This is a genomic window from Niallia endozanthoxylica (assembly GCF_008710145.1).
In the GTDB taxonomy this organism is placed as follows: Bacteria; Bacillota; Bacilli; order Bacillales; family Cytobacillaceae; genus Bacillus_BD; species Bacillus_BD endozanthoxylica.
In genome coordinates this window covers 1-57,671 of the sequence record NZ_VYKL01000039.1, presented here as the reverse complement: position 1 = coordinate 57,671, position 57,671 = coordinate 1, and the positions used below count along the sequence as shown (strand labels likewise).

51 protein-coding genes, 1 rRNA gene and 2 riboswitches (1 of these 54 running past the window's edge) are annotated in these 57,671 nt (G+C 38.0%); of the genes, 48 read left to right on the top strand and 4 right to left on the bottom strand.

Going from position 1 to position 57,671, the window contains the following annotated elements; genetic code table 11:
- A protein-coding gene (locus tag F4V44_RS22295; RefSeq protein ID WP_150442217.1) for an endo-1,4-beta-xylanase crosses the window boundary here: on the top strand, positions 1–614 show its 3' portion. It extends 541 nt beyond the left edge of the window; 614 of the gene's 1,155 nt are visible here — the last part of the coding sequence; its start codon lies off the left edge, out of view; the stop codon is at positions 612–614.
- A gap of 360 nt (positions 615–974) precedes the next feature.
- On the opposite strand, the gene F4V44_RS22290 is transcribed toward F4V44_RS22295, so the two are convergent.
- Both F4V44_RS22290 and F4V44_RS22285 read right to left on the bottom strand, forming a co-directional pair.
- Positions 975–2,078 carry an ABC transporter ATP-binding protein gene (locus tag F4V44_RS22290; protein ID WP_150442216.1) on the bottom strand — a complete coding sequence of 368 codons (1,104 nt, stop codon included), beginning with the start codon at positions 2,076–2,078 and terminating at the stop codon, positions 975–977.
- Positions 2,079–2,190: 112 nt separating this feature from the next.
- Complete coding sequence (locus tag F4V44_RS22285; RefSeq protein WP_150442215.1) at positions 2,191–3,096, bottom strand: PucR family transcriptional regulator; 906 nt, start codon at positions 3,094–3,096, stop codon at positions 2,191–2,193.
- 491 nt (positions 3,097–3,587) lie between these two features.
- Here F4V44_RS22285 and F4V44_RS22280 point away from each other — a divergent pair, with 491 nt between their 5' ends.
- From F4V44_RS22280 to F4V44_RS22130, 33 genes are all read left to right on the top strand, one after another.
- Positions 3,588–4,841, top strand: coding sequence for a DUF5068 domain-containing protein (locus F4V44_RS22280; protein ID WP_150442214.1), 1,254 nt, complete (start codon positions 3,588–3,590; stop codon positions 4,839–4,841).
- 959 nt (positions 4,842–5,800) lie between these two features.
- Positions 5,801–6,550 carry an SAF domain-containing protein gene (locus F4V44_RS22275; RefSeq protein ID WP_150442213.1) on the top strand — a complete coding sequence of 250 codons (750 nt, stop codon included), beginning with the start codon at positions 5,801–5,803 and terminating at the stop codon, positions 6,548–6,550.
- 85 nt (positions 6,551–6,635) lie between these two features.
- Positions 6,636–7,787, top strand: coding sequence for an AAA family ATPase (locus F4V44_RS22270; protein ID WP_150442212.1), 1,152 nt, complete (start codon positions 6,636–6,638; stop codon positions 7,785–7,787).
- Positions 7,788–7,799: 12 nt separating this feature from the next.
- Complete coding sequence (locus F4V44_RS22265) at positions 7,800–9,149, top strand: CpaF family protein (RefSeq protein ID WP_150442211.1); 1,350 nt, start codon at positions 7,800–7,802, stop codon at positions 9,147–9,149.
- Positions 9,146–10,072 (top strand): type II secretion system F family protein, encoded by a 927-nt coding sequence (locus tag F4V44_RS22260; RefSeq protein WP_150442210.1) that lies wholly within the window; start codon positions 9,146–9,148, stop codon positions 10,070–10,072. Before F4V44_RS22265 ends, F4V44_RS22260 begins: the two co-directional genes overlap by 4 nt.
- Before the next feature lie 4 nt (positions 10,073–10,076).
- Positions 10,077–11,009: a type II secretion system F family protein gene (locus F4V44_RS22255; protein ID WP_150442209.1), complete on the top strand. Its 933-nt coding sequence runs from the start codon at positions 10,077–10,079 to the stop codon at positions 11,007–11,009.
- A 22-nt stretch (positions 11,010–11,031) separates the two neighbouring features.
- On the top strand, positions 11,032–11,238 hold the full coding sequence (locus F4V44_RS22250; protein ID WP_150442208.1) for a hypothetical protein: 207 nt from the start codon (positions 11,032–11,034) through the stop codon (positions 11,236–11,238).
- Positions 11,239–11,285: 47 nt separating this feature from the next.
- Positions 11,286–12,668: a vWA domain-containing protein gene (locus F4V44_RS22245; RefSeq protein ID WP_150442207.1), complete on the top strand. Its 1,383-nt coding sequence runs from the start codon at positions 11,286–11,288 to the stop codon at positions 12,666–12,668.
- A gap of 18 nt (positions 12,669–12,686) precedes the next feature.
- Positions 12,687–14,240 carry an ICP22 family protein gene (locus F4V44_RS22240; protein WP_150442206.1) on the top strand — a complete coding sequence of 518 codons (1,554 nt, stop codon included), beginning with the start codon at positions 12,687–12,689 and terminating at the stop codon, positions 14,238–14,240.
- Entirely contained in the window at positions 14,230–14,817 is a 588-nt protein-coding gene (locus F4V44_RS22235; RefSeq protein WP_150442205.1) for a hypothetical protein, read from the top strand. The genes F4V44_RS22240 and F4V44_RS22235 overlap by 11 nt, the downstream gene beginning before the upstream one ends.
- 235 nt (positions 14,818–15,052) lie before the next feature.
- Positions 15,053–15,430: a hypothetical protein gene (locus F4V44_RS22230; RefSeq protein ID WP_150442204.1), complete on the top strand. Its 378-nt coding sequence runs from the start codon at positions 15,053–15,055 to the stop codon at positions 15,428–15,430.
- Positions 15,423–16,082 carry a hypothetical protein gene (locus F4V44_RS22225; protein WP_150442203.1) on the top strand — a complete coding sequence of 220 codons (660 nt, stop codon included), beginning with the start codon at positions 15,423–15,425 and terminating at the stop codon, positions 16,080–16,082. The genes F4V44_RS22230 and F4V44_RS22225 overlap by 8 nt, the downstream gene beginning before the upstream one ends.
- Positions 16,072–16,536, top strand: a complete 465-nt coding sequence (locus tag F4V44_RS22220) for a DUF4234 domain-containing protein (RefSeq protein ID WP_150442202.1) — start codon at positions 16,072–16,074, stop codon at positions 16,534–16,536. The genes F4V44_RS22225 and F4V44_RS22220 overlap by 11 nt, the downstream gene beginning before the upstream one ends.
- Entirely contained in the window at positions 16,502–16,906 is a 405-nt protein-coding gene (locus F4V44_RS22215; RefSeq protein WP_223882004.1) for a pilus assembly protein, read from the top strand. The genes F4V44_RS22220 and F4V44_RS22215 overlap by 35 nt, the downstream gene beginning before the upstream one ends.
- Positions 16,903–17,574 carry a pilus assembly protein TadG-related protein gene (locus F4V44_RS22210; RefSeq protein ID WP_150442201.1) on the top strand — a complete coding sequence of 224 codons (672 nt, stop codon included), beginning with the start codon at positions 16,903–16,905 and terminating at the stop codon, positions 17,572–17,574. The genes F4V44_RS22215 and F4V44_RS22210 overlap by 4 nt, the downstream gene beginning before the upstream one ends.
- Before the next feature lie 150 nt (positions 17,575–17,724).
- Complete coding sequence (locus tag F4V44_RS22205; protein ID WP_150442200.1) at positions 17,725–18,900, top strand: 3D domain-containing protein; 1,176 nt, start codon at positions 17,725–17,727, stop codon at positions 18,898–18,900.
- A gap of 553 nt (positions 18,901–19,453) precedes the next feature.
- On the top strand, positions 19,454–20,254 hold the full coding sequence (locus tag F4V44_RS22200; RefSeq protein WP_150442199.1) for an alpha/beta fold hydrolase: 801 nt from the start codon (positions 19,454–19,456) through the stop codon (positions 20,252–20,254).
- 23 nt (positions 20,255–20,277) lie between these two features.
- Positions 20,278–21,066, top strand: a complete 789-nt coding sequence (locus tag F4V44_RS22195) for an IclR family transcriptional regulator (RefSeq protein ID WP_150442198.1) — start codon at positions 20,278–20,280, stop codon at positions 21,064–21,066.
- A 361-nt stretch (positions 21,067–21,427) separates the two neighbouring features.
- Positions 21,428–22,705, top strand: coding sequence for an MFS transporter (locus tag F4V44_RS22190; protein ID WP_150442197.1), 1,278 nt, complete (start codon positions 21,428–21,430; stop codon positions 22,703–22,705).
- 249 nt (positions 22,706–22,954) lie between these two features.
- Positions 22,955–23,491, top strand: coding sequence for a cupin domain-containing protein (locus tag F4V44_RS22185; RefSeq protein WP_150442196.1), 537 nt, complete (start codon positions 22,955–22,957; stop codon positions 23,489–23,491).
- Positions 23,492–23,555: 64 nt separating this feature from the next.
- Positions 23,556–24,479, top strand: a complete 924-nt coding sequence (locus F4V44_RS22180; RefSeq protein WP_150442195.1) for a VOC family protein — start codon at positions 23,556–23,558, stop codon at positions 24,477–24,479.
- Between the two features lie 37 nt (positions 24,480–24,516).
- The gene (locus F4V44_RS22175) at positions 24,517–25,308 is read left to right on the top strand and encodes an SDR family oxidoreductase (protein ID WP_150442194.1); all 792 of its coding nucleotides are present in this window, start codon (positions 24,517–24,519) and stop codon (positions 25,306–25,308) included.
- Positions 25,309–25,432: 124 nt separating this feature from the next.
- Positions 25,433–27,121: a thiamine pyrophosphate-binding protein gene (locus F4V44_RS22170; protein WP_150442193.1), complete on the top strand. Its 1,689-nt coding sequence runs from the start codon at positions 25,433–25,435 to the stop codon at positions 27,119–27,121.
- A gap of 62 nt (positions 27,122–27,183) precedes the next feature.
- Positions 27,184–28,629: an aldehyde dehydrogenase family protein gene (locus F4V44_RS22165; RefSeq protein WP_150442192.1), complete on the top strand. Its 1,446-nt coding sequence runs from the start codon at positions 27,184–27,186 to the stop codon at positions 28,627–28,629.
- 16 nt (positions 28,630–28,645) lie between these two features.
- Complete coding sequence (nadX, locus tag F4V44_RS22160) at positions 28,646–29,428, top strand: aspartate dehydrogenase (RefSeq protein ID WP_150442191.1); 783 nt, start codon at positions 28,646–28,648, stop codon at positions 29,426–29,428.
- Positions 29,429–29,532: 104 nt separating this feature from the next.
- Positions 29,533–30,837 (top strand): aromatic ring-hydroxylating dioxygenase subunit alpha, encoded by a 1,305-nt coding sequence (locus tag F4V44_RS22155; RefSeq protein ID WP_150442190.1) that lies wholly within the window; start codon positions 29,533–29,535, stop codon positions 30,835–30,837.
- Positions 30,838–30,928: 91 nt separating this feature from the next.
- Positions 30,929–31,438 (top strand): aromatic-ring-hydroxylating dioxygenase subunit beta, encoded by a 510-nt coding sequence (locus F4V44_RS22150; protein WP_150442189.1) that lies wholly within the window; start codon positions 30,929–30,931, stop codon positions 31,436–31,438.
- 116 nt (positions 31,439–31,554) lie between these two features.
- Positions 31,555–32,994 carry an aspartate ammonia-lyase gene (aspA, locus tag F4V44_RS22145; RefSeq protein ID WP_150442188.1) on the top strand — a complete coding sequence of 480 codons (1,440 nt, stop codon included), beginning with the start codon at positions 31,555–31,557 and terminating at the stop codon, positions 32,992–32,994.
- Positions 32,981–33,115: a hypothetical protein gene (locus tag F4V44_RS28200; protein WP_263406675.1), complete on the top strand. Its 135-nt coding sequence runs from the start codon at positions 32,981–32,983 to the stop codon at positions 33,113–33,115. Before aspA (F4V44_RS22145) ends, F4V44_RS28200 begins: the two co-directional genes overlap by 14 nt.
- Before the next feature lie 60 nt (positions 33,116–33,175).
- Positions 33,176–33,961: an SDR family NAD(P)-dependent oxidoreductase gene (locus tag F4V44_RS22140; protein ID WP_150442187.1), complete on the top strand. Its 786-nt coding sequence runs from the start codon at positions 33,176–33,178 to the stop codon at positions 33,959–33,961.
- Between the two features lie 42 nt (positions 33,962–34,003).
- Positions 34,004–34,954: a VOC family protein gene (locus tag F4V44_RS22135; protein ID WP_150442186.1), complete on the top strand. Its 951-nt coding sequence runs from the start codon at positions 34,004–34,006 to the stop codon at positions 34,952–34,954.
- 215 nt (positions 34,955–35,169) lie between these two features.
- On the top strand, positions 35,170–35,322 hold the full coding sequence (locus F4V44_RS27590; protein WP_191090809.1) for a hypothetical protein: 153 nt from the start codon (positions 35,170–35,172) through the stop codon (positions 35,320–35,322).
- A gap of 710 nt (positions 35,323–36,032) precedes the next feature.
- A complete protein-coding gene (locus tag F4V44_RS22130) occupies positions 36,033–36,236 on the top strand; it encodes an aspartyl-phosphate phosphatase Spo0E family protein (RefSeq protein ID WP_150442185.1) in 204 nt (67 codons plus the stop codon).
- A 42-nt stretch (positions 36,237–36,278) separates the two neighbouring features.
- On the opposite strand, the gene F4V44_RS22125 is transcribed toward F4V44_RS22130, so the two are convergent.
- A complete protein-coding gene (locus F4V44_RS22125; RefSeq protein ID WP_150442184.1) occupies positions 36,279–36,545 on the bottom strand; it encodes a hypothetical protein in 267 nt (88 codons plus the stop codon).
- 591 nt (positions 36,546–37,136) lie between these two features.
- On the opposite strand from F4V44_RS22125, the gene F4V44_RS22120 reads away from it, so the two are divergent.
- Entirely contained in the window at positions 37,137–37,481 is a 345-nt protein-coding gene (locus F4V44_RS22120) for a hypothetical protein (protein WP_150442183.1), read from the top strand.
- Between the two features lie 162 nt (positions 37,482–37,643).
- Here the strand turns inward: F4V44_RS22120 and F4V44_RS22115 are convergent, their stop codons facing one another.
- A complete protein-coding gene (locus F4V44_RS22115) occupies positions 37,644–38,012 on the bottom strand; it encodes a helix-turn-helix domain-containing protein (protein ID WP_150442182.1) in 369 nt (122 codons plus the stop codon).
- Positions 38,013–38,359: 347 nt separating this feature from the next.
- Between F4V44_RS22115 and F4V44_RS22110 the strand changes: the two genes are divergently transcribed.
- From F4V44_RS22110 to F4V44_RS22050, 13 genes are all read left to right on the top strand, one after another.
- A complete protein-coding gene (locus tag F4V44_RS22110) occupies positions 38,360–39,355 on the top strand; it encodes an asparaginase (protein WP_150442181.1) in 996 nt (331 codons plus the stop codon).
- Between the two features lie 266 nt (positions 39,356–39,621).
- The gene (locus tag F4V44_RS22105; protein ID WP_150442180.1) at positions 39,622–40,638 is read left to right on the top strand and encodes an asparaginase; all 1,017 of its coding nucleotides are present in this window, start codon (positions 39,622–39,624) and stop codon (positions 40,636–40,638) included.
- Between the two features lie 156 nt (positions 40,639–40,794).
- On the top strand, positions 40,795–42,225 hold the full coding sequence (gene aspA, locus F4V44_RS22100) for an aspartate ammonia-lyase (protein ID WP_150442275.1): 1,431 nt from the start codon (positions 40,795–40,797) through the stop codon (positions 42,223–42,225).
- Positions 42,226–42,368: 143 nt separating this feature from the next.
- Positions 42,369–43,802 (top strand): Na+/H+ antiporter NhaC, encoded by a 1,434-nt coding sequence (nhaC, locus tag F4V44_RS22095; protein ID WP_150442179.1) that lies wholly within the window; start codon positions 42,369–42,371, stop codon positions 43,800–43,802.
- Positions 43,792–45,117: an NAD-dependent malic enzyme gene (locus tag F4V44_RS22090; RefSeq protein ID WP_150442178.1), complete on the top strand. Its 1,326-nt coding sequence runs from the start codon at positions 43,792–43,794 to the stop codon at positions 45,115–45,117. The genes nhaC and F4V44_RS22090 overlap by 11 nt, the downstream gene beginning before the upstream one ends.
- Before the next feature lie 587 nt (positions 45,118–45,704).
- A complete protein-coding gene (locus F4V44_RS22085) occupies positions 45,705–46,658 on the top strand; it encodes an AAA family ATPase (protein ID WP_150442177.1) in 954 nt (317 codons plus the stop codon).
- A 1-nt stretch (position 46,659) separates the two neighbouring features.
- Positions 46,660–47,874: a DUF58 domain-containing protein gene (locus tag F4V44_RS22080; RefSeq protein ID WP_150442176.1), complete on the top strand. Its 1,215-nt coding sequence runs from the start codon at positions 46,660–46,662 to the stop codon at positions 47,872–47,874.
- On the top strand, positions 47,871–50,051 hold the full coding sequence (locus F4V44_RS22075) for a DUF4129 domain-containing transglutaminase family protein (protein WP_150442175.1): 2,181 nt from the start codon (positions 47,871–47,873) through the stop codon (positions 50,049–50,051). The genes F4V44_RS22080 and F4V44_RS22075 overlap by 4 nt, the downstream gene beginning before the upstream one ends.
- 32 nt (positions 50,052–50,083) lie before the next feature.
- Positions 50,084–50,185, top strand: a riboswitch (purine riboswitch).
- Between the two features lie 158 nt (positions 50,186–50,343).
- Positions 50,344–51,897: a glutamine-hydrolyzing GMP synthase gene (guaA, locus tag F4V44_RS22070; RefSeq protein ID WP_150442274.1), complete on the top strand. Its 1,554-nt coding sequence runs from the start codon at positions 50,344–50,346 to the stop codon at positions 51,895–51,897.
- Positions 51,898–52,087: 190 nt separating this feature from the next.
- Positions 52,088–52,189, top strand: a riboswitch (purine riboswitch).
- Between the two features lie 180 nt (positions 52,190–52,369).
- Positions 52,370–53,695: an NCS2 family permease gene (locus F4V44_RS22065; RefSeq protein WP_150442174.1), complete on the top strand. Its 1,326-nt coding sequence runs from the start codon at positions 52,370–52,372 to the stop codon at positions 53,693–53,695.
- Positions 53,696–53,999: 304 nt separating this feature from the next.
- A complete protein-coding gene (gene glcT, locus F4V44_RS22060; RefSeq protein WP_150442173.1) occupies positions 54,000–54,842 on the top strand; it encodes a glucose PTS transporter transcription antiterminator GlcT in 843 nt (280 codons plus the stop codon).
- Positions 54,843–55,047: 205 nt separating this feature from the next.
- Positions 55,048–57,105: a glucose-specific PTS transporter subunit IIBC gene (gene ptsG / locus F4V44_RS22055; protein WP_150442172.1), complete on the top strand. Its 2,058-nt coding sequence runs from the start codon at positions 55,048–55,050 to the stop codon at positions 57,103–57,105.
- Between the two features lie 495 nt (positions 57,106–57,600).
- Positions 57,601–57,671, top strand: a 16S ribosomal RNA gene (locus F4V44_RS22050); the annotation flags it as partial.

Genomic DNA, 57,671 nt, shown 5'->3' with positions numbered 1-57,671 from the left:
AGGTAGTAGATGATAATGGGGAATTACGTAATTCACCTTGGTATCAAATCACAGGTACTGATTATATCAAGGTCGCTTTTGAAACAGCAGACCGTTATGCAGGAAAAGACGCAAAGCTTTATATTAATGACTACAACACGGAAATAGATCCAAAAAGAGAAACCTTATATAAGCTGGTCAAAGAATTAGTAGAAGAGGGAGTTCCTATTGATGGAGTGGGACATCAATCTCACATCCAAATCGGCTGGCCTTCTATAGATGAAATTGAGAAAACGATTAACATGTTTGCAGACCTTGGCTTAGACAACCAAATTACCGAGCTGGATGTTAGTCTTTACGGCTGGCCGCCAAAACCTGCGTATCCAACTTATGGTAATATTCCAGCAAGTGAATTTGAACGTCAGGCCGATCGTTATGATCAATTATTTAAGTTATATGAGAAATTAGGAGATAAAATCAGCAGTGTAACATTTTGGGGTGTCGCCGATAACCATACATGGCTAAATGACCGTGCTGAACAATACAATGATGGTATAGGCGTAGACGCACCATTTGTCTTCGATAACGACTACAACGTTAAACCATCTTATTGGGCAATTATTGATGAAGAATAAGATAAAGTGATTTATGAAGAAACCAGGTCTATTCGACTTGGTTTCTTTTTATGGACCTTTGTTGTTTTTTTAACTTCATTCAGCAGAAGTCCTCCACTTCTACAAGTGGGGGATGAATGCAAGTTGCTCTTCGATTCAGTGGGGGTCAAACCCCAGCTGAATAAAGTTAAGCCTCCGGCGGATGTCACGGATTTTTTAAAGGTAATTTATCGAGCGAGCTCGATAAAAATCCGGACGCAAATTCGACGGGGCGAATTTGATTAGACAAAAAGGACTGTCCCATAAAGTGCCTAGCACATTTACTTGGAACAGTCCTTTTTCAACATTTATATCCATCAGACAAAAAGTCTACTGTTTGTTTTACTCTGTGCGAATTCTTTTTTCTGTTTCTTTGTCAAAGAAATGTAGTTTGTTCATGTCAAGGGCTAGTTCAATTTTGCTTCCTGCTGGGATATGTCCGCGCGAATCAATACGGGCAACAAGAGGTTGGCCTTCTAGTGAAGAGTAAATCATTGTTTCTGCCCCTGTTAACTCTGATACTTCTACATTAATCGTAATCTTAGAATCTTTGTACGTGTCAATAAAGATCTGTTCATCATGGAAATCTTCTGGGCGGATGCCTAGAACGACTTCTTTTCCAACATAACCTTCCTCACGAAGTACCTTCATTTTTCCTTCAGGAATTGCAATAGATATATGTCCAATCACAAATTTTCCATTTTCAACTTTTCCATTAAAGAAGTTCATGGCAGGAGAACCAATAAAGCCGCCGACAAAAATGTTTTCTGGTTTTTCATAAACTTCCTTCGGTGAGCCCACTTGCTGGATTACACCATCCTTCATAACGACAAGGCGAGTTGCCATCGTCATTGCCTCTGTTTGGTCATGCGTTACATAAATCGTTGTTGTATTCAAACGGCGGTGAAGTTTGATAATTTCTGTACGCATTTGCACACGAAGCTTGGCATCAAGGTTTGATAAAGGCTCGTCCATCAAGAAAACTTTAGCATCACGTACAATTGCACGGCCTAACGCTACACGCTGGCGCTGACCTCCAGAAAGTGCTTTTGGCTTACGCTTTAAGTATTGCTCAAGCCCTAATATTTTTGCTGCTTCCGTCACACGGCGGTCAATTTCTTCCTTTGAGAATTTACGAAGCTTTAGTCCAAAGGCCATATTATCATAAACCGTCATGTGCGGATAAAGAGCGTAGTTCTGGAACACCATTGCGATATCGCGATCCTTCGGAGCCAAATCGTTCACGCGTTGATTATCAATGTAGAAATCTCCTTTGGAAATTTCCTCAAGGCCGGCAATCATGCGGAGAGTAGTAGACTTTCCACATCCGGAAGGGCCAACAAACACAATGAATTCTTTATCTTGAATATGAAGGTTGAAGTCGTTTACTGCTGTTACTTTATCATCGTAAATTTTATATATATGATTTAATTTTAATTCTGCCATTTTGCATCCTCCTAAATGTAAGGGTTTACAATGATAATTTACCAGCTATCAGTTATTTAGGCATGGGCAAAATGAACAAAATTATTTGTTCGTTTTTTATGCACAGTGAACATTAGCCCTTATTTTTGGCTAGCAGACAGGCAATGTAAACGGTAAGAACACTGTTAATTTCTTTTAAATCGATATTTGTTTTTTCAGAAAAACGATTCAGGCGATACTGCAATGTATTCCGATGGATAAACAGCTTTTTTGCAGCAAGAGAAGTATTTGAGTTATGTTCGAGAAATACTTTCATGGTATCCCTTAATTCAGTGTCTTCTTTTAAAATATGAATGATATCAGTATAAAGCAGCTCACTAGCTGCTTTTGGCAGATTGGCGGCTAATATGGTCGGGAAGATTTTTTCGAACGAAAAGATTCGTTCTGTAGATAGATGTTTTATTGCTTCAAGAAAGAGCTCTCTTTCAAGGAAAAAGTCTTCTCTTAGCTTTCTCGTTCCATTGCGAAATTTCCCAATATAAAAGAATGATTTAATATAAAAATCACTTTCAAGAGTAACAGAAATGGATTGAAAATCATCTTCACTATAGGCCATCTCCGTTTTTTCTTCTATAACGATTCCATTAGATTCATCCAACCATATAAAGGCTAAACATTTATGGAAAAACTCCTTGATAGCCATTTCTAAATCTTTAATGTTTTGATCAATGGTATTAATTTGAAACTGAATGAATCGGATATTCGTTTTTAAATTAGTTGGGGGTTTATCTTCATTAAAGAGAAAGGAATGCCATTCCTTTGCTGATCCGATTAAACTTACTGAGTGATCAAGGGAAACGATTTCGTATAGTGTGCTTAATAGTTCTAGTTGACCATCACTTATTTCGGATTTGGGTACCCCAAGCCAAAAGGGTTTGTTTCCATCATCTTTAAACCAATAAAGATCGTTCCTCTCTAAAGAAGGTGACACATCTGTTGCAATGGCAGTTGGAAAGTAGGTCTGGAGTTTTTTTAGCATCTTGTTAATCCCTCATTTAGTTATGTAAAAACTTAATGCATCCACTATAAAATTTTATTCCTTCTAAATGCAAGAGAACGGGCTCGAGTCTCTTTTACCTCATGAATAAAGGCATATTAAATAGTCATTTTCTAAAAATGAATATTTATACCTATAACAGCCTCTTGCTATTAATTAGTCAACGCTTGGTGTAACGAATCGTTAGGGAAATGGTGAGATTTTGGCTCATAGTCCTCTCAAACAAATATTGGTTAGTTAGTGTGCAAATAGGACTATCATCAGGTGAATAAAACAAACGTCTGATTTTGTCGAATGAGGGCCATAATAACTATTTGATGAGTAGAAAATAAGATAGAGCCAATTAGATCAATTGATTTATATGGTGAATTTTGTCATTATGTAGTGAGAGTTTTTAGGGAATGATTCTTATTCCTTACTGGATCTATTAACATCATTAGAGACAAACAATTTCAAGGGGAGGCAGTAGAAATATGTTGAAGAGTAAGAATTTATTTTGGACTATTGTGATTTCCTCATCGCTGCTTTTAGCTGCATGTGGCGGCAATGATGAAAAAGCTTCAACGACAGAGGAAGAACCAGCAAAAACGGAAACAACCGAAAAGGCTGATCAAGAAGAGAAAAAGAATGAATCTGACAAAAAGGAATCTGCAAAGGATAGCGGCGGGGTGTTGAATCCATTTATCGCTGAGGAGTCAGAAGGAACAGTTGAAGTCGTGTACACAAACAAAGAACCAAACTACATACATGATATGAACGGCTTCAAGGTATCTGTCGACGAATACCAGATTGTTAGTTTAAAAGATATCCATAAAGATTACACGTATGTATTTGATGAACAGCAAGAGGGTTACATCATTACGGCAAAGGTTACAATCGATAACACGACAGATAAGCCAATGTATTATACTTCTATCATGAATATTGAAGTAGCAAATGAATTTGGAATCTTCCCATCTCAATCAAGATTATTCGTGAAAGATGAAGAGACGGTTTTTTCTAAAAAGGAAACCGATCCTGGCAAATATGCTGCTGGCGAAAAGGTAACCGGCTTTGTTACTTTTGCTCTTACAAATGAAGAGTATCAGTCATTAGCAACAGTCAATCCAAAGTTTGTCATTGAAGGCGGAGTAGCTGATAATGACTCATTCAAAGGTTCATTTAAAGGCGATGCTGTCTTTGATTTTATTTATAATGATGACCAAAAGGGTAAATTAGCAAGTCAGCCTGACTTTTATCAGGACGAATTATTGCTGCGGGATATGGCCGAGAAAAAGATGATTTTTGAGAGAAAAGATATTGGTCAAACACAAGTGCTTGGTGATGTAAATATTACGCTTGACGGAATCCAATATACAGAGGTTATTCCTACAGAAGCCTATAAAGAAGCTTTCGCTGATTTTGGTGACAGCGGTATTGTGGCGATTACAATGAATTTAATTATTGACAATACATCACAAGAGTCTTTAAGTGCATACTGGACCTCTGGAAAGTTAATTGTTGATGATACAAGAGCGACCTATCTATCAACTGGCCAGTTGGAGCCAGATGGCGTAGATGAAATTAAGCCTGGCGAAAAAGGCGAAAAAATGATTGTCTTTTTACTTCGCAAAGATGAGTTTGGTATCTATAAGAAGTTTGACCTTGAGCTTGGACCGCTTCGCAGCATGGATAACCAAGACCTTGCAAAAGGCTACACTGTTACATTTGAATTACCAAGGGAATAGAATAATAGGTTAATTTTCGCCTTCGATGTGAGGGAAGACATAGTTGATGAGGCTTCTCAAGTGTTCACTGAACAGCTTGAGGGGCCTTTTTATTTAGATTTTTAAAAGGAAAGATTTGATAGTGCCCGCGAGAGGGGAGTTGGAAGAGAATTGGTCACTAAGAGAGGGTGATAGTGCCCGTGAGAAGGGAGTTGGCAGGGCATTGGTCATTAAGAAAGGGTGATAGTGCCCGCGGGAGGGGAGTAGGAAGGGAACTGGTCGCTAAGAGAGGGGGATAGTGCCCGTGAGAAGGGAGTAGGAAGAGAACTGGTCGCTAAGAAAGGGGGATAATGCCCGTAAGAAGGGATTAGGAAGGGAGCTGGTCACTAAGAAAGGGGGATGATGCCCGTGAGAAGGGAGTAGGAAGGGAACTGGTCACTAAGAGAGGGGGATAGTGCCCGTGAGAAGGGAGTAGGAAGAGAACTAGTCATTAAGAGAGGGTGATAATGCCCATGAGAAGGAGGGATGGAAGGTTTTATTTTATTTAATAACCGTTATTTTGGTATAAATTCAAAAATAATCCAAATAAATGTTATTTTATTCCCTTCCATACTGCTCTTTGTATAAAAACAGTGATATTTTACTATAATTTTTAAATATTATAAAAAATCTCACTAGCATACAAAAAATATTTTTTAAATAAAATAGTTTATTCCTATAAAGATACCATTCTTTATGCCTAGATAAATATCTTGATTTAAAGGTTTTGTATGAAAAAAGGATTAGAATGTTTTATGCTGCCTTTTAAGGGAATTTGACTAAGAGCTTAGGCGAGTGTTAGATATAAATAAGTTAGCACTATAAATATAGTGAAAATGTATTTTGCAATAGCGTATTCAATATTAAGGATATTTAAACGCAAATTATATACGAGCAGTACCGTTCAAACTAAATAACTACCTTAGGAGAGAAGATACAGGATGTTAGAGTCAAAAAGAAGAGCGGCCATATTTTTAATTCTTGCCTTTCTTTTAGCAGCAGCGGCAGGGTTTTTAGTATTTCAAAAGGTAAAGGATCTGAATGCTGAATTAGGCGGAATGACGAAAATCTATGTTGCGAAGGGAGAGATTCCTGCAAGAACACTCATTCAGGAGAACCAGATAACGACGATGGAGATTCCCAATAAATTCTTGAATGATGCACATATTACAGAAAAAGAAAAACTTATTAATAACGTTTCAGTTGTACCGTTAGCGGAAGACGAGATTATTACAAAGAATATGCTGAAGCCATTATCAGGCTTACGGAATGAAAATAATCGTTTAGTAGTTATATATCCTTCTGAAAAAGTTGAATTTGATCAAGTAGTTTCTGCCTTAGATCGGGTTGATATTATTGTTTCTACTGAAAATAATGGACAGCCCAAAACGGAAATCTTCATGAGAGATGTACCGGTAGCGTGGGCAAAAGGAAAAAAAGCAGAGGATTTTGCTGGCGCTGGTCTTGAACTAAGTATTGATGATGCAGCCAAGTTAATTCATGTACAAAACTATGCTGATAAGGTACGAATTCTAAAAGCAAATGTAGGAAAAGAAGATGCATTAGAACCTGCAGCGGAACAACAGCCGCCTGCTGTAATCGAACAACCGGCAGCTCCGGCTGAAGCACCTGCTGCACCAGAAAGTCCGGATGAAGCTGCTGTACAGCTTGAAGTAGCGCCTGTTCAATAAGCAAGCAAAACATCCTTGATGGTTTGTTTTCAACTTTTACACAGAAAAGAAAAATTTATCTCACATCATGATAAAGAGGGATACTATGGAGTCAAGTCTTAAAATCTTATTAGTTAGTGACGATGAAGTCATACACAATCAAATTTTAAATAGTATTTCAGGCGGTTATTCCGTGCAACTTGTACAAACAGATGATGTTGTTCGTGAAGTGAATCGGGATATTCAGGATATCGTGATTTTTGTTCAGCCTGAAAAGGACGTAGCAGTAGAAAGTATTCAATATATTAAATCTGTAAGCCCTGCTACCTTAATTATCTATATATCAAAGGGCTCCGATTTTACTCAGCTGAGAAATATCACAAAAGCGGGAGCGACAGAATTTTTTGTCTATCCGGAGGAGCATTCCTTGTTTATCAGCAGGGTTCCTGCTATTTTTCAAAACTATGAAAATAATAAGCTAAAAAAAGATCAATCACCACAATCGTTTACAAAAGGCAGAGGGCAAATCTTTACTCTTTTCAGCGGAAACGGAGGCAGTGGGAAATCTAGCCTTGCTGCAACGCTTGCTCAAACGCTTAAGGTCGAAACAACGGCAGAAGTCATTTTAATTGATTTGAACCTTCAATTTGGCGGCATTGAGACCATTTTATCGATTGAATCCAATCGTTCGATTGCCGATTTAACACCTGTCATTAATGAATTAAATGAGGGCCATATACGAAACGTAGCTCAAAAAATTGATACTTCAAAGCTTGATGTGCTCATAAGTCCCTGCGATGCAGAGGTGGCCGAAAACATCACAGAGGAGTTTATTGCGAAGCTGCTTCGAACATGCAGGAGAAGCTTTGATTTTGTGATTGTTGATTTACCCTCCTATATCAATCACCATGTCGTGACTGCTCTGGAAGAGTCTGACCGTATTTTCTATATCCTAACACCTGATACACCATCACTTAAGGTGTTAAAGCAATTTGAAGAACTTGCAGTCAGACTGGGAATTGAACTTCCTTCGAAAACTTCAATCATTTTAAACAAAATAGGAAAAGAGAATGAAATTCAAGAAAAAGATGTGAAGCATGTCTTGAGATTTCCAATGGCAGCTACTGTCCGTTTGGACCATAAAGGATTACAGCCGTATATCAACAAAGGGGAACCAATACGAAAGATGGCAAAGGAAAGAAGGCTGATTCCATTTGCAAAAGATGTGAAAAAATGGGGCCTTTCTGTACTGAATTAGGGGGATTAGCACATGGCATCCTTATTTGATAAACGAAAAGAAAAAGTCAGCACGCCGAAGCTGCAATCCTATCAATATGAAAACCATTTGGTAGATGATTTGGTAGAGCATTATAAAGCAAGACTTTTGCGGGACACGAATTTAGAGGCTTTAACAAAGCTGTCTCAAGGTGAAATGAGACTGAGTATTGAACAGTATGTCAGCCAATTTATGGCTGAGGAAAAGGTTATTATCTCCCGTCATGATAAAGAAATATTAATTTCTCGTATTCTAGATGAATCGGTCGGCTATGGGCCGCTAGAGCCTTTAATCAATGATCCTTCCATCACAGAGGTGTTGGTGAATGGTTTTAATGAAGTATATGTTGAGCGATTTGGAAAGCTTGAATTAGCAGATATAACCTTTCGGGATGATGAACATGTCAGACATATCGTGGACCGGATTGTGGCACCAATCGGACGTAGAATTGATGAAAGTTCACCAATGGTTGATGCGCGCTTACCAGATGGAAGCCGTGTAAACGCAGTGATACCGCCGATAAGCTTAAATGGTACCCTCCTTTCGATTCGAAAGTTTCGGAAGGATCCTTTTAAAATGGAGGACCTGATCCAGTTTCAGTCGCTTAGCTCTGCAATGGGTGAGTTTCTTGATGGGATTGTAAAAGCGAAAATGAATACGCTCATTTCGGGTGGAACAGGAAGCGGGAAAACAACTATTTTGAATGTATTGGCTGCCTCCATCCCTTACGGGGAGAGGGTCGTCACAATAGAAGATTCAGCAGAGCTGCGACTAAATCGTCCGAATGTTGCCGGACTAGAAGCAAGGCCGGCAAACGTCGAAGGACGAGGGGAAGTTTCCATTAGACAGCTTGTAAAAAATGCTCTTCGTATGAGACCGGATCGAATCATTGTCGGTGAGGTTCGAAGCGGCGAGGCCTTTGATATGCTTCAGGCCATGAATACAGGCCATGAAGGATCGTTAACCACTGTCCATGCCAACTCGCCGGATGATGCGCTGCGCCGTGTTGAAGCAATGGTGGTCATGGCAGGTATGGAGTTGCCAAGTCATATTGTCAGGGAATATATTGTCGGCGCACTTGACATTATTATTCAAGCAACTCGATTAACGGACGGGACTAGAAAGATTGTCTCCGTTTCAGAGGTAGTCAAGAGAGACGACGGCTCACATGATGTGAAGGAAATTTTTTATTTTAAAAGAACGGCTATGAATGCGGACGGAACCATTACCGGGTATTTTACTCCTACAGGGTATATCCCGAAGTGCCTGGAAAAATTAAAGGTTTTTGGGATTTCTATCCCTGAGCATACGTTCACCCCTTTGCATGAGGAGGTGTACCAATGATCCTATTCATCGTTTCTACATTCGCTTTTTTCTCTTTAATTATTTCCCTTTATTATTTATTAGGCTTTCGGAAAGAAAAACGGGAGTGGAGAAAAACCCTTTATGATTTCTATCATGACGGCAAAAAGCGAAAAAGTGTCATTGTTCTATTAGGAGATCGATTTGATCGTACAGAATATGCTGCTCCTATCTATGAAAAATTACGAAGTGCAAACATTCCCTTTACACCCTCTGAGTATATTGGTGCGCTTTTTGTTTCCTATATGGGTATTATCATTTTTTTACAAAACTTCTTTAATATCAAATTTCCAATTAATCTACTAATTGCTGGTTTGGTTTTAGAGGGAGCCAAGCGTATAATCTTCATTCTGCGAAAAAGCTTAGTAAAGCAGCGGATGATTGAACAGCTGCCGGAAATATGCAGACTGCTGGCAAATGCAACTCGCTCGGGAATGACATTGACGCAGGGGATTAATTTAGTCGCTCAGGAAGTAAACGAGCCGGCAAGAGGAGAATTTAAACGACTTGCACAGGAAATTGCTCTAGGGATTGATTTTAATAAAGCCTTAAAGTCAATGGAGAAAAGAATCACGAGCAAGGAGTTTCAACTATTTGTGGCCACCTTAGTGATTCAGAAAAAGGCAGGCGGGAATTTATATTCAGTGCTGGATGAAATGGGGCAGACATTGGAAGAAAGAAAAATATTACAGCAGGAAATTAAAACGATGACCGCGGAACAAAGGTATGTGGCTTATATTGTTCCGGTTATTCCAATCTTTCTCGTCTTAATGATGAATAACGTAATTGATGGCTTTTTAGACCCTTTATTTTCCGGGCTAGGAATTATCCTTCTCATCCTTTTCCTTGCTGGAACAGTGCTGACCTTTATTCTTGTTAGAAAAGTAACAAATATAAGGGTGTGAAAACATGGATGGAATCGTTGTAATTGTTGTTTGTTTATGTCTTTTGTTTCTAGCCCTTTCACTCAGAAGCTATTATAAGTATTTCATTTTAAAGCAGGAATTGAAGGAAGAGATAAAGGAAAAGGCATATGTCTACAATGCTTTTGAAAAAAGAGAAACAAGAAGAGAGAAAATCATCTCAAAAATACTAGAATATGCTGATGATTTTTCCGTTATCGGGCAGCGAATCAACTTTTTTAGTGAAAATCATGAGATAAAGAAAAAGTTAATGCAGGCGGGATTTCCATATAACCTAACGCTGGAAAGGTTTCAAGGTTTAAAAATGTTCCTTCTAATTGTTGGATTTATCCTCGGGGGAATTTCATTGATATTAAGATTTCCATATGCAGAAGTAGCTGTCATTCTATATCCGGTTGCCGGTTATATGGGAGCCATTCTTTGGCTTAATAGAAAGGCAAAACAGCGCCAGGAGGAATTGTCATTCCAGCTTCCTGATTTCCTCGATACGATGAGTGTTACGCTGCAAGCGGGAGTGGGATTAGATCAAGCTTTACGAGATATTGTTCCTTATTTTGAAGGGCCGATTAAAGACGAATTTGGTCGATTTATTCAAGAAACAGATGTTGGTGTACCTAGAGGAAATGCCTATCAGTCACTCCTAGAACGGAATGAAAGCAAGGAATTTCAAATGTTAATCAAATCCCTCATTCAAGGAGAACGCTTGGGAGTTCCAATATCGAGAACCTTTAAGCTTCAGGCCGAAGAGATGAGAAAGATAAAAAAGGAAAAAATTAAAGAGCAGGCAGCAAAAGCCTCTCCAAAGGTAACGTTAATTACCACCTTTATCGTTATGCCATCCGCTCTTCTTCTCATCGGAGGCCTAATGGCTATCAATATGTTTAAAGACAATAGTGGGTTATTTAATTTATTTAAATAAAAAAACAAAGGGAGAGAAAACAATGAAATCTTTATTAATTAAAGCTTGGCTGAAAGTGACAGAACCTGTAAAAAACGAAAAGGGAGCGCAATCATTGGAATGGCTTGGTTTGGCGGCTCTCTTGATCCTAGTGTTGGGAATTATTTCTACGGCCGTAGAAGGACAAAAAGATGGCATTGGGGATGTCATTGAAAAAATCATTACGAAAATAACAGGAATGGTAGGGTAATTAAAAAAGGGGCATTATGCCCTTTTTTCGTAAGAAAGGAGGAACGAATGAAAAGTTTTTCTAAGTTATTGCTGCTTATAAGTATTTTTCTATTCATCTCTGCCTGTAGCAATGATGAGCAGTCTGCTGAGGGAAATGAAAAAGGACAGACAGCAGAACAAACGAATCAAAAGGAAAATGATAAAGAAAAAGAATCAGGGCAGAAGGCTGAGGAAGATACGATTGAAGTTGAACCTCTTCCGACCACATATGAAGAGCTAGCAAAGCTTCCAGTTGGTAAGTTGGTTGATTTTAATCCGGAGATTGCCGAGCCAGAAAAGACACTGGAAGCTTTCAAGGGCCTGCCTGATATTTTAGATAATCCTTCGAAACAAGAATTGGATTATTTTTACCGTGAATTACTAAAGCTTGTTCAGGATGAGTTTAAGGGTCCTGAGAACTTGATGAAGGAAATGCGGTTCCAGGCAATAGGAAGCCCTGATATGGAAGATTCACGTTATCAGTTTAAAGAAAACCTAAACGTTGAGATTATACTAGATGCTTCAGGAAGTATGGCTCAATCGATCGACGGTAAGACAAAAATGGAAATTGCTAAAGAAACAATTACAGACTTTGTCAGCGAGCTGCCTGAGGGTGCGAAGGTAGGGCTTCGTGTTTATGGTCATACAGGAAGTAATGCCGATAGTGATATGAAGCTTTCCTGCAGCAGAAGTGACGTTGTCTATCCTATTTCACCAATGGACGGTGCTCCATTCCAAACTGCACTAGATTCTGTTCAGCCTACTGGTTGGACACCGACTGGACTTGCCCTTCGTGAGGCTAAAAAGGATTTAGAAGCATTTGATGGACAAAACAATACAAATATAGTTTATCTCGTTAGTGATGGAGTATCGACGTGTAACGATGACCCGGTTCAGGCTGCCAAGGAGCTATATAGTTCCAATATTTCACCGATTGTGAATGTGATTGGCTTTGATGTAAATGCAGAAGGACAAAATGAGTTAATTGAAATTGCGGATGCTACAGATGGCATCTATCAAAAGGTAAATGATGAAAGTGAATTAAAAAAAGAGTTTGATAAGATTTCAGATTTAGCCCAAACATGGAAGGACTGGAAGGAAAAGAATACGCAGGCACTTGAACGTAAGAAAGTTCAAAACGAGCTGGATATTTTTGGCTATATAACAGAAGAAGGGGCAAATGCAACGTTCGAAGGCACTGAAATTGGCTTAATCCTATTTATTTTCAAGGAAAATGGAAAGATGGATGTGGAGTCTTATCGTTATTTAGATAAAGTTAATGATGAGTACCATGATTGGATTAATTCAGAAGTTGAAAAGTTCGAGGCAGAGTTAAAGAGCCTTAATAACAGCAGTTATGCTGAGGCAATAAAAGCATTAGAAGAAAAGTACCAGCAAAATACTCAATAAGCGAGGTGAGTAAATCCATTGTGTCAACGTGTATGGAATAAAATAGCAGCATTATCGTTGATTGCTATTTTGCTATTTTGGAATGTGTTCCCTGTTGTTACGTATGCGGCAGGTGAATTTATAAAACCAGGAAAAGCGATTACTCCCGGAAAAAGCTTTGAGCCTGGTCGAGCGATTCAAGGCGGGCAGTTTATAGCCCCAGGGCAGGTGTACGAACCTGGTGAGGCCTATGATCCGGGAAAGGCTGCTGTTTCAGGTCAGCCCATTCTGCCACAGTCGCCTTTAAACAATGGAGTGTTCCTCATTCCAAATGCTACTCCACCGTTGCCAGGTTCATTATTGTGGCAGCTGAATGGTATGGACCAGGGAAATGCTCTGCAGGGGGGAAATCCTGTTAACGGAGGAAATAGCGATTATAACGGCAACGGTCCAGACGGAGGACAAGCTATTGATACCGGAAAAGGTCCGAATGGGGGGCAAGCAGCCGATGCTGGTGAAGGTCTGAATGGGGGAAAAACGGCTGATACTGGTGAAGGTCCGAATGGCGGAAAGGCAGCAGATACCGGTGATGGCCCAGACGGAGGAAAGGCGACAGAGTCCGGTGAAGGACCGGATGGCGGCAAAGCAACAGATGCTGGTGACGCTCCTGACGGAGGAGAAGCGGCAGAGGAAAAAACACCATCTCTTCTAAATACGCTTATCAAAACGACAGACGGTGAACGAGGCTGGTTCAGCCATATGACAGGTGTTTTTGATGACTTTAAAACCTATGGTCTTGGATTTATAAATCGGGATGTTGCTGGTGCGGCACTGTCTATGATGGCAGGCTTTAAAATTGAAAAGATTGCCGGGACGAACGACGGCTATAGGGTAACGGGAAATAAAAACTCGAAATTATTTGATAGTCTTTACCAGCGATATAAGAGCTATGATGTCAATGGCAGTGATCGGTCGCTTGGAAATCATACAAAACGCATTAAAGAGAAAACCTATAATGCCTTTTTACAAAGTAAAGGTCTAAAACCTAAAGATATGAAGTTAACAACCTTTATGGCTAACTCGTTTAAATCAGATGTGTTTGATGGCTGGAGCCCGCTCTCGAAAAAAGCTTTTACATCCCTTAGCAGTTGGAAGGATGGCAGTGCCTTCAACAAAGCGTTTGTTTCCAAGAGCAATATGATAAAAATGAACGGCCCGCTCAATTATGCGATGGCGGCAGCGGGGACGCTTTGGGATTATAGTCCAAAAGGGAAAAATAATAAACAGGGTTATGCTTCATCAGACTTTTTCGCAGATTTATCGACTGAAGTGGCCATTGGTGTAGGTACAACTGCTGCAGGGAGTGTCCTATCAAGTATGACTGCCGGAGCATTGGCAGGTTCAGTTGTTCCTGGATTAGGAACGGTTGCAGGTGCTGCCGTAGGGCTATTTACCGGATTAGGGGCAGCAGTAATCATAAATCGAACAAGTGTAGGAAAAAGTATAAAGAATGGGATTAGGAGTGGATTCAAATTTGTCTACAGCAAAATTGGCAAGGGCTTGGGAAAGGTAGGAGAGCTTTTTGGAGGGTGAACAAAGGTTTAAGTTTTTCGAAGGCAACGGACTTGCTGTATTAATCGGTCCCTTTGTGTTTGGCCTTTTCGGCAGCGCGATTCCTGATTGGTCCTTTCGTATCTTTTTATTAAACATGCTTATTACGATTTTTTCGGTTGGTTTAGCAAGATACTGGTATCAAACGGTGGAAAATACAATCAGATATAACTCCTTAACAAGCTTTATCATGCTGATTACGATGGGATTGTTCCTTACTGAACCCATCCTTCGAATGTCTTTTGGCACGATGGTGTTCTGGCCATTCGTGTTGCTGTATGTATTGATCATTGGCTATTCATTGTATAAAAGAGAAATGATTTTCCAGGCTTTTCATGAGCCTGGAAAATCTAAAATTGCCTTTGGTGCGTATCTTTTTGTCTTCATTCTAATCATCATCAGTGCTTTTTCATTTCGAAATGGCCAGGAATTAATCCTTATGCAGCTGTTAGATGATCATGAAGGGGTATTCTTTTTTACGTTTCTTATGTATCTTGGTGGATTGTTTTTGTCATTTCTTTCGTTTGCTCTTCTAAAAAAGCCAGAAGACATAAAGTGAAACTTCCATCAGTGGGGGTTTTCTTCCTCCCCCACTGATGGTTAGTTGAGGCCCACAGGATGTGGGTCACACAGACGTTGCCACAACTGTGGCGTTCTTAGTCTGTGATTCCGCGAATGGACCTTTACGGGCAGTTAATCCCTCACCTATCTTCTTTTGTATCCTTAGAATCTTGAGGTGGGGGTCTTACTGCCCGTTAAGAGTGGGATAAAATAAAGAGATATCGGGGGAAAACATGTTTCAATTTATGGGGTTATTAAAAACAATGGGGGTAGTGATATTTACTTTTATTGCTACTTCCTTCTTATTGGGATTTTTTAATATAAATAATGTCGCCTTTACGGTAACGGTCTTATATGTCGTCTGTTATATTCTTACGGGAGTTTTGTCACCAATATGGAACCCTGAAACTCCATATATAGCCAGTTATCTTGCCAGCCTGACATTAACGGTATTGAATTTACTCTTTGCCGTAACTGTACTGGATATTATGGTGTTTGCTGACCCGATGGATATTAACAGGGGACTCGCGCGAAATACACTAGTGTCGCTTTTTGTAACGTTCGTATGGGTGAAAATAGTGAAATGGAAACAGGAGAAAGAACATGGTTAGGGATATAAGTGATATTTTTAATAGAAATATAGTTACGATACTATTATTCAATCTTGTATTGGTCATTCCTATTAGCTTTTTTATTTTTACAGCCATTCAATATTTTTATATGGTTGATACAGTAGAAATGGATAATCTAATTGCACTCTTTTTAATCATAATTAATTTTACAGCATTATTTCCGCCCTTTTTCTACCTGGCCTCACAGGATTTGCAGGATCAACCTTGTAAATTTATCGATATGGTAAAAGTGTTCTTTCGGAATTTTGGCTATATGTCCTTCATTACCATCCTCTTTTTTATGACGGGTGCACTTGGTTCCTTCTTTCTTTTTATCCCAACTGTATTATCGATGATTGTCATCTTTCTCATTCCTTTATTTACTGATAAAAATAACATGCGTGATGCCTTTAAAGGAATATGGAATGTCATGAAAAAGGAACACATTTTAATTTTATTAGATATTTTTATTGTACTGTCATTAAATTTGTTAGTCTGGTCTGGCTCACTTTATTTATTAGCAGGCTTTGAAAATAATAGTTTGGTATATATAACCATTCGTGCGTTGTTAAATGCACTATGTTTTCCACTTATTTATTTTTATTTAACGATTAAATATCGAGATGATTTGGGTGAAGTGTATGGAAAGTAAGGTAATGGAACGAAGGTTTAAACATGTACATGTAGCTGTTGTCATTCTCTTAACAATTGTAACGTTAGGGGTTTACCTTGGGTATTGGTTTTTAAAAGAGCGTCATACTTTAAAAGAATGGGAGAAAGGAAGCCTCATTCCGATGAAATTATGGTGGCTATTTACCATCCTGCTTGGGCTTTCTTTTATCTATCATTTTATCGGGTCAATCCTATTTACTCCTTATGGGAATGCTATATTTACTTCGTTTGACGTGATTATGTCATTTTATTTTCTTGGGCTGCTGTATTATTCTGTATTTAGAATGAAGGATATCCTTCAAGAGGTTTACGAAGATGTTACGTTCAGCCCATGGCTTTTGGTTTTATTTCATGTTTGGTACCTTCAATTTAAAATGAATCGATTGGAGGGGAGCGGGAATGACAGGCAGGATGTTAAGAAAGCACTTGCGTAGTGAAAAAGGTGCAATCAGCTTTGAATTTCTTGGTATTTTGCCTTTCTTTTTCATGTTTTTTCTTCTGCTTTGGCAGGTTGTCGGGACAGGGTATGCAATTTTTACGGCCAAAACAGCTGTCAATGATGCTGCCAAAACGTTTGCGGCAACGAATGATTTATATGATTCGATTGAAGCAGCGAAAGAGACATTAGGCAGCAGCTCAGTGATTAAATATAGAAATCTCGTCCCGCAGTATTCTGCAAATGGTGACTTCACATTAGTACTATATACGGATCACTATTTAACCTTTCTTCCGGATAAATGGAAGCAAAAGGCTGCGATAGATATCGAGCAGGAAGCACATGGCAAGGTGCTGCTTTCACCATGAAGTTTGTCAAAAACGAGAACGGGAATGCAGCCATCTTTATGCTGTGGCTGCTGGGAATTGTAGCAATTATTTTTGTGATTATCGTTAATATTATAAAAGTCTACGTTGTCAAAGAGCAGGCTAATCTCGCTGTTGAGCAGGCGGCACTGGCCGGTACGGCTGTTTTATTGGAAAAAACAAAAGAGGCTGTGAATGAATTTGATACACGACCTACTGTAGACCCGCTATATTTAGCGGATAGAGAGGTTCAGAAATTAACCGACTCAGGCAAGAGTGTTGAAATGTTAATCGAAGAAGAGACAGAGAAATATTTAGCTAGAGGGATGGACGAAGGAGATGCCTATATAAAAGCAGCAAACAAAATTCTGCCTTCAAGGGTCAACGGCCATCCCTTTTTAAAAAAAGAATTGAAGAGAAGTCTTGGTTTATCCAGTTCGGATGCGGCTTATCTGTTTTCCTCGGCCGTCCTCAAGACGATTGATGAGAACGAAGCAAAAACGGAAAAGACAGAAATTGAACTTTCGAGAGAAGATTGGCGGGTCGAGGTAAAATCGGTTGTTCAATTTGAAACGATTTCTGATCAAAAATTCATTGCATCCTTTTTAAGCGAAATTCCACAAAAAGGTTATGGCCCAACCCTTGCCTATCTGGAAAATGTTTATGATTAGTTTAAATAACGACATCAATTCAGTGAAAATATTACACTTTGCCGTCAATTTTTCAGCTATCTTAAACAATTGACTCGAGAATGTAATATTCCTGTAATCAAAAGACCCCTTTTCTTATGTTATAAATAATAGTAAGAAAGGGGTTGTCTTATGCGTTTCTTTAAAAAAGTCGTTGCCGCATCATTAACAAGTATTATCTTGCTTTCGACAACGATTATGGCAAATGCAGAAACAAGTCAATTACATAACAGTGAGGCTCAATTACAGGAGAATGCAAAATTAATCGAGCAAAAACAAGCTGAAAAGGAAAGCCTTCTAACAGAGGTTAATAATCTTCAAAGTGAATTACAAACGTTAGAGAATGATATTTCAAATAATAAAAAAGAAATGACTAATATAGAACAAAAAATTTCTGAAATAAAACAAATTATTGAACAGAAAAAAGAAGAAATTGTTGTATTAGAAGATAAAGTGCTGGCACGAAAAGGGGTTATGGAAGAACGCCTTGTTTCATTGCAGCATAATGACAAAGCAAGCCTTGTAATTGAAATACTAGTAAACTCTGAAAATCTTACAGAGCTTGTCCAACGTGCGACAGCAGTAACAACTATTTTAAATGCAGATAAAAGTTTACTTGAGCAGCAGCAAAGTGATTTGAAGAAAATTGAAGAAGAGAAAGCTGCTATCGACCAACAAGAGCAGCTGTTACAAGAGCAATATGCAACACTTGCGTCTAATCACGCTCTTTTAGAAGGAAATATGCAAAAAAGACAGGCGATTTTGACAACGGTACAAGAAAAGTATAATTCAGTTGTCAGTGCCATCAAGCTTGCTGAAGAAGAGAATGCCGCTATACAAGCAAGGATAAATGAAGCGCAGGCAAGGTTAGCAAAGGAACAACAGGAAGCAGCAGCAAGAGCAACGGCTATTACACAGCATGCTGAAGCACAACAACCAGCGCCTAATACAGCTGCAACGAATAATAGTAATGGTACAAAAGCCAATACAAATAGCAATACAAATAGCAATACAAGCAGCGGGAAAGAGCTTTACGTTTCAGCCACTGCCTATAGTCATGAAAGTTCTGCAACAGGGCTTACTGCAACAGGCATTAATGTCAGACAAAATCCTAACATGAAGTTAATAGCTGTTGACCCTTCTGTCATTCCATTAGGATCAAGAGTGTGGGTAGAAGGCTATGGTGAGGCTATTGCAGGTGACACCGGCGGAGCGATTAAAGGACATAAAATTGATGTACTGATGCCATCCACTGCTGCCTGCATCGCATGGGGCCGTAAAACGGTAAAGATAGTCATCTTAGATTAATAAAGACAAGGCTTGAATCACAGTACGAATCGGTATTGTGGTTCAGGTCTTTTTATTTTTTATATGATTACCTGCAATGGATCATTTAAAATAATATAACCGACATTAATTGAGTTACAGGAAATGGATATCGTTTTAAAATAACAGGAGAAGATACTGTTGTGACTTGGGACGTAAACAATAAAGATGATACTTCTGATTATTCTCTTACTCTTTAATACAGCATAAAAAGACTATCGAATTTTGGAATTAAAACTAAATCAGATCCATACTAGAAGAGCAATTGGATTTAACTTTACTAGTACTGGTTTTAGTGCTGGTGAATTTGATGTACGGAATGATTGGATAAAATCTTGCAAGTGTTCAATGAGTTTATGATTACAATGGAAACTAAGGGTTTTTTCTAGGGGAAAATATCTACATTGATTAATACATACATTTTGTTAAAAATTCCAAAAATTTAATTAACTAAATGAACATTTTAACTGGATGTGCTGTTATAATAAATTAAAACTATGTTTTGTATTAAAAACGATTAAGGGGATGTATGAAAATGCCATTTACTCAAGTTGAGGACTTATTGATCCATTATGAAATTGCAGGAAAGGGGGATCCCATTGTATTTTTACATGGATTGTCTAATAATTCACAGTCATGGAGAAAGCAGTTGGATGGATTAAAAGACCATTTTACTGTGATTGCATGGGATGCACCAGGATATGGGCAAAGTTCAAATCCAAAAGAAGAATTTCGTGAATTTTCCCAGTTTGCAGATGTGTTGCATGGGTTTATTAAACAGCTCCAATATGATTCTGTTTACCTAGTAGGACATTCAATGGGTTCTTGTATTGCGGTCGATTTTACCGTTCGATATCCTTCTATGGTGAAATCATTAATTCTGGCAGATGCAACAAGGGGAAGTGCTGCCTTAAGCAAGGAAGAAAATGAAAAAAGACTTCAAAATCGTCTTCAATCCATAGAGAATTTAGATCCAAAGGAAATGGCTGCAAAACGAATTGATGCTCTATTAGGCTATCATCCTCAAGAAGATATAAAGAAAGAAGCGGAGCGTATTATGGGGCAAGTTAGACTTGCAGGATATCGCGCTGTCTCTTATTCACTTTATCATGTTAATCAAATGGAAACAATGACCAAAATAGCTGTACCAACTTTAGTTATTTGTGGAGAAGAAGATCGTGTAACACCTGTAAGTGAATCACAGGTTTTTCATGAAAGAATAGCTAATTCCCAAATGGTTACTATACCTAAAACTGGCCATTTATGTTATCAAGAAGACTCTGTTTCCTTCAATGAATATGTAGCTCAATTTTTTAAACAACCACAACTAAAATAAAAAAGTTATGGAGGATCTATTAAATGGCAACTGGAGAAAAGAATCGCTATAATGCGAACGCATTAGAAAGAGGTTTGGAAATTCTAACGTTATTTAACGAGAAAGAAAAGACATTATCATTAGCTGAGATTGCCAGCAAACTTGGTGTAAGTAGAACCATGCCTTATCGATTATTGTACACGCTTCAATCTTTAGGATACCTTCATCAGAATGAACAAACGAAACGATATGAATTGACACCGAAAGTATTGGAACTAGGATTTTCTTATTTAAGCACAGTAAAACTTCCGGAAATTTCTCAACCATATTTAGACAGTATTCGTGATGAATTAGATGAATTTGGAGTATCATGCCATCTTTCCATTTTAGATGGTCGGGATGTTGTATATATTGCAAGCGCATCGGCAAGAGGAATTGCAGCTATTAATGTTAATATTGGATTAAGGCTGCCCGCTCATGCTACCGCAAATGGGAAACTATTACTTGCCTATCAAAAAAAAGAAAAGTTAAATCAAATTTATTACCAGTCTGAACTGGATCCTCTGACAGAAAGGACCTATACGTCATTGGCAGATTTAGAGCAAGAACTTCAAGTGATCCATCAGAATGGGTATGCCATTTCAAAAGGTGAATTGTATAAGGGAATTCAGTCGATTGCTGCACCAATCTTTGATCGAAGCGGGGAAATTTTCGCTTCAATCAATGTTGTCACTACAAATACGACCTTTAATGATCATGCAATTGAAACAATTGTACTTCCGAAACTACTCGATACTGCTAAAAAGCTGACTAGTTTTATGGGGTATTGTTAGTTTTAGAATTGAAGCAGAAGTTGATGGCCCAAAAGGTTTAAGGCAACTTAATTTTATCTATATCCAGTAATAATTTACTTAAAGTGATACTAGATAGTGTAATGCGTTGCCTTATACATTTACTTTGGGACAGCTCCTTCTGTTATTTTTTTGCTCTCTATTACATGAAAATAAAAATTTTTTAGAATATTTAAATTAAATATATTGACTGGATTTTAAATTGATTTTACAATTTAAATGTATTGAAAACTTTGTTTTGTATATGAAACAAATTAAGTCTAAAAGGGAAGGAGTATACATTAAAAATACTTATCAATACTTATCAATAAGTGAGTCATAAAACGGTAAATCAAAGGAGAGAATGCAATTGAAAAATAATAAAAGATGGTTATATATTGCCGTTCCAATTTTTTTCTTTTGGTTTTTTGGACAAATTGACAAATTGGGGATTTCGGTTATTCAAACTGACCCAGAATTTCTTGCGAATTTAGGTCTAACTGGTGATGATAAAAATGCCAAGATAGGGCTCATTACCTTTATTTTCACTATTTCTTATGCAGTTTCAAATATTTTTTGGGGAGTTATTATTGATAAACTCGGAGCAAGGAAAACAGCGATTATGGGACTTCTTGTATGGACAGCAACCATGATTTTGGGAGCGTTCTCAACCTCATACGGAATGTTTTTAATTAGTCGTATTATTTTGGGGTTAGGCGAAGGAATGATGATGCCTGTATCAAGTAAGTTTATTGCAAATTGGTTCCATAAACGGGAATTAGGCCGTGCGCAGTCTTCTTGGTTAGTTGGAAACTATTTAGGACCAGCTCTAGGTACAATTATCCTTGTGACAGTCCTTGCAACATTCCACTGGCAAGGTGCATTTTATGCTCTAGCAGCATTTAACTTATTTATTAACATTCCATTATTCTTTTTCTTGACGCGTGATAAGCCAGAAGAACATCCTCGTTTAAGTAAAGAAGAATTAGCCTATATCCGAAGTAACGATGGAGAAACAAAACCGGATCAAAAGTTTGCACAAGATTTTCGCTATTGGATTACATGGTTTGGAATGTTAATGTCCGCATTTCTTTTCTTTGGAATTAGTATTTGGCTGCCTACTTATTTAGTAGAGGCTAAGGGATTTGAGAGAGAAGTGATGACTGGAATTACATCCCTATCCTGGTTATTTGCTTTAGGGTTTGTCTTATTTTGCGGGTTTTTCACAGATAAAACAGGACGCCCTGGTTTACTGGCAATGATATTATTTGGATTAACAGCCACATTTCTAACCATCGCGATGATTACACAAAACCCAATAATTGCAGGGGTTAGCATGGGATTAGCTATGGGATGTCAAGGTGGTGTATTCCAGCTTAGCAACATGTTTGTCGTTAAGTTTTCAACTCCTGAAACTGCTGGCCGAGCAGCTGGATTAATGGGTTTTACAAATATAATGGGAGGTTTCTCAAGCTATATTATGGGATTTATGAGGGATCTATCAGGTGGTAGCTTCACATCATCTCTAATTATGCTAATTTCAGCTGCCGTACTAGGCTTTATCGCTTATACGTTCACACTCAAGAAAGAAGCAAGAGAACTAAAGGAAAAAAGCTTAGATACTCAAGAGGTTACGGCATAGTGACCTTTTTGAGTTTTTGCAAATTAAGGTAAATAAAACGCGCTAGTAATTGATTAAATTATCTAAACATTCTGTATTGACAAAACAAATAACCGATACTAAAATGAGGTTATAAATTAAAACATTGTTTTGTATTTAAAACAATTAAAATAAAACAATGTTTTATATATAAAACATGAGGGGTTTAACAATCATCTAGAGACTACCTAAATTTAGATATGTTCACAAATAAAAGGAGGATGTTTTATTATGGCAAAAGAAAAATTTTCGATTGAGGAATTTGAGCAAAAATATGTGGCTAGATTGGAAACGCGAAAGTTAGATTGGAATGTATTAAAATTCCAAGAAGAAATTGATCCTTCATATAAAAGAGCACAAATGAGATATATCGGTCGTGGAGCTACAGCAAATGCGGATAAAAATACAATCCAAGCAGATCATTTTACATTAAGCACGATGGTATTACCGCCAGGATGCGTAGGACCTCTTCATTTACATGATGATGTTGAAGAAGTGTTCTTTATCTTAAGAGGGCAGGTAAAAGCGCTTATCCAGCCGGAAGAGGGCGGAGAGGTTTATGAGATTCCATTAAATGAAAGAGATTGTATCTCAAGCCCTCCTGGAGTATATCGCGGAATTAAAAATGACGGTGATGTTGAAGCATTAATGCTAGTGATGTTAGGAGCACCAAAACCTAACCTGCCAACATATCCAATCGGAAGTGAATTAGAAGAGTTACGTATAGAACGTGCAAAGGAAAGAGAAGCAATTCTTAAAGGTGAATAATTGGCAAGAAATTACGGGGGCTCCATCAATCGGGGCCTTCGGAATCTAAAAAGGAGGTTATCAAATGTTAGGGATTACTCATTTACGACATATCGGATTAATTTGTCCGGATATTGAGGAGCAAGCAAGCTTTTATGAAAATGTCTGGGGATTAGATCGGGTTCCGGAAACAGAAGGTGATACAGTTTATTTTCGTGGAGCAGGATCTGAACATCATATTTTAAGTGTCCATCCAGGAGAAAGGCGCGGGTTGCACCATATTGCTTTTGGAATGGTTGATAAAAATGCAGTAGACCGGGCAGCAGAAATTCTTGTTTCTAAAGGTGTTCGAATCATTCAAGATCCTGATTATCTAGATGAGGCTGGAAAAGGTTATGGTCTTCGATTTTTAGATCCGGAAAACCGCTGTATTGAATTATCAGCGTGGGTTGAAACAAATATCCAGGAATGGAAAAAGAAAAATGTAGATCCAATTAAGTTAAATCACGTGGTAATGAATACAACAGATCTTGATATGATTACGGATTTTTATACAAATGTTGTAGGTTTTAAGGTGACAGATTGGAGCGAACATCAAATGGTTTTCTTGCGCTGCAATAAGAAGCACCATTCACTTGCATTCAATCAAGACATCCATGCTTCTGTAAACCATATTGCATATGAAGTGAATTCCGTTGATGAGCTTATGCGCGGGATTAGTAATGTAAGAAAAGCAGGATACCAAGAAATTTGGGGACCCGGTCGCCATGGTCCAGGAAACAATATCTTCTGCTATTTCCAAGATCCATCCGGATTTGTTATGGAATATACATGCTATCTTGAAACTATTGAAGATGAAGCGGAATGGAAAGCTAGAGTTTGGAAACGTGTACCACATTTAATGGATCAATGGGGAATTGCAGGTCCTCCGAAACCAGAAACTAGAAAGAAAATGCAAGGAGAAGCAGATTCTGGCTGGGCTAGTGAGTTAGTCTCATCTCCAAAGTAAATGCTTGATTACTAGTTTATAAGGAGAGGAACAATCGATGGACTTAGGGTTAAAGGGAAAAGTGGCAGTTATTATGGGAGGAACTTCCGGGGTAGGTTTGAAAACGGCTGAAATGTTTTTGCAAGAAGGAGCAAAAGTGGCAGTCTGCGGCCGAAATGAAGACCGAATGAAAAAAGCATACGAACATCTTTTAGCATTTGGGCCAGAGAATGACATCTTTGCTTCAACTTGTGATGTGATTAATAAACATGATGTTACAGCATTTATAGATGAAACAGCAGAGAAGTTTGGCAGAATTGATATTTTAGTCAATGCTGCAGGTCAAAGTGTGATGGGTTACTTCTTCGATATTACGGATGAACAATGGGAGCAGCAAATCCAATTAAAGTATTTTGCCATTATTTACGCAGTACGCGCTGTTTATCCTTATTTGAAAAAACAGGGTGGCGGAAGAATTATCAATATTAATGCGACTTTGGCAAAAGAGCCAGAACGACATATGGTCGCTACCGCTGCCACAAGGGCTGGGTTAATGAATTTAAGTAAAACGCTTTCACAAGAATTAGCACCAGATAATATATTAGTAAATTCAGTAAGCCTTGGACTAATACGTACAGATCAATGGGAAAGACGTAGGAAACTAAATGCACCAGATATAGACCCTGAAGAATATTATGCAGATCTTGCCCAAAAAAGAAACATCCCGTTAGGAAGAGTCGGGGAACCTGAAGAGGTAGCGGGGGCCATTTTATTCCTTGCTTCCAAGCAGGCAAGCTATGTTTCGGGTACAACAATTGAAACAGCAGGTGCGCTAGGCAAGGCTCTGTAACCCACAAGGATGAATAGTATGAAAGAGGATCCAGTTCACAATTATTCATTCAACTGCGGTCCTCTATATAAATAGGAAACTAGAAATCAGCTAAACAAAAATACATTAAAGGTAGGAACAAAATATGACACAACAAGCGGTTATGGAATATACAACAGCAGATGCAGTTGTACAAGAACTTGTCCGTGCTGGCGTGGAAGTGGCTTTCGGTATTGTCAGTATTCATAATATGCCAATCTATGATGCAATTCTTCGTGAAGGAAGCATCCACCTTGTTTGCTCTCGTGGCGAAAGCGGTGCCGCAAATATGGCAGATGGATATGCACGCGCGACTGGTAAATTAGGTGTAGTGATTACGAGTACAGGAACAGGTGCAGGGAACGCTGCAGGTTCATTAGTAGAAGCATGGGCAGCAGGAGTACCAGTTCTTCATTTAACAGGTGAAGTTGCATCTACACATTTAGGTACAGGAAAAGGATATATTCATGAATGTAAAGATCAGTTATCCATGATGGAAGGGGCAAGCAAAAAGGCGATCCGTTTAAGAAATCCAGACCAGACATCTGCAGTTGTAAGACATGCGATTCAAGAAGCATTGACAGCTCCAGCAGGACCAGTCACATTGGAAATCCCCATCGATTTTCAATCTGCGATTATTTCCGGCAATCCAGTAGAAGAATCAATTATAGTATCTCCTGAAAATAATACTACTCTTAATCTTCCCGAAGAAGTGTTTAAAAAAGTTCAAAATGCCCGCCGGCCGGTCATTTGGGCAGGTGGAGGTGTTATTTCTTCAGGAGCATCGAAAGAAGTTCAGCAATTGGCAGAAATGATTGGTGCAGCCGTTGTAACAAGTCAATCTGGTAAAGGCTCTATTCCTGAAGATCACCCGCAATGCATCGGGCACTTTGCTTCATATGGCTTAACAAAGCAGCTAATAGAATCGTCTGATTTACTGATTTCAATTGGAATTCGCTTCCGTAGTAATGAAACGTCAAACTGGAAAGTACAAGCACCAGTTGAACATATTTCAATTGATACGGATTATCATGCCGTAAATCGTAATTATCCTGCTTCTTTATCATTAGTTGGCGATGCAAAACAAATTTTAAAAGGAATGGTTGATAGCTTATTAAATCATTCTCTCAAACCGGATCCTGCTTATTTAGATGAAGTTGAATCAGTTCGCAATGAATTACGTACAGAACTACGCAAAACACTTGGACCTTACGAACAAATTCTAGATGGAATGAGAAGTGTTTTGCCAAAGGGTACCATATTAGTTCGTGATGTAACCGTACAGGCAAATGTATGGGGCAGCCGGTTATTTGAAATTTATGAACCAAGAACTTCCATACACGCATCTGGCGGCGGAATTGGTCAAGGATTACCTACAGCGATTGGGGCACAAATGGGTAGAAAAGATACACCTGTTGTCTTAATGGCAGGTGATGGTGGATTTATGGTGAATGTTGGAGAAATGTCAACAGCAGCGCAAGAAAATCTTCCTATCATTATTGTATTATTCGATGACGCAGGTTATGGCGTTTTACGAAATATCCAAGATGCAGCATACGGAAGACAGGTTGCGGTCGACCTATTAAGTCCAGATTTTGTTTTACTAGCACAATCAATGGGATTTGAGGCAGCTCGAATTGGATCAGGTGAAGAATTCACGGCTGAATTAGAAAAAGCATTAGACAGTCGTAAACCTTCGATGATTGTCGTTGATATGAAGGCGGTAGGTCCAATGGCTAAACCATTTGGGGGACCACCGGGAGCTGCAGAGGCATTTAAACCAAAAAAATTATAAAGTTGACATCCACTGGTGGGGGAGATATATACCCACCGGATGGTCTAAGGAGTGAAATGTAAGTGATTACAACAGAACCGAATATTTCAGGTAAGTTTTTAATAAAAGGAATTTGGATTGAAGCGCAGCAAACAGCGAACGTCATTAACCCAGCAAATATCAATGAAGTGGTAGGGCGTGTAGCACTCTGTACAGAGCAAGAAGTGAAAGATAGCATTGAATCAGCGGAAAATGCCTATCAAACTTGGAAACTAACATCCCTTGAAGATCGTGCAAACCGAATGATTGCTGCAGCAGAAGAATTGCAAAAAATCGTTGAAGAAAATGTATCCCTATATGTTCGGGAAAATGGAAAACCATTAGTCGAGGCAAAAAAAGATTTATTACGCTGTGTTGATATTATGAAGCAAGGGGCAGAAGAATTATTTATTTGGTCAGCGTCAGAGTCCTTACCAGGTGCACAAAAGGTAATGGTTCGTAAACGGCCAAGAGGAGTAGCAGCAATCATTATGCCCTGGAATTCACCTCTCATCTTGACATTTAAACGTGTCGTTCCAGCCATCCTTACGGGTAACACAGTTGTTGTGAAACCAGCCACTAATTGTCCATTGGCTCTTATGACATTTTTACAAGTTGTTTCTTCTTATTTTCCAGCAGGCGTAATTAATGTGGTTACAGGTTCAGGGGCTTTAATTGGGGATATCCTTTGTACAGACCCGCGTATTCGCACAGTAGCGTTTGTCGGAAGTACGGAAACTGGAAAAGACATCATCAGAAAATCAGCTAGTACAGTGAAAAAAATGTATATGGAACTTGGTGGGAATGATCCAGCCATCATTCTAGAAGATGCCGTAATGGATGAGCAGGCAATCACGAAATTAAGAATGGGGATTTTAAAAGCAGCGGGTCAAGTATGCTCGGCTATTAAAAGAGTGTATGTACATGAATCTCGTTATGATGAAGTTGTAAGCAAGCTAACGAAAGAATTTCAACATATTTATGTAGGGAATGGAATCCAACCTGATGCGATGATGGGGCCATTAAATAATAAGAAACAATTCGAATATGTGTCTGGATTAATCGAAAGAGCAAAAGCTTCTGGTGCACAAGTTAATACGGTTGGGATTAAATTAGATCCCGAAACTTGGGACCAAGGTTATTTCATGCTTCCTTCAATTGTAACAGGTGTGAATCAACAAAGCGAAATTGTACGTGAAGAACAATTTGGACCGGTTATCCCGATTCTTCCGTTTAAAACAGTAGAGGAAGTCATCGAGATGGCAAATGATACAGAGTATGGTCTAAGAGCTTCTGTTTGGACAGAAAACGAAGAACTAGCTGTTTCTCTGGCTGACCGCTTAGAAGCTGGAGCTGTATTCCATAATAACCATACTATTTTCCAAGATCTTCACCTTGATTTCCCAGGGGCAAAAGAAAGTGGATTATCTCGTGAAACAAGGCATTGTGGTATGGAGTATTTTTCCGATTCATATGGTTTTGCCAATTAAGAAGGGAGATTAAACGATGAAAATTGGTTTAATAGGATACGGGAATATTGGAAGATTTCTTCTTCAAAGCATTAATCATAACCATTTGATTAAAGATGGGAAAATTACAGCGATTAGTGGGCGTAATCCGGAACTTGGTCAAAAGATAGCAGATGAGTATGATGCCGAATATATACAGGAAGTTAACCAACTTATCGAATCAGATGTTGACCTTGTGATAGAGGCAGCAACCGTAGAGGTAGTAAAAAAACATGCAGCAGCCATTTTAAAAAGCGGAAAAGACTTCCTAGTTATTTCAGTAGGAGCCCTGGCTGATCAATCGTTTTATGAACAGCTTCATTTGATTTGTGAGAAATTCGGAACAAAGCTTCTTTTACCTTCAGGAGCTATTGGTGGACTTGATATTTTAAAGGCAGCCAAGTCAATTGGACAATTGGAGACTGTATCCATTACGACAAGGAAACCACCAAAAGCACTTCCAGGCGCACCGCTTGATCAAGAAACCGTGTTATTTTCAGGTTGTGCAGAAGATGCCATTCAAAAGTTTCCACAGAATATCAATGTCTCTATTATCCTCTCTCTAGCTGGAATCGGCCCTGCAAAGACAGCCGTCACCATTATTGCCGATCCAAAAGTGGATAAAAACAACCATACTATTGAGGCTTCGGGATCATTTGGAAAGTTATCAGTAAAGGTGGAAAACGATCCAATGCCAGAGAATCCGAAAACAAGCTATTTAGCGGTATTAAGTGTTATCTCTGCATTACAAAGTAAAGATGCGCTTATACAAATGGGGTAAACCCCTTTTAAAACTAATCCCATAAAAGTTTTCGAAATTATTAAAAATCGGAAAGAGTGCTATGGGATATTCTTTTAAAAGATGATGATAAGGGGGAATAAAAAATGATCAAAGAGGAAGTTTCCTTTGAAAATATGACTCAAAGTAGAGTAATAGATTATATAAATGAGACTGTTAAGCCAAGTGAAGGAGCGATTCCAGCATATATTCTAGCTAATCCTTCAGTATATAAATTAGAGCATGAAAAAGTATTCTTGAAGACTTGGTTATTTGTAGGTCATGAATCCGAAATTCCGAATAAGGGAGATTTTATTACTAGAGATGTGGCAGGATATTCGGTGATTATTTCGAGGGATTCAGAAGGAGAAATTCACGGTTTTTATAATATGTGTACACATCGTGGAATGAAATTATGCCGTGCTGATAAAGGGAATAAATCTTCATACGTTTGTCCGTACCATGGATTCAATTTCAAAAATAATGGAGAACTGATCGGTGTCCCATTAAAGCAAGATATCTATGGCGGAAACTTAGATACTTCTAAACTGTCACTGCACCAAGTGAAACTAGAATCCTATAAAGGGTTAATGTTTGCAAGTTGGAATGAAGATGTCGAGCCATTACACGAATTCTTAGGTGAATTTAAATGGTATCTAGATATTTTAGTAGGAAGAGCAGAAATGGAAGTAGTGGGTGTTCCGCAAAGATTCGTTATCCATTCTAACTGGAAAATTGGATCTGATAATTTTGTCGGAGATTCCTATCATACAATGGTAACCCATGGTTCGATTGCTAAATTAGGGATGGTACCAAGTGCCACTTATTCAAAAAAGGGCTATCAAATTCATACCGATCATGGGCACGGATTAAATTTAGGTACCCCAAATCCTGATTTTGCTTTTCCAGAAGAATTGATTCCTGAATTTAAATCAAACCTGACTGATGAACAATTTGATGTGATGGCCAATTTAAAAAATATGATTGGAAATATTTTCCCTAATCTTTCGTTTTTAATTTCGCATACGAAAATTAAAGGAAAGCTAATCTCTAATACATCGATTCGTTTATGGAGACCAATTGGTCCTGATAAAATGGAAGTCATTGCTTGGTTCTTAGTTGAAAAAAATGCTTCAGAGGATTGGAAACAGCGTTCGCGTGAATCCTTTGTCTTAACATTTAGTCCTTCCGGCATTTTTGAACAAGATGATACAGAAGTATTTACAGATATCACAGCCGTTGCAACCGGTGCGATGCCATTACAAAAAAATATTATGTATAACTACACAATGGGAATGCATCGTCAGCCTGTCACGGATTTTGTCGGGCCAGGTACAGTCTACGACGATAAGTTTTCCGAAGCAAATCAAAGGAATTTCTATCAATATTGGTTAGATTTAATCAATAAGTAAGCAATCGTTAAGAGCGGGAAAGTTGAATCTGGTTTTCCATGCTTCCATATGTGATAAAGAAATTCTAATCATTCAGTAAGGGGTGTATAAAGTGAGCTTGGAGAAAATGTTAGCGGCATATACGTTTGAACAATGGCTTTATCGTGAGGCAAAGCTCCTTGATGATATTGATTTTGATGGTTGGTTTAGTCTCATGCATGAAAGTCTTCAATATCAAATGCCGGTTCGAGTTAATAAAGAAGGAATTGAACGTCCTGATTATTCATTAGATATGTTTGCCTTTAATGATGACTATGAATTATTAAAAATTCGTGTAGAACGTCTTAAAACGGATTATGCATGGGCGGAACTTCCACCTTCACGTACCCGCCGTTTGGTCAATAATGTTCTGCTTAAGGAATATGTTCCGAATGAGAGGGCTTTAGTTAATAGTTATTTGATGTTATACCGCAGCCGGAGTACAGATATTCATCACGATTTAATTTCGGGTGAACGCCAAGATGAGTTTATCTATGAAAATGGAGAATGGAAATTAGCCAAACGCTTTTTCATTATTGATCAAACGACCATTAATACTCGGAATCTTGCTATTTTTGTATAAAGAGGAAAAGGCTGATGAAAGTTTTAATCGGCTTTATGCAGGTATAATAGTTCCAGATTGAAAGTAATAGGACGTTTTTCTAACTGAATATATATCTTCAAAAAGGAAGGGCTTATATGTCAATCATCCAAAATATTGAATCCTTAGTAAGAATAGAAAAAGATTTTTTAGGGGAAAAAGAAATTCCTGGACATGCATACTATGGTATTCAAACATTACGTGCTGCTGAAAACTTTCCAATTACTAATTATCCATTAAATGAAGAATTAATTCGTTCTTTAGCAATGGTTAAGAAGGCAGCAGCATTAGCAAATATGAAAACGAAAAGATTATATGAAGGTTTAGGAAATGCCATTGTACAAGCAGCTGACGAAATCATTGAAGGGGAATTTCATGATCAATTTATTGTAGACCCTATACAAGGTGGAGCAGGAACTTCTATAAATATGAATGCAAATGAAGTCATTACCAATCGCGCACTTGAAATTTTAGGGAAAAATAAAGGTGATTATACTGAGTTAAGTCCAAACACACATGTTAATATGTCTCAATCGACCAATGATGCTTTTCCCACAGCTATTCATGTCTCTACATTAAAATTATTAGAGAGCTTACTAGAAACGATGGAGTATATGCATGACGCCTTTCAGGAAAAAGCAAAACAATTTGATTCTGTGATTAAAATGGGGAGAACCCATCTCCAAGATGCAGTTCCGATTCGCCTTGGACAGGAGTTTGAAGCATATCGACGGGTATTGAACAGAGATATTAACAGAATCAAACGGACACGTGAAAATTTATACGAGATTAATATGGGAGCAACCGCTGTTGGAACAGGGCTAAATGCTGATCCGAAGTATATTGACTTTATCGTTCAATATTTAGCAGAGATTTCCCAATTACCACTTAAAAAAGTAGAACATCTTGTGGATGGAACACAGAATACGGATGCTTACACTGAAGTCTCTTCTGCTTTAAAAATATGCATGATTAATATGTCAAAAATCGCTAATGATTTAAGATTAATGGCCTCTGGCCCTCGAGCCGGACTCGGTGAAATTTCTTTAGTACCTAGACAGCCAGGATCTTCGATTATGCCCGGAAAAGTAAACCCTGTTATTCCTGAAATGATTAATCAGGTTGCCTTCCAGGTAATCGGTAATGATCATACCATTAGTCTGGCCTCTGAAGCTGGACAGTTAGAATTAAATGTAATGGAACCTGTACTTGTTTTTAATCTTCATCAATCTATTAGTATTATGAATAATGCATTCCGAACTTTCACAAATCGATGTCTTGTTAGTATTGAAGCGAATGAAGAAAGATTAAAAGAATATGTGGAAAAAAGTGTCGGTCTTATAACAGCTGTCAATCCACATATTGGCTATGAAGTTGCGGCGCGTATTGCACGAGAAGCTATTTTAAATGGAAAATCAGTACGTGATCTCTGCCTGCAATATGATGTATTAACAGAAGAAGAGCTAGATTTAATATTAGATCCTTATGAAATGACACACCCAGGCATTGCAGGAGCGGCTCTTCTTGACAGAGAGTGAGCCAAAGGGATGCGAGCTTGAAGAACTTCTAATCAAGCAAAACTTTATGTTCGTAAATGAAGATGGGCAATGGAAGCTTTTCAATGTATGTTTTCATAATCAATCAAACGATAATCAATAAGAGAAATCCTGCCATTTTTATCATTAAATAGCTATTAATTTAATAAGGAGGTTGTGGACAATGTCAATGGTCTTAAAAGATAAAGTAGTGTTGATTACGGGCGGCGCATCTGGAATAGGAGAAGCGGTCACGCGCCGCTTTATTCAAGAAGGTGCAAAGGTAGGCATTATCGGCCGCTCTAAAGAAAAGTTAGAGAAAATGAAAAAAGAGTTTGGTGAACATATTCTTACATGTCAGGGAGATGTAAGCAAATACGAGGATAATGAACGAGCGGTGCAAGCAACCGTGGAACAATTCGGCAAATTAGATGTTTTCATCGCAAATGCAGGCGTATTCGATGGATTTGCTAAATTTGCCGATGTGACTCCTGAGGCGGTTTCAGAAGCGTATGATTATCTTCTCAATATTAACCTAAAAGGTACATTTTTCGGTGTAAAGGCAGCTCTTGAAGAACTGAAAAAAACAAGTGGCAATATTATTTTTAGTATGTCGGGTGCAAGTTTCTATCCTGATGGCGGCGGAGTTTGGTATACAGCGAGCAAGCATGGTCAACTCGGACTGATGCGCCAGCTTGCTTTCGAGTTGGCACCTCATATTCGAGTAAATGCAGTAGCACCGGGTGGAACGCTGACAGAGCTCTCAGTGATTCCTCCGCTTCATCCATTCGTTAAAATCGTTGATAATGAGACGAAAGCAAAAAGTATTAAAAAACGAAACCCTCTTCAACTCGCACAGATGCCGGAAGATCACGTTGCCGCATATGTATTATTGGCCTCTGACGAAGCGCGGGCCATTACAGGAGAAGTAATCTCAAGTGATGGTGGTTTAGCCGTACGTGGTCTCTAAGAGAGTGGACTAATCTAATTGAAAAAGGGGGGAGGGTATCCCATGATTAAAGCATCACCTATTTTAGGGAATAACGAAATAAACCAAATAGCTTTTGTTGTTCATGATATTGAGAAAGTGTCGGAAGCATTTGCAAAGTTATTGGGGATTAAGAAACCAGATTGGTTTTTAACAGGAACAAGTGACATTTCGAAAGTTGTTTTTCGCAGTGAGCCAACCGAATCTCGTAGCAAATTAGTGTTCATTAATACAGAAGGGGTTCAAATTGAATTAATTGAGCCTGATCACAATCCCGGCACGATGCGTGAATTTTTAGATGAAGTGGGGGAGGGGATTCATCACTTCGCTTTAGATGTAGGGTCCATGAAGGAAGGCGTAAAGAGCCTGACAGAACATCAACTGCATGTTCTGCAAACAGGGGAATTTACAGCAAGTAATGGTCGCTATGCGTATGCTGATTCATTCGATCAATATAAAACACTTTTCGAACTTCTTGAGCGTGATGAACCACAACCGATTATAGATCCTGGGCTAGATGGAGAACTATTATTAGGTACAACTAAAGTGGAACAACTGGCTTTTGTGGTTAAGGATCTCGATAAAGTTGCAGATGCTTATTGTACCCTGCTTGGCGTTGAAAAACCGAATATAATTCAATCTGGACCGAGAGAAATATGCCAAGTGGAATTTGAAGGGGAACCAACAGATGCAGATTCCAGGTATATGTTTATTAAAACACCGTTACTAGAAATTGAATTGATAGAACCGGGCAGTGCCCCGAGTACATGGAAAAAACATTTAAAAGAACACGGAGAAGGAGTCCACCATATTTCTTTTGTCGTGCAAGATATGGACGGAAAAATTGAAAAACTGGAAAAACTAGGTTACCCAGTCATTCAAAGAGGTAACTTCTATAACGGAAAAGGCCGCTATGCCTATATGGATACCGTTTCAGAATATAAGGTGATTATTGAGTTGTTGGAGAAGAACTAATAAACAAATATTAGATAATGTTCTAGTGTTCTCTAGTGTATTGGTATACTGTGATAGCTGCTGTGGCAAATGTTTCTAGCGAAAGATTATTTTAGGGCGCATATATATCACTACTTAGATAAAAAGGGAACATTCCATACAGAATGGTCTAAAATTTCAAAATGCATAAGCCCTTATGGATTTTTGTGTAGAATGAATACGGAGGAACATTATATATGTGGGTAATCACAATCTTTTCAAATTCTGAAACTATTAGTATGCTCGAATTTGAAGAGGAAGAAGAAGCAAGACAGGCTTTCAAGGAAATTGAAGATTATAAGATTTTAACCGAACTGGTTGATTATAATGTGCCTTCTAAAATAAGTTAACATTTTTTTAAATAGGTGTTCCTTATATCCTGTTACAGGAAGATAATGAGGATAACATTTTTTTGAATAAAACTTTAATCTCATGATATGTGAAAAGATCCAAGTGATTAATCGACACTAGGGTCTTGGTATGTGTAGTTAATGATTTTGTTCATTATTATGCCGTTACTATTCAAGATTTTTTGCTTTTTGCTGCAGTTGATCCCATTATTGAAGCCATTTCAAAAGAGAAAGTTGCTCCGTCAGCCCTAACCTATAGATTCAGTGGAAACAAAAGGTTACCTTAATAGAAAACTAAGGTTCTTTTGTTTCTATATTTGTTTTCTATATTTTTTATTTCATTGAGTATCTAAAAATATAAAACCAGTATAGGACACTGTGATGTTCCAAAATTGATGATGTACATAAAAAACAGAAAAACGTGTACATTTTTTATGAAGTGATTGAAAATGATTTCTTTTTAAAAGATTTATTTTTGTCAGGAAGATCACGATAGTACTTGGGGTATTTGTGTATAAAAAGTGAAGAACCTAGAATTGAAAATTAGAAGGAGAATACAACATGGCAAAACGAATTGGTTTTATCAGATCATAAGAATTTTTGTCATGTGTCTTCCAATTTTCTAGAATTTTTTGCATAATATTACTTGTATACTAATTAATTCATGTGATAAACAAATAAAAGCGAATAGGAATCAAGGGAGTAGGAAGATGTGTACAGAGGTTGGTGAATTAGAATACAGGATCAATCAGATGAGGCAGACTTTGATCTTGATTGCAGTAGAAACGGGGTTAAATAGTGATGACACCCTTTGGTACAGTCAGAAGTTAGACGAGCTCATTTCGAGGTATCAAAAACTAAAAATGAATAATATGCAAAAGAAACATGACAAATCCTATATTGTCACATTATGAGTATCGGAACTTTTTTTCATCTTTCTATTGGTGGCTGCATGGTTAAAGTCCACAAACTGTTACCGAAGCAGCCTTTATTTTGTTATATTTATGCGCAAATTGAATAAAATCCTCCAAAGTTTTCTGATCCACCATTTGTTCGAAATCGCCTGATTTCCCTAATGTAAGCCCCCTTTGGCTAGCAACTGAAATAATTACACCCAATTCATAATACATATTTTTCGTTAATAGTCCCTTTTCAAGGTTTTTCATGATTTCGTGATAAAAATCTATTAAAAAATCAGAAGGTAACTTTTCATAAAAACCCACTATTTATTCCTCCCTGTAAAACAATGTAGGAAAACCTTTTCCACAGGATTCATTCTAACCTCATTATAAATTAACGGTTGTAAAATGCTCGTCATTTTTATTGAATTTACAAAACAATAATGAAATTCCGTCTTACTTATTAATAGAACGTTGAATTCCAAGTAAATCCAACCATCCTGAATCATTGATTTTTCGCAGTGATTAACGGATAGGTTACCTATCTCACTACAAAGACATTTTACATTCTTCTCCCGGTATCGGCCCCACCTACGCCAGATACTATGATAGCCACGCATGCCATCCAACCCATTTATTATTATAATAGAAAACGCTTACAATTTCAAAGGCTAATAGAAAACAAGTTTCTAGATAAAATGGCGATCCTAATTAAAATGGTATGCTCCAGAATGTCAGTAAAAGGTGTTGCTATTACATAAATAAGAGTGTGTTTTGAAAAGTTCTAATCAAAATACACTCTTTATATTTGCTCTGATATCAAAGTTTATATCAATCAAATTTACTTACTAGTTTCTTCTATCCTGGAAGCAAAGGAATGGTTTCAGTCCTTGGAATCTGATTGTGTCCGGAAAAATGAATATTATGATTCTGATTATTGATTTTATTTATGAATTGTGGGGGATTGAAAACTTAGGGAGTCGAGAGCATGAGCAGCGTGTATATATTTTGATGAAAGCAGGAGAGAACATAATTCGAAATTCTCTTCCATTTACTTTGGAACAGTTGTTGCCTTTTATTAATGAAGGAACAATTGAGGTTGCTGAAGGGTTATTTATTGTTCGGAGTGCTTATCGCAAAACGAATTTAGAACTGCCGATAAAGAGGTTGAATGAAGTTAAGCTATTAGCAGAACAAGAGAATATTACTATGAGTCAGTGGGTGGAATGTGTGATTAATCAGGTCCTTAAACAATTTTAACTCTTAATCTTAAACAAGCTATCCAATAAAAATCAATAAGAAATTTGCGGAGTGTTTTTTCTGTATGTTTGCTATTCCTTAATTCCAGAATTTATTTTAGGCTGTTTATGTTTTTACATATCTTATGCTTAAAATGAAAGTTTCTTTTATTCTATCTATTATTTAAAGTCCGTTTTCCTCTATTTCCCGTTTTGCCCGTACAAACGCAATAAAATGATTCAATTCTTCAGGAGAGATGATCTTTTCGTCAATGGCCAGTTGAATTTTAGCCCATTGGGTTTTATCTGTTAATTCCACAGGCAAATTTATCTGTACTTGTTCAGGATGGAAGGATGAATCATCTGTTCTTTCTAATAAATAGTCAACGGATGTTTTATATAATTCTGAAATCCTTTTGATCGTATCTAGTGATGGTTCGCGATATCCAGACTCGTATCCTGCATAGGTGCTTTTTGCAATTCCAAGCTGATCAGATATATACTGCATTGTCCACCTTCTACTTTTCCTTAATTCAGCTAATCGTGTTAACATGTTTTGTATCCCCCTAAATTATCATTATCATTATAGCATTGATTATTGATAGATGCAGGCCTGAAAAGGTGAAATATTCGCGTATTGAATAAAAATCTTGCAATTTTACTGATAATTCTATAAAATTAAAACAGAAGTTCTCAAAACGCGTATTTTCGGAGCGGTTGAATGGAGGCGGATTCAAAAAAAGGTAGTAATAGCTTTTAATAGGTTTGAAATGTCTTAGACTTAATACTTATAAAAGTTAACTTCATTAGTATTTTTATGATATCATGCATTGTTACTATTAAAAAACAAAAGATGGCTAAATTTATTATGCCTTAATGATTCAAAAAAGGGGAATTCGTATGAAAAAAATACTTTTGCTAACTACTGGAGGTACTATTGCATCTGTACTAGGGAAAGAAGGGCTATATCCAGAAATCCCCGCCGAGGAAATAGTGAGCTATTTGCCTGAACAATATGATAGATATAAGGTCGAATGTAAAACCTTAATGAATGTAGATAGTACAAATATGCAACCAGAATCTTGGGTTAAAATAGCCGAAGCAGTTAACGAACATTATGATAGGTATGATGGATTTGTTATTACTCATGGAACAGATACAATGGCATATACGTCCGCAGCCCTGTCGTATATGTTACAGAACCTTGCCAAGCCTGTTGTCATAACAGGGTCTCAAATTCCCATTCATTACAAGCGGACTGATGCGAAAACAAATATTAACGATGCCGTTCGATTTGCGTGTGAAGATGTAGGTGGTGTCTTTACTGTTTTTGGTGGATTGGTCATCATCGGTACAAGAGTAGTCAAATTAAGGACGAAAAGCTACGATGCATTTGAAAGCATTAATTTCCCGTATATTGCTCGTGTGAATCAATCAGAGGTTTCCTATCAAAGGAAGATTCCTTTTGTAAAAGATAAGAAAATGAAATTTAATTCTTCTATTTGCCCGGATGTTTTATTATTAAAACTGCATCCAGGAACGAAGCCTGAGCTTTTTGATTACATAAAGAACTTATACAAAGGGATCGTTATTGAAACATTTGGAACGGGTGGAATCCCCTTTCAAGAAAGAAGCTTAGTCCAAAAAATTCATGAACTTATCCATTCAGGTATTACGGTGGTCTTTACAACCCAAGTTCTCGAGGAAGGTGAAGATTTGGGCTTGTACGAGGTAAGCCGGAAAGTGCCGGAGGACATGATCATTCGTACAAGGGATATGAATACAGAAGCGATTATTCCAAAATTAATGTGGGCATTAGGTCAGACAAATGAACCTGAACAGGTAAAAAAAATCATGGCAACACCTATTGCCTATGACATAACCCCCACCAAATAATGTAATAAAAAATTAGAACATAATGTCCTTAATGACAAGATTCTGTTTCCTTGAATTCAAAGTGTTTTTTTAAAAAAGGGTTTAACATATATGCTTTTTAAAAAATACCAAAACATTTGGTATTTTATGCACAGTTGTACGCGTTTTGCGTACTTGTGCATTGGTTTTTGATAAAAAAGTACGCGTAATGTTATAGGAAACTTCTGTTATGCCTTAACTTAGAAGGAAAATAAATTACTTACGTAGGGATTAGAAAGGTGGCCGTTATGAAAAGAATACTTTTACTTGCTACAGGTGGCACGATTGCTTCGGTTCAAGGAAAAGAAGGACTCACACCAGGGATTACAGATAAGGATTTGGTTGGTTATTTACCTGAAAATAACGAAGAGTTATTGCTCCATAGTATGAATTTAATGAATTTAGATAGTACAAATATGCAACCGGAATACTGGCTGGAAATTGCTCGAACCATTTATAGCAAATATGACCAGTATGATGGGTTTGTCATTACCCATGGGACGGATACGTTAGGGTATACTTCAGCGGCACTGTCCTATATACTCCAAAGCTTAGACAAACCGGTAATCATAACGGGATCTATGGTTCCTATTGATTTTGACGGAACGGATGCGAAGAAGAATATGATTGATGCGATTAGGTTCGCTTGTGAGAATGTTTCTGGAGTGTATGTTGTTTTTGATGGAAAGGTGATTAGTGGAACGCGAGCGGTTAAAGTACGATCAAAAAGTGATAATGCCTTTATGAGTATTAATTATCCCTACATCGCTCGTATAGAGGGTTCAGAGGTAGTTTATTTAACCCATATCCCGGTAAGTAAGAGCGGTCCCTTAAAGTTGGATACTTCAATATGCAGCAATGTGTTTGTATTAAAGCTTTTTCCTGGAATAACACCAGAGATTTTTGATTATATCAAACAGTCTTATCGAGGTGTAGTCATAGAGAGTTACGGAAATGGAGGGATTCCATTTGAAAAGAGAAATCTCCTTCCAAAGATAAATGAACTAATAGATGCTGGGGTTGCCGTTGTGATTACAACTCAATGTCTTGAGGAGGGGACTGACTTACAAAGGTATGAAGTTGGAAGAAAGCTATCTAAAAAATTCATTATTTCCTCAAGGGATATGAATACAGAAGCGATTGTCACGAAACTGATGTGGGCCCTTGGGAAGACAAGTAATTTGGACCAAGTAAAACAAATGATGGAAACACCCATAGCCAATGATCTACAACAAATTCAGGAAAACAACTATGTCGTCTTATAAACGGCTGTAACTTGGCCTGATAAAAATGGATGACCGTTTTTTAAACGAATATGTTTTTGGAGAAGTAAAGCTTTTCTTTGTTAAAAGAAGATAGAAATACCAACTATAGATCAAAATAAAAAAGGTAAAGAAGAGTGGGGAAACTTGATGAAAGTTATGGAGAAAAAGGACCAAAAGTATCGAATAGAGCACGATTTCCTTGGTGAAAAGGAAATACCGGAAAATGTTTATTATGGAATTCAAACGCTTCGTGCATCAGAAAACTTTCCAATTACAGGATACCGTATTCATGAAGAAATGATTAAAGCATTAGCCGTTGTGAAAAAATCTGCAGCCCTTGCGAACATGGAGGTGAAACGTCTCTATGAAGGGCTTGGCCATGCGATTGTTCAAGCAGCAGATGAAATTCTAGAAGGCAAGTGGCATGATCAGTTTATTGTTGACCCCATTCAAGGTGGAGCAGGGACATCGATGAATATGAATGCCAATGAAATAATTGCAAATCGAGCACTCGAAATTTTAGGTCACAATAAAGGAGAGTACCATTATTTAAGCCCGAACTCTCATGTGAATATGTCACAGTCAACCAATGATGTTTTTCCAACAGCTATTCATATTTCTACATTAAAAATGCTTGAAAAGCTCCTTGAAACGATGGAGTACATGACAGAGATATTCAAGAAAAAAGCAGTAGAGTTTGATTCTGTGATTAAAATGGGTCGAACACACCTTCAAGATGCGGTGCCCATTCGACTTGGTCAAGAGTTTGAAGCATATAGCCGTGTTCTAGAGCGCGATATAAAGAGAATTAAGCAATCTCGTCAGCATCTTTACGAAGTAAATATGGGAGCAACAGCCGTAGGAACAGGATTGAACGCAGATCCGCAATACATTCAATCTGTTGTGAAACACTTAGCACGGATTAGTGATTTACCTCTTGTGACAGCAAATCATCTTGTGGATGCAACGCAGAATACGGACGCATATACAGAAGTGTCGGCAGCTCTTAAAGTATGTATGATGAACATGTCTAAGATTGCGAATGACCTTCGTCTAATGGCTTCAGGCCCAAGAGCAGGTTTAAATGAGATTAACCTTCCTGCCCGCCAACCTGGTTCATCCATCATGCCAGGTAAAGTAAATCCTGTTATGCCAGAACTGATCAACCAAATTGCATTCCAAGTGATTGGAAACGACAATACCATTTGTTTAGCTTCTGAAGCAGGTCAGTTTGAATTAAATGTGATGGAGCCAGTGCTTGTTTTTAATTTACTTCAATCCATTAGCATTATGAACAATGGATTCCGTTCATTTACAGATTACTGCTTGAAAGGAATCCAAGCAAATGAAGCCCGTATGAAAGAGTATGTGGAAAAAAGCGTTGGGATTATTACGGCAGTGAACCCGCATCTTGGCTATGAACCAGCTGCACGTATTGCGAGAGAAGCCATCTTAACAGGGAAGTCTGTTCGAGAGCTTTGCTTGCAAAATGATGTATTAACAGAAGAAGAGCTCGATGTTATTTTAAATCCTTATGAAATGACGAAACCAGGAATTGCTGGGGAAGAGCTTTTTGATAAAAGATAAAAAGGGAAATTGTAATATTTAGTCTATACAAGGACGTATGGACTAAATGTTGCAAGCTTGGGGATGAGGAAATCTAGTCATATACGTTACAATCGTACTAAATGTAAACGGTTTACCACCATTTTTAACTAGGGGGATTATGCATGAAGGAAGTAAGGTTACCAACCATACCTGAAATTGTCATTATATTAGGAGCATTTCTTGCGCTTGTGTTTTCATTTACGCTGTTTCTTGATTTACCGATTCAATTGGCATTATTCATCTCATGGTTTTTCGTTATTATTCTAGGCGTTCGACTCGGTCATTCGTATCAAGATTTACAAAAATCCATTATGGATGGGATCACAAATGGATTAGAAGCTGTCTTAATTCTTGTATCTGTAGGAGCTTTAATTGGTACATGGATTGCAGGCGGGGTTGTCCCAACTCTTATTTATTACGGATTAGAGTTTATCCACCCAAGTATCTTCTTATTAGCAACCCTAATTATTTGTTCTATTATGTCTATTGCAACAGGGACATCATGGGGAACAGTCGGAACAGCCGGTATCGCAATGATTGCCATTGGAGAAGGCCTAGGGATGCCACTTCCGCTAGTAGCGGGAGCTGTATTGTCTGGTGCGTATTTTGGAGACAAGCTATCACCACTATCTGATAGTACAGTACTTGCCTCATCACTTTCAAAGGTAGATATTTTACGCCATGTGCGAGCCATGATGGTCTTGTCCATTCCCGCATTTGTTATTACAGCTATCTTATTTACCCTTACTGGATTTGTATATGGCGGAAGAAACATTGATACAGAGAAAGTGGAGTTTTTTAAAACTTCATTACAACAATATTTTGATATCGGGATTCTGATGCTGATTCCAGCTGTTATTGTTGTAGTACTTTTAGCGTTAAAAAAACCATCTATGCCTGTTATTGTTATTGGTGCTCTATTAGGAGCGATTTGGGCATCTGTATTTCAAGGGATTGATTTTGCGGATGCAATCAATATCGCTTACAAAGGTTTTGCAATTGATACGGGTGTAGCGTTTATGGATGGTATCCTAAATCGCGGTGGGATTGTCGGTATGCTTGACACACTTGTGGTTATAATATTTGGTCTAGGATTTGGTGGACTTTTAGAAAAGCTAGGCGTATTAAAAGTGATTATAGCCACTTTTGAAAAGAAACTGACATCTGCAGGAAACGTGACATTGTCCACTTTAATTGTAGCATTTCTAGGAAATGTATTAGGTTGTGCGATGTATGTATCGTTAATTTTGACTCCAAAAATTATGGAGGATAGTTACGATAGGCTGAGGCTGGATCGCCGGATTCTATCACGTAACACAGAAGTGGGTGGCACATTAACGTCTGGTATGGTTCCGTGGTCTGATAATGGGATATATATGGCAGGTATCCTTGGAATTTCAACCTTTTCCTACTTACCATTTATGTGGCTTAGTTTTGTAGCATTAGGACTTGCGCTTATATATGGATATACAGGGAAATTTATTTGGTATGTAGATGAAAATTCACCTTCAGATGAGACAGAATATAAAGGAGAGAAAGTAGCAAATGATTACTAAACATATGATTCGTACACTTATGATTGAAACACCTAATGTTCCAGGAAATCTAGGAAAAGTCGCAACAGCTATTGGTCTTGCAGGGGGCGACATCGGTGAAGTGAAAACCGTAAAAGTTGGTCCAACCTATACCATGCGTGATATTACGGTACAAGTAGACACAGAAGAACAGTTAAATGATGTGATTAAAGCTGTTGAAGGGTTAGAAGAGGGCATTAAGCTTCATACGGTTTCAGACGAAGTTCTTTCGGCCCATGAAGGCGGTAAGATTGCTATGAAAAGTAAGATGCCAATCAATTCACTAGCAGAACTGCGACGTGTGTATACACCAGGTGTTGCTGATGTATGTAACCTTATTCAAAGAGAACCAGATAAAGCTGAAATCTATACAACCATTAGTAACACGGTAGCGATTGTAACCGATGGAACAGCCATTCTTGGACTGGGAAATATCGGACCTGTTGCAGGGATGCCTGTTATGGAAGGGAAGGCTGCTCTTTTTGACCAGCTAGCAGGAATTAGCGGGGTGCCCATTTTACTTGATACAACAGATCCCGAAGAAATTATTCGTACAGTGAAAAATATCGCACCTGGCTTTGGGGGAATTCTTCTTGAAGATATTGGTTCACCACATTGCTTTGAAGTGGAAGACCGTTTAAAAGAAGAATTAAACATCCCTATTATGCATGATGATCAACATGGTACAGCAGTTGTTACACTTGCAGCAGTTATATCCGCTTGCAAGAGCGCAGGAATTAGCTTAAAAGAAGCCAAAATAGGACAAATCGGCCTTGGCGCTGCAGGCATTGCGATTTGTCGTATGTTTATGGCCTATGGTGTACAAGCTGTTTATGGAACGGACAAATCAGAAGCGGCAATGAATCGTTTAAAACAATATGGTGGACAAACTACATTAAACATTCAAGAGCTAATGGAAACATGTGATATTGTTATTGCCACAACAGGTGTTCCTGGTCTTATTAAAAAAGAGTTTGTCAAAGAAGGACAAGTCATTCTAGCTTTATCAAACCCAAAACCAGAAATTGAGCCTGAAGCAGCATTAGGAGCTGGCGCTGCCTATGCGGCAGACGGACGCTCTATTAATAATGTTCTTGGTTTCCCAGGGATTTTTAGAGGAGCCCTTAATGCTAAAAGTAAAGTAGTGAACCACGAAATGCTTGTTGCTGCAGCAGAAGCCATCGCTTCTTGTACAAAACATGGAGATCTCGTACCAGATCCACTTCAACCAGAAGTACATGAGAAAGTGGCAGAAGAAGTTGAACGTGTAGCACGCCGCGTTTATGTAGGTGTATAAATCAGCGAAAAAACGACGCAGATTCTTATCTGTGTCGTTTTTTATTAAAAAATGGGGTTGATCATATAAGTATCTGGTTATTTAATTAGGGGGCACATCGTAAATCTGTTTACACTTTACATTCAACACATGTCGAGTGCTGCGCGTTGCTAACAAAGTATAGAAAAGTTCGTTTATTTATTCCTTATTTAGACGAGCATTTCTTATTAAATCATCAAAGTGATTCGTTTGCAAAGCGATAAATAATTCTCGGTAATCTGTCTCTTTTAATTTCAATTTGATTTACTAATCTGTGTATCCTCTTATGAGTAAGTTCATTGAATTGAAGATAATTATTTAATTCCCTTTTTAATTTAGCTAACTCGTCTCCAGATGTTGTTTTTGATTGCATATTTGAGTTTTCTTAATAATAAAAAAGGAGGATGCGCTTCAATTTTTGCAATTATTTTACAAAAATATTAAACTATGGATAAGTGTAATTTACAGAATAGAATGAATTTATTAAATAAAGTATAATTATAAGGGATAATTTATCGGTTAGGGGAGAGGTTTGCATCATCATTTAGACAAAGGCGGGAGGAGAGAACATGACAATGGATGTCATGAATCCAATTGTAGAGAGGATTTTATATAATATTGAAAAAGTAATGATTGGAAAGCGGAATGTAGCCCAATTGAGCTTGGTGGCATTATTGGCAGAAGGACACGTACTGCTGGAGGATGTTCCAGGTGTAGGAAAAACGATGATGGTACGGGCGCTGGCGAAATCAGTTGGAGCCAATTTCAAGCGAATACAATTTACTCCGGATTTACTGCCTTCAGACGTTACAGGGGTATCAATCTATAATCCAAAAGAAATGGAATTTCAGTTCATTCCTGGGCCTTTGATGGCTAATATCATTTTAGCTGATGAAATTAACCGAACCTCCCCGAAAACGCAGTCTGCCCTCCTAGAAGCGATGGAGGAAGCGAGTGTTACGATTGACGGGGTAACACATCGATTAGAAAAGCCCTTTTTTGTTATGGCTACGCAGAATCCAACCGATTATGAAGGAACCTACCCGCTTCCAGAGGCTCAATTGGACCGCTTTCTCTTAAAACTGAGGATGGGATACCCGGATCAGGAGGAAGAGATTGAAGTCTTAAATCGGGTACAGCAGAAGCCTCCGATTGAGGATGTTAAGCCTGTGATTAGCATACAAGAACTCCGAAATCTCCAAAATCAGATTAAACATGTTCATGTGGATAAAACAATGAAGCGCTATATTGTTGAAATGGCCAATCAAACGAGAAACCACGAAAATGTCTATATGGGGGTCAGCCCGAGGGGATCGATTGCTTTAATGAAAGCAGCCCAGGCCTACGCATTTATGTGCGGCAGAGATTATGTGCTACCTGATGATATACAGCTCTTAGTACCAGCTGTTTTTGCGCACCGGATTATTCTTAAGTCTGAAGCTAAATTTGCTGGTATCTTAACGGAGGACCTGTTAAGTGACATGATTGAGAATGTAGCGGTTCCTGTTCAGAGGGTGATGTAAAATGGGGGCGTTCTTCCAGCGGGTGAGATATTTCTGGAAGCTTTCTATTTTGCTTACCTTATTGGTCATTACGTTTTCTTATGCCATGTTTCAAGGCGGCTTTGTCAGCTGGTTTTTGTTCTACAGCTTTCTCCCCTTTTCCCTCTATGCCTTATTACTTGCCTTTTATTCGTTAGAGGATTTTTCGGTTGAAAGAAGCTTGACAAGAGGGGATTATCATGCAAATGAAACGCTGATAGTGAAAGTAACCTTAAAAAGAAATAAAGCTTTCCCCCTGATATTTATGGTTTTAGAAGACTGCTTAAGTGAATCCTTGGGAAATGCTGTACAGGAGAATCAGCATAAAGTGTTTCTTTTTCCCGGATTTCGCAAAGAGATAACGTATGAATATAGGATTGCCGATCTGCCAAGAGGAGAGCATGAATTACAGGCCGTCAGGATTTTTACAAGCGACCTGCTTGGTTTAATAGAAAAAGAGAAGCGTTTGGAGTTAAATGAAAGTATATTAGTCCACCCTGCCTATGAAAAATTAATTTTTGAATATGGTAATGATTATGAGCACGGAATGAGAGTTTCGAATAATCGAATCCAAAGAGAAGCCTCTATGGTTGCAGGGATTCGAGAATACCAACGAGGAGACCGGTTTTCCTGGATTAACTGGAAAGCGTCAGCGAGGCGCAATGGAATGGTTACAAAGGAGTTTGAACAGCACCAGTCAAATGATTTTATCATCGTAATGGATTGTACGAAGGATTATCGGTTTGAAACGATTGTTTCGTTTACGGCATCAATTGGACAAGCAATCCTTCAAAAAGGCTCACATATTGGTTTTTTAGCTGTAGGAAAGGAAAGAGCGGCTATTCCTTTTCAAGGCGGTGCTGTCGGCAGACAACTGCTGTTTTACTCTTTGGCCAAAGCGAAGGATGATTCTCCTATTGTATTTGATAAAGTCCTTAGCACGGACAGCTTTTTACTGCAGCATAAGCTTAGCTTTGTGGTCGTGACAGCTCAGTTATCAACCTTACTTATTGAGTCGGCTAGAAAAATGATGGCAAGAGGATGCCCAGTAACCATTTTTATCATTAAGGATGTTGGAGAAGTCATTACATCTGCTGAACAGGTAATCAAATCAAAAGCCCAAAAACATGGAATGAACATCACCTTTGTCTACAAGGAACAATTTGCTGCTGGTCTGATGGAGGCGGGAAGAGGATGAAGCAATGGCATGACGTAATGTCTTTATTATTATACGGTTTGGGCTTTCTTTTATTGCTGGAATGGATCTGGCCGATAAAAATCTTATCGGAAACAGCAGATATTTGGGTATTTCTTTTGTTTCTTCTTCTCTGTTTTCTACTCTTCTTTTTGCGGGCACCTATTTATGTGAATTTTCTACTTAAGGGAGGTGCCATTCTTTTCTTTCTTCAATTTCTTTATTTTGAAGAAGGTTTCCTTTCAATAGATTGGCTTTCTCTTTTTATTAAAGATATTAAATTAAATATAGGTTATATGTTTGATGGGAACTTGCAGGCATTAACGCATTTATTTAGAAGTTTAGCCTTTTTTATTGTTCTATGGATGATGGTGTATCTCTTGGAATATTGGCTCTTTAGACGAAAGCAAATTTTTCTTTTTTTCTTTATGACGATTGTTTATGTTGCCTTTCTTGATACATTTACACCCTATGATGCTAGCGGGAGTATGGTTCGGATTGTACTTATTGGTTTTATCATTATTGGGATTCTAACGTTTCAGCGTCAGTATAATAAAGAAAAGCTAAAAAAAGAAACGATTGTTTTCCGTAAATGGCTGTTGTTTTTATCGATGATAGTTTTATTTAGCTCTTTTCTCGGATACATCCTTCCAAAGGCTCAACCGATTTGGCCAGATCCGGTGCCATATCTTAAGGTATTTAATGGAATGGGGACGATGAAAAAGGTCGGCTATGGCGAGGATGATACACAATTAGGCGGCTCCATCACCGGTGACTCTACTGTAGTTTTTCAAACCATCGTTGAATCTCCTCATTACTGGAAGGTAGAAACAAAGGATGTGTACACCGGTAAAGGGTGGGTTCAGTCTGAGGATGAATTAAAGAATATTCGATTTTCTGGTAATCGTCAAATACCTATCACTTCGTTTGTCGAAGGGGTAAATTATGAACAATCAGTTCCTGAAACGAGTACTGTACATCAATTAAAAGACTATTCTCATCTTTTGTATCCATTGGGAGTAACGAAGATTCAATCAGATAGAGGCTATTCCTTTGAATTAGATTCATCAATAGAAAAGATTTACTCCTATCAAGGACCAAAATCTGCTTCGCTAGAGGAGTATTCTTTAACATACGAGATTCCTTTTTATACTGAGGATATGTTAAGGACAAGTGTTAGCGGCAATTCAGCCTTATTGGATGCATCTTTTATGCTGCGGTATACGCAGCTACCTGCTCATCTGCCATCAAGAGTAAAAGAATTGGCCGTTAAGATAACAAAGGGAAAAACAAATAACTATGATAAAGCGAAAGCGCTTGAACAATATTTTAAAACAAACCAATATTCCTATTCTTTGAATGATGTAGCTATTCCGAATGAAGATGAGGATTATGTTGATCAATTTTTGTTTGAAACGATGAAGGGGTATTGCGATAATTTCTCTACTTCCATGGTTGTGTTATTACGTTCACTGGATATCCCGGCAAGATGGGTAAAAGGCTATACCGAAGGAAGATTTACGGGAATGGAAGGCAATTTATATAAGTATGAAATCACGAATAATAATGCTCATTCCTGGGTTGAAGTGTATTTCCCGCAGATAGGCTGGGTTCCGTTTGAGCCTACTCCTGGATTCGCCAATGAAGCAGCTGCTAATATTGAAGAGGATGAGAAACAAGAAGGAACGGAAGCTTCTGTACAGCTGGAACAGCAGGAGGAAATCGAAAATGAGCAAAATGAGGAAGTAAAGAAAGAGGAAAAAGAAAACAAGCGTAATACTGCTGGCGCGAATGCGGAGGGGTTGTTTGCCTATAGCTGGGTCTGGTCAATGTTACTTGTTTTAGTGCTCTTGCTGGCATTCTTTTATATTTATTGCACTCGTTCAAAGTGGCTTTCTTTTTATTATATTAGAAAATTAAAATATGCCGAGAAGGATGATGCTTTCCTTGCTGCATATGACGTTTTACTAAAGCAGCTGAATCGGATTGGTATGACAAGAGATACTGGACAAACGTTAAGGGAATATGCGAAGAAGGTTGATGAACATTATTCAACAACTGAAATGACCCTGTTAACAAAACGATATGAAGAGTATCTCTACGGGAATCAAATAAAAAAAGGTACTTGGCTTGAAGTGAAAGAATTATGGGAAAATTTAATAAAAAAGACAATAGCTTGACCACAAAAATGCCCTGTTGGTACAATAACATTCGTACTAATAATTTGATACTTCATATAAATTCGATAATATGGTTCGAGAGTTTCTACCAAATCACCGTAAATGATTTGACTATGAAGACAGGGAACTAGATCTTTTAGGAATTCTGCCTTCTGCATGGAGGGAATTCCTTTTTTTATTAAAAGATATTGCAAGGACAAGCATTAAAAATATTATTTTCATTTTTAATGTGGAGATTTATAGTATTTGGTGAAGAATAAAAGTATGACAATAAATCAATGAGGTGAAAAAGCTGATGGGGAAGGCATTGCTTGATAATCAGGAAATGGTTATCGTACTAGACTTTGGCAGTCAATATAATCAGTTAATAACAAGAAGAATCAGGGAATTTGGGGTGTACAGTGAGCTGCATCCGCATACCATTACGGCAGAAGAAATTAAAAAGATGAATCCAAAGGGAATCATTTTCTCCGGTGGTCCAAACAGTGTATATGATGCGAATGCTTTTGGCTGTGATGAGGCTATTTTTGAGCTTGGTCTGCCACTATTAGGTATTTGTTACGGTATGCAGTTAATGACCAAACATTTTAATGGCAAGGTAGAACCTGCGAAACATCGCGAATATGGCAAGGCCAATATTATGGTTCAAAACCAATCAAAGCTTTTTGGGGACCTGCCGGCAGAGCAAGTGGTCTGGATGAGTCATGGAGACCTTGTTGTAGAAGCTCCTGAAGGCTTTAGAATTGATGCAACAAGTCCTTCATGCCCAATCTCTTCTATGAGTGATGAGGAAAGAAATTTATATGCGGTTCAATTCCATCCAGAAGTGCAGCACTCTGTATATGGTTCAGAGATGTTGAAGAATTTTGTTTTCGCTGTCTGCGGATGTAAAGGCGACTGGTCTATGGAAAACTTTATTGAAATCGAAATGGAAAAAATCCGCCAAACAGTTGGAGATAAAAAAGTATTATGTGCGTTAAGCGGCGGAGTTGATTCTTCAGTAGTAGCTGTTTTAATTCATAAAGCAATTGGCGATCAATTAACATGTATCTTTGTTGACCATGGTCTTTTACGAAAAGGTGAAGCGGAAAGTGTTATGAAGACCTTTGCGGAAGGCTTCCATATGAATGTCATTAAAGTGGATGCTAAGGACCGTTTCTTATCGAAGCTTGAAGGTGTTAGCGATCCTGAGAAAAAACGTAAAATCATTGGTAATGAGTTTATTTATGTATTTGATGATGAAGCAACAAAGCTTGAGGGTATTGATTATCTTGCACAAGGTACTTTATATACAGATATTATTGAGAGCGGTACAGCCACTGCGCAAACGATTAAATCGCATCATAATGTCGGTGGACTGCCTGAGGATATGCAGTTTGAGCTGATTGAGCCATTAAATACACTGTTCAAAGACGAAGTTCGTGCCTTAGGAACAGAGCTTGGAATTCCGGATGAAATTGTCTGGAGACAGCCATTCCCTGGTCCTGGACTTGGTATTCGTGTATTAGGTGCTATTTCTGAGGACAAGTTAGAAATTGTTCGTGAATCAGATTATATTTTACGTGAAGAAATTAGAAAAGCTGGATTGGAGCGCGAGATTTGGCAATACTTTACGGTTCTTCCGGATATTCGAAGTGTAGGGGTTATGGGAGATGCTCGTACGTACGATTACACAATCGGTATTCGTGCTGTAACTTCCATTGATGGAATGACATCAGATTGGGCTCGTATTCCTTGGGATGTACTAGAGGTTATTTCCACACGTATTGTGAATGAAGTGGCTCACGTCAATCGGGTAGTGTATGATATTACAAGTAAACCGCCTGCAACAATTGAATGGGAATAAGATAGAATCTCAATTAGCATTACTGTGTTCTCTTAATAAGAGAAACAGTAATGCTTTTTAGTTTCGTATATCAGAATATCCTCTGATAAAACAGAAAAAAACACGAACATTATGATAAATTAAATTAAAAAACATTCGTATTTTCTTATTGACGTTCATTAATATATATTGATATAATATTTTTCGGAAAGATAAATAGCATATAAGAATTCGTATAATATTGGGAATATGGCCCAAAAGTTTCTACCAAGCTACCGTAAATAGCTTGACTACGATTTGATAATAAAATGCAGTAATCTCCTTTTATTGTCATTTTTTGTAGTCAAGCACTTCGATATGAATTGGAGTGCTATTTGATTTTGTTAAAAATCTCGTATAAATGCATCCGGTGGACAGATATAATAAATGGATGTGTGAGTGCAATTATCGTGCAAGATTGTTTTGAAATGACAATAGATAAAGGGGGATTAACTTGAAGAAGTATTTTCAGTTTGAAGAACTCGGCACAAACTATCGCCGTGAAATTATTGGTGGATTAACAACCTTTCTCGCTATGGCATATATTTTAGTGGTAAATCCTATTACATTAACATTAGCGGATGTTCCGGATTTGCCTGATGCGTTAAGAATGGACTATGGGGCAGTCTTTGTAGCAACAGCATTGTCTGCTGCAATTGGCAGTATTATTATGGGTCTGCTTGGCAGATATCCGCTTGCACTTGCACCTGGTTTAGGTTTGAATGCATTTTTTGCTTATACAGTCGTTCTTGGAAGTGGAGTCCCTTGGCAGCATGCACTTGGAGCTGTCTTCATTTCCAGTGTGTTCTTCTTGATCCTGACGTTAACAGGTCTGCGCGAAAAATTGATTAACGCTATTCCGGCTGAATTAAAGTATGCAGTAGGGGCTGGAATTGGTTTATTTATTACGTTTATTGGCTTACAAACATCAGGTATCATTGTTAATAACGATGCAACACTTGTTGGAATTGGTGATTTATCTGCACCTAATACACTGCTTTCTATTTTCGGTATATTAGTGACTGTTATCCTTATGGTTAGAGGGGTAAGAGGCGGTGTTTTTTATGGAATGATTATTTCGATTATTGTCGGTATGATTTTCGGTTTAATTGAAACGCCAACTAAGGTTGTTGATAAAGTTCCTAGCCTTGAGCCGACGTTCGGTGCACTATTTTCATCATTTAGTGACCCATCTTTTTATTCAGCAGCCATGCTTGGAATTGTTCTAACTTTTCTATTTGTTGATTTCTTTGATAACGCTGGTACATTAGTTGCTGTAGCTAATCAAGCTGGATTTGTAAAAGATAATAAGCTCCCTCGAGCAGGCAAAGCATTATTGGCGGATTCCGTTGCTTCTGTAACGGGGTCGATACTTGGAACTTCAACAGTTACATCGTATGTTGAGTCGTCTGCAGGGGTTGCAGCAGGTGCAAGGACCGGTTTTGCTTCACTTGTTACAGCTGCATGTTTCTTATTGTCACTTTTCTTCTTCCCGTTGTTACAGGTTGTTACTTCTGCGGTAACTGCACCAGCGCTGATTATTGTAGGTGTGTTAATGGTTTCGTCACTTGGGAAAATTGACTGGACAAGATTTGAACTAGCCGTTCCTGCCTTTTTAACAATCATTATTATGCCTCTTTCTTACAGTATTGCAACAGGTATTGCAGTTGGGTTTATTTTCTATCCGATTACGATGATTGTTTCAGGAAGGGCAAAAGAAATTAATCCAATTATGTATTTATTCTTTGTCATATTTATTTTATACTTTATTTTTAGTTAGTAATAAAGTTAAGCCGGCTATGGATTTAGCCGGCTTTTAATATTGTTAATTATTGACTCATTTAAGCTGTATTTCATGACAATAGAGCAACCTTTCAGTGTAGCTGAAAGGCGTGTGAAATGTTCATTTCACACGAATAAGTTAAAAATCTGGCTTAGCAACATAGTGCATTAACAAAACCTTATTTTTATAAATAGGCAGCAAAAAGGATTCAATAAATACTATTTTAAAAAAAGTTTGACTTAAAACATTATGTTTCTATAATATAAGAGTTGTGAAAGTCATTATATGCTGAGGAGAAATTATGGCTGATCTAATTGTCCAGAAGGTATTAAATAACAATGTATTAATTGGAGAACATTCATCCTATGGTGAAGTTGTGTTAATCGGTAAGGGAATTGGTTTCAACCGAAAACAAGGGGATATGATTGATCAATCTGATGCTGAGAAAACGTTTGTGCTGAAAAACGAGAAGGAACAAGAAAACTATCTTAAATTATTGCCCTTTATTGAAAACGATTTATTGGAAACAATCATTACTGCTATCCACCATATCAAAGAAAGAACTGGGACGGCATTAAATGAGCATATCCATGTCGGTTTAACAGACCATTTAATGTTCGCAATTAAACGTTTATCAACCGGCTTAGAAATGAAAAACCCATTTTTACATGAAACAAAGGCCTTGTATCCAATGGAGTACAGCACAGCAAAAGAAGTAGTCACGTTAATTGAGAAGAAAACAGGCATTCATTTGCCAGATGATGAAATCGGTTTCATTGCGCTGCATATTCATAGCGCTATTATGAATAAAGAACTTTCTGATGTAAATCGCCATTCTCAGTTAATTACATCATTAGTTGAATTAATAGAAGAGCAATTAGAGATAATAATAGACAAGGAAAGTATGGATTATTTACGGCTCGTTCGCCATTTAAGGTTTGCAATTGAAAGAATTAATGCCGGAGAAACTGTAGAAGAACAAGGAAATATAAATTCCTTCTTGAAATCAGAATATCCGATATGCTATAATCTCTCATGGAAGCTCATAAAAGTAATGCAAAAGTATCTTCAAAAACCTGTTTATGATGCAGAGGCGATTTATCTAACCATGCATCTGCAAAGGTTACAAAAGAAGAAAATTTAATAAAGCTATCGTTCTTATACGTGTTACTGATTCGATCAGGCATGAGTAAAAGAAGATAATTGAAATGATGATTTTTGGGTATTGTATACCTAAAGATAATCGTATTTTCAATTTTTTCTTTTGCTCATGCCTTTTTATTTTGTAAAAAAACCACTTTTGAAAACGCTTATGAGTTTACCGAAATAAAAAACTTGGAGGTTTTGATATGTTTAAAAAAGCTTTTGGTGTTCTGCAAAAAGTCGGAAAAGCTTTAATGCTGCCAGTTGCGTTACTTCCAGCTGCAGGTATATTACTTGCGTTAGGGGCTGCGCTTCTAAACCCGACATTATTAGAAATTGCACCATTTCTAGATAACAGTACGGTGCATCTCATTGCGGCTGTCATGCAGCAAGCAGGAAATATTGTTTTTGGTAACCTGCCGCTGTTGTTTGCTGTCGGAGTAGCTATTGGGCTAGCAGGAGGAGAAGGGACTGCCGGGCTTGCTGCGATTATTGGTTACTTAATTATGAATGTAACAATGGGTACTGTTTTAGGTATTACTGCAGAGGATGTTAACGGATTAAACTTTGCAAGCATCCTTGGTATCCCTACATTACAAACCGGAGTCTTCGGGGGGATTATCGTTGGGATTTTAGCTGCAGCTATGTATAATAAATTCTTTGAAATTGCGTTGCCATCCTATTTAGGATTCTTTGCTGGAAAGCGTTTTGTTCCGATTATTACAGCTGCATCTGCCATTGTTTTAGGATTAATTATGTTGATTATTTGGCCTCCGATTCAGGATGGTTTAAATGCATTCTCGCAAAACATGGTACATGCAAACTTAACATTATCAGCCTTTATTTTTGGTGTAATTGAACGTTCGTTAATTCCATTTGGGCTGCATCATATTTTCTACTCGCCATTCTGGTACGAATTTGGTCAGTATGTAACAGCAGCAGGGGAAGTCGTTCGCGGTGACCAACGTATTTTCATGGCACAAATTACAGATAATGTACAAAACTTAACATCCGGTACATTTATGACTGGTAAATTCCCATTCATGATGTTTGGATTACCGGCTGCAGCGTTAGCGATTTACCAAGAAGCACGTCCGGAGAAAAAGAAATTTGTTGGCGGCCTTATGGTATCAGCAGCTCTAACTTCATTTTTAACAGGTATTACAGAACCGCTTGAGTTTTCATTCTTGTTTGTTGCGCCAGTGTTATTTGGAATCCATGCGATTTTCGCTGGTTTATCATTTATGACTATGCATCTGTTGAATGTAAAGATTGGTATGACTTTTTCAGGTGGTCTGATTGACTACATTCTTTTCGGATTAATTAATCCACAAACGAATGCATGGCTTGTCATTCCAGTTGGTTTAGCGTTTGCGGTTATTTACTATTTTGGTTTCCGTTTTGCTATCCGTAAATTTAATCTTAAAACACCTGGACGTGAAGATGAGTCAGCAGAAGTTGAAGGCAGCCAGTCTAAAGGCAGTGATTTACCTTACCAAATCCTTGAGGCAATGGGCGGTAAAGGAAATATTGCACACTTAGATGCTTGTATCACTCGCTTACGTGTTTCTGTAAATGATATAAAGAATGTCGATAAAGATGAGTTAAAAAGGTTAGGTGCTGCAGGAGTCCTGGAAGTAGGTAACAACATTCAAGCTATCTTTGGACCTCGTTCTGAGACAATTAAAGGGCAAATGAAGGATATCATGAGTGGTAAAAGACCGGTTGCTGTGGTAAAAGAAACTGAAAAGGGCGTTGAACAGCAAATTGAAGAAGTAACTCCAGAAGTTTTAAGAAATAAAATAGCAGATGAAGTATTTGTTTCCCCGATTAAAGGTGAAATAAAGTCAATTACAGAAGTACCTGATGCTGTTTTTTCAGGAAAAATGATGGGCGATGGGTTTGCGATTCTTCCTTCAGAAGGTACAATCGTTTCCCCTGTCAAAGGGAAGATTGTAAACTTGTTCCCAACAAAACACGCTATTGGAATTCTTTCTGATGGTGGCCGTGAAATCTTAATTCATGTTGGTATCGATACAGTTAACCTAAAAGGTAAGGGGTTTGAAGCGTTAGTAGCTGAGAATGACAAAGTGGAAGCTGGACAACCTCTTCTAAAAGTGGATTTAGATTATGTTAAAAACCAAGTTCCTTCTATTATAACGCCAGTTGTCTTTACAAATCTTGATCAAGATGAGCAAGTGGTTATTAAGAAACAAGGTACTGTAGATCTTAAAGAAGAAAACATCATTGCAGTTTCGAAATGAATCATATATTAATGAAAGGAAATGACCGTTCTCCATTAAAAGGGAACGGTTTTTTCTTTTTTTAGGCTGTATTAAAGGTCAATGTTGATTTTTAAGGACCGGTTGATTGGAGTGGAAGGCACGAAGACTCCTGCGGGAGAAGCGAGACAGATGAGACCCCGCGGACACGAAGTGTCGAGGAGGCTCAGCGGTCGCCCTAAGGTGCGCGAAGTGCCTGGAACGGAAATCAACAACCAAGTTTAACAGAGCCTTTTTTTAAAATGATTGTTGACTTTGGGAGTTCTAGGTGTTAATATATTGAAACAGTCGCGAGATTACATGAGTTAAAACTTTTGATAAAAAGTTGTTGACTTAACTATCGAGAGTGTGATAAATTATAAAAAGTCGCTTAAGCGACATTATTTCATTTGCTCCTTGAAAACTAAACAAACAAAAACGTCAACGTTAATTCAAATTGCCTTTATGGCAACATTATTTATGAGCAGTCAAACGATTCTTTTGGAGAGTTTGATCCTGGCTCAGGACGAACGCTGGCGGCGTGCCTAATACATGCAAGTCGAGCGAAC

Bases quoted from the DNA above. Each gene is read 5' to 3' on its own strand.
- F4V44_RS22115 (WP_150442182.1), bottom strand. From the start codon at position 38,012: ATGTTAACACGATTAGCTGAATTAAGGAAAAGTAGAAGGTGGACAATG.
- F4V44_RS22120 (WP_150442183.1), top strand. From the start codon at position 37,137: ATGAATATTATGATTCTGATTATTGATTTTATTTATGAATTGTGGGGG.
- F4V44_RS22175 (WP_150442194.1), top strand. From the start codon at position 24,517: ATGGACTTAGGGTTAAAGGGAAAAGTGGCAGTTATTATGGGAGGAACT.
- glcT (WP_150442173.1), top strand. From the start codon at position 54,000: ATGGCTGATCTAATTGTCCAGAAGGTATTAAATAACAATGTATTAATT.
- aspA (WP_150442188.1), top strand. From the start codon at position 31,555: ATGTCAATCATCCAAAATATTGAATCCTTAGTAAGAATAGAAAAAGAT.
- F4V44_RS22200 (WP_150442199.1), top strand. From the start codon at position 19,454: ATGCCATTTACTCAAGTTGAGGACTTATTGATCCATTATGAAATTGCA.
- nadX (WP_150442191.1), top strand. From the start codon at position 28,646: ATGAAAATTGGTTTAATAGGATACGGGAATATTGGAAGATTTCTTCTT.
- F4V44_RS22265 (WP_150442211.1), top strand. From the start codon at position 7,800: ATGGCATCCTTATTTGATAAACGAAAAGAAAAAGTCAGCACGCCGAAG.
- F4V44_RS22110 (WP_150442181.1), top strand. From the start codon at position 38,360: ATGAAAAAAATACTTTTGCTAACTACTGGAGGTACTATTGCATCTGTA.
- aspA (WP_150442275.1), top strand. From the start codon at position 40,795: ATGGAGAAAAAGGACCAAAAGTATCGAATAGAGCACGATTTCCTTGGT.
- F4V44_RS22225 (WP_150442203.1), top strand. From the start codon at position 15,423: ATGGTTAGGGATATAAGTGATATTTTTAATAGAAATATAGTTACGATA.
- F4V44_RS22155 (WP_150442190.1), top strand. From the start codon at position 29,533: ATGATCAAAGAGGAAGTTTCCTTTGAAAATATGACTCAAAGTAGAGTA.
- F4V44_RS22280 (WP_150442214.1), top strand. From the start codon at position 3,588: ATGTTGAAGAGTAAGAATTTATTTTGGACTATTGTGATTTCCTCATCG.
- F4V44_RS22170 (WP_150442193.1), top strand. From the start codon at position 25,433: ATGACACAACAAGCGGTTATGGAATATACAACAGCAGATGCAGTTGTA.
- F4V44_RS22205 (WP_150442200.1), top strand. From the start codon at position 17,725: ATGCGTTTCTTTAAAAAAGTCGTTGCCGCATCATTAACAAGTATTATC.
- F4V44_RS22185 (WP_150442196.1), top strand. From the start codon at position 22,955: ATGGCAAAAGAAAAATTTTCGATTGAGGAATTTGAGCAAAAATATGTG.
- F4V44_RS22215 (WP_223882004.1), top strand. From the start codon at position 16,502: ATGACAGGCAGGATGTTAAGAAAGCACTTGCGTAGTGAAAAAGGTGCA.
- F4V44_RS22220 (WP_150442202.1), top strand. From the start codon at position 16,072: ATGGAAAGTAAGGTAATGGAACGAAGGTTTAAACATGTACATGTAGCT.
- F4V44_RS27590 (WP_191090809.1), top strand. From the start codon at position 35,170: ATGTGGGTAATCACAATCTTTTCAAATTCTGAAACTATTAGTATGCTC.
- F4V44_RS22090 (WP_150442178.1), top strand. From the start codon at position 43,792: ATGATTACTAAACATATGATTCGTACACTTATGATTGAAACACCTAAT.
- F4V44_RS22255 (WP_150442209.1), top strand. From the start codon at position 10,077: ATGGATGGAATCGTTGTAATTGTTGTTTGTTTATGTCTTTTGTTTCTA.
- F4V44_RS22275 (WP_150442213.1), top strand. From the start codon at position 5,801: ATGTTAGAGTCAAAAAGAAGAGCGGCCATATTTTTAATTCTTGCCTTT.
- F4V44_RS22290 (WP_150442216.1), bottom strand. From the start codon at position 2,078: ATGGCAGAATTAAAATTAAATCATATATATAAAATTTACGATGATAAA.
- ptsG (WP_150442172.1), top strand. From the start codon at position 55,048: ATGTTTAAAAAAGCTTTTGGTGTTCTGCAAAAAGTCGGAAAAGCTTTA.
- F4V44_RS22230 (WP_150442204.1), top strand. From the start codon at position 15,053: ATGTTTCAATTTATGGGGTTATTAAAAACAATGGGGGTAGTGATATTT.
- F4V44_RS22075 (WP_150442175.1), top strand. From the start codon at position 47,871: ATGAAGCAATGGCATGACGTAATGTCTTTATTATTATACGGTTTGGGC.
- F4V44_RS22190 (WP_150442197.1), top strand. From the start codon at position 21,428: ATGCAATTGAAAAATAATAAAAGATGGTTATATATTGCCGTTCCAATT.
- F4V44_RS22180 (WP_150442195.1), top strand. From the start codon at position 23,556: ATGTTAGGGATTACTCATTTACGACATATCGGATTAATTTGTCCGGAT.
- nhaC (WP_150442179.1), top strand. From the start codon at position 42,369: ATGAAGGAAGTAAGGTTACCAACCATACCTGAAATTGTCATTATATTA.
- F4V44_RS22250 (WP_150442208.1), top strand. From the start codon at position 11,032: ATGAAATCTTTATTAATTAAAGCTTGGCTGAAAGTGACAGAACCTGTA.
- F4V44_RS22260 (WP_150442210.1), top strand. From the start codon at position 9,146: ATGATCCTATTCATCGTTTCTACATTCGCTTTTTTCTCTTTAATTATT.
- F4V44_RS22195 (WP_150442198.1), top strand. From the start codon at position 20,278: ATGGCAACTGGAGAAAAGAATCGCTATAATGCGAACGCATTAGAAAGA.
- F4V44_RS22135 (WP_150442186.1), top strand. From the start codon at position 34,004: ATGATTAAAGCATCACCTATTTTAGGGAATAACGAAATAAACCAAATA.
- F4V44_RS22130 (WP_150442185.1), top strand. From the start codon at position 36,033: ATGTGTACAGAGGTTGGTGAATTAGAATACAGGATCAATCAGATGAGG.
- F4V44_RS22080 (WP_150442176.1), top strand. From the start codon at position 46,660: ATGGGGGCGTTCTTCCAGCGGGTGAGATATTTCTGGAAGCTTTCTATT.
- F4V44_RS22285 (WP_150442215.1), bottom strand. From the start codon at position 3,096: ATGCTAAAAAAACTCCAGACCTACTTTCCAACTGCCATTGCAACAGAT.
- F4V44_RS22105 (WP_150442180.1), top strand. From the start codon at position 39,622: ATGAAAAGAATACTTTTACTTGCTACAGGTGGCACGATTGCTTCGGTT.
- F4V44_RS22270 (WP_150442212.1), top strand. From the start codon at position 6,636: ATGGAGTCAAGTCTTAAAATCTTATTAGTTAGTGACGATGAAGTCATA.
- F4V44_RS22140 (WP_150442187.1), top strand. From the start codon at position 33,176: ATGTCAATGGTCTTAAAAGATAAAGTAGTGTTGATTACGGGCGGCGCA.
- F4V44_RS22210 (WP_150442201.1), top strand. From the start codon at position 16,903: ATGAAGTTTGTCAAAAACGAGAACGGGAATGCAGCCATCTTTATGCTG.
- F4V44_RS22245 (WP_150442207.1), top strand. From the start codon at position 11,286: ATGAAAAGTTTTTCTAAGTTATTGCTGCTTATAAGTATTTTTCTATTC.
- F4V44_RS22085 (WP_150442177.1), top strand. From the start codon at position 45,705: ATGACAATGGATGTCATGAATCCAATTGTAGAGAGGATTTTATATAAT.